The organism is Neorhizobium descurainiae (assembly GCF_051400715.1).
In the GTDB taxonomy this organism is placed as follows: Bacteria; Pseudomonadota; Alphaproteobacteria; order Rhizobiales; family Rhizobiaceae; genus Neorhizobium.
Genome location: NZ_JBLFFK010000002.1, coordinates 286123 through 342502, shown reverse-complemented (window position 1 = coordinate 342502; position 56380 = coordinate 286123). Strand labels below are relative to the sequence as shown.

General features: G+C 62.8%; 52 protein-coding genes and 1 tRNA gene (2 of these 53 running past the window's edge). 21 read left to right on the top strand and 32 right to left on the bottom strand.

Annotated elements, in window-relative coordinates:
* Window positions 1–1851 carry the 5' portion of a carbamoyl-phosphate synthase large subunit gene (gene carB / locus ACMGE0_RS05185; protein ID WP_436814799.1) on the bottom strand. 1647 nt of this gene lie to the left of the window's left edge, so the window shows 1851 of its 3498 coding nt (coding positions 1–1851); the start codon lies at window positions 1849–1851; the stop codon falls past the left edge of the window.
* Between the two features lie 153 nt (window positions 1852–2004).
* On the bottom strand, window positions 2005–2814 hold the full coding sequence (locus ACMGE0_RS05180) for a LytTR family DNA-binding domain-containing protein (RefSeq protein WP_436814798.1): 810 nt from the start codon (window positions 2812–2814) through the stop codon (window positions 2005–2007).
* Between the two features lie 47 nt (window positions 2815–2861).
* On the opposite strand from ACMGE0_RS05180, the gene ACMGE0_RS05175 reads away from it, so the two are divergent.
* The 3 genes from ACMGE0_RS05175 (at window position 2862) to ypfJ (ending at window position 5767) form a co-directional block, all read left to right on the top strand.
* A complete protein-coding gene (locus ACMGE0_RS05175) occupies window positions 2862–3398 on the top strand; it encodes a DUF2306 domain-containing protein (RefSeq protein ID WP_436814797.1) in 537 nt (178 codons plus the stop codon).
* Between the two features lie 151 nt (window positions 3399–3549).
* Window positions 3550–4761: an MFS transporter gene (locus tag ACMGE0_RS05170; protein ID WP_436814796.1), complete on the top strand. Its 1212-nt coding sequence runs from the start codon at window positions 3550–3552 to the stop codon at window positions 4759–4761.
* A gap of 100 nt (window positions 4762–4861) precedes the next feature.
* Window positions 4862–5767 carry a KPN_02809 family neutral zinc metallopeptidase gene (ypfJ, locus tag ACMGE0_RS05165; RefSeq protein WP_436814795.1) on the top strand — a complete coding sequence of 302 codons (906 nt, stop codon included), beginning with the start codon at window positions 4862–4864 and terminating at the stop codon, window positions 5765–5767.
* A gap of 257 nt (window positions 5768–6024) precedes the next feature.
* Here ypfJ and ACMGE0_RS05160 read toward each other — a convergent pair whose 3' ends face one another.
* Window positions 6025–6507, bottom strand: coding sequence for an SRPBCC family protein (locus ACMGE0_RS05160; RefSeq protein WP_436814794.1), 483 nt, complete (start codon window positions 6505–6507; stop codon window positions 6025–6027).
* Window positions 6508–6556: 49 nt separating this feature from the next.
* On the opposite strand from ACMGE0_RS05160, the gene ACMGE0_RS05155 reads away from it, so the two are divergent.
* A complete protein-coding gene (locus ACMGE0_RS05155; RefSeq protein ID WP_436814793.1) occupies window positions 6557–6880 on the top strand; it encodes an ArsR/SmtB family transcription factor in 324 nt (107 codons plus the stop codon).
* Between the two features lie 3 nt (window positions 6881–6883).
* Here the strand turns inward: ACMGE0_RS05155 and ACMGE0_RS05150 are convergent, their stop codons facing one another.
* Window positions 6884–7363, bottom strand: coding sequence for a DUF2938 domain-containing protein (locus ACMGE0_RS05150; RefSeq protein ID WP_436814792.1), 480 nt, complete (start codon window positions 7361–7363; stop codon window positions 6884–6886).
* 279 nt (window positions 7364–7642) lie between these two features.
* Here ACMGE0_RS05150 and ACMGE0_RS05145 point away from each other — a divergent pair, with 279 nt between their 5' ends.
* Window positions 7643–8902: a TCR/Tet family MFS transporter gene (locus ACMGE0_RS05145; protein WP_436814791.1), complete on the top strand. Its 1260-nt coding sequence runs from the start codon at window positions 7643–7645 to the stop codon at window positions 8900–8902.
* A 127-nt stretch (window positions 8903–9029) separates the two neighbouring features.
* Window positions 9030–10424: an MATE family efflux transporter gene (locus tag ACMGE0_RS05140; RefSeq protein ID WP_436814790.1), complete on the top strand. Its 1395-nt coding sequence runs from the start codon at window positions 9030–9032 to the stop codon at window positions 10422–10424.
* Between the two features lie 30 nt (window positions 10425–10454).
* Here ACMGE0_RS05140 and ACMGE0_RS05135 read toward each other — a convergent pair whose 3' ends face one another.
* Window positions 10455–10805 carry an antibiotic biosynthesis monooxygenase family protein gene (locus tag ACMGE0_RS05135; protein WP_436814789.1) on the bottom strand — a complete coding sequence of 117 codons (351 nt, stop codon included), beginning with the start codon at window positions 10803–10805 and terminating at the stop codon, window positions 10455–10457.
* A gap of 96 nt (window positions 10806–10901) precedes the next feature.
* On the bottom strand, window positions 10902–12113 hold the full coding sequence (carA, locus tag ACMGE0_RS05130; RefSeq protein WP_436814788.1) for a glutamine-hydrolyzing carbamoyl-phosphate synthase small subunit: 1212 nt from the start codon (window positions 12111–12113) through the stop codon (window positions 10902–10904).
* A gap of 325 nt (window positions 12114–12438) precedes the next feature.
* Between carA and ACMGE0_RS05125 the strand changes: the two genes are divergently transcribed.
* Window positions 12439–12891: a GatB/YqeY domain-containing protein gene (locus ACMGE0_RS05125; RefSeq protein WP_436814787.1), complete on the top strand. Its 453-nt coding sequence runs from the start codon at window positions 12439–12441 to the stop codon at window positions 12889–12891.
* A gap of 436 nt (window positions 12892–13327) precedes the next feature.
* Window positions 13328–15340 (top strand): DNA primase, encoded by a 2013-nt coding sequence (gene dnaG, locus ACMGE0_RS05120; protein WP_436814786.1) that lies wholly within the window; start codon window positions 13328–13330, stop codon window positions 15338–15340.
* On the opposite strand, the gene ACMGE0_RS05115 is transcribed toward dnaG, so the two are convergent.
* Window positions 15337–15693, bottom strand: a complete 357-nt coding sequence (locus tag ACMGE0_RS05115) for a hypothetical protein (RefSeq protein ID WP_436814785.1) — start codon at window positions 15691–15693, stop codon at window positions 15337–15339. The two genes, dnaG and ACMGE0_RS05115, sit on opposite strands and share 4 nt — an antisense overlap.
* Before the next feature lie 197 nt (window positions 15694–15890).
* Between ACMGE0_RS05115 and ACMGE0_RS05110 the strand changes: the two genes are divergently transcribed.
* Together ACMGE0_RS05110 and rpoD are read left to right on the top strand one after the other, a co-directional pair.
* The gene (locus tag ACMGE0_RS05110; protein ID WP_436814784.1) at window positions 15891–16241 is read left to right on the top strand and encodes a GFA family protein; all 351 of its coding nucleotides are present in this window, start codon (window positions 15891–15893) and stop codon (window positions 16239–16241) included.
* A 416-nt stretch (window positions 16242–16657) separates the two neighbouring features.
* Window positions 16658–18721: an RNA polymerase sigma factor RpoD gene (gene rpoD / locus ACMGE0_RS05105; RefSeq protein WP_436814783.1), complete on the top strand. Its 2064-nt coding sequence runs from the start codon at window positions 16658–16660 to the stop codon at window positions 18719–18721.
* A gap of 67 nt (window positions 18722–18788) precedes the next feature.
* On the opposite strand, the gene ACMGE0_RS05100 is transcribed toward rpoD, so the two are convergent.
* From ACMGE0_RS05100 to ACMGE0_RS05090, 3 genes are all read right to left on the bottom strand, one after another.
* Window positions 18789–19064: a DUF2798 domain-containing protein gene (locus ACMGE0_RS05100; RefSeq protein ID WP_436814782.1), complete on the bottom strand. Its 276-nt coding sequence runs from the start codon at window positions 19062–19064 to the stop codon at window positions 18789–18791.
* 134 nt (window positions 19065–19198) lie between these two features.
* Window positions 19199–19543: a DMT family transporter gene (locus ACMGE0_RS05095; RefSeq protein WP_436814781.1), complete on the bottom strand. Its 345-nt coding sequence runs from the start codon at window positions 19541–19543 to the stop codon at window positions 19199–19201.
* Between the two features lie 10 nt (window positions 19544–19553).
* Complete coding sequence (locus ACMGE0_RS05090; RefSeq protein WP_436814780.1) at window positions 19554–20033, bottom strand: TetR/AcrR family transcriptional regulator; 480 nt, start codon at window positions 20031–20033, stop codon at window positions 19554–19556.
* A gap of 240 nt (window positions 20034–20273) precedes the next feature.
* Here ACMGE0_RS05090 and ACMGE0_RS05085 point away from each other — a divergent pair, with 240 nt between their 5' ends.
* From ACMGE0_RS05085 to ACMGE0_RS05055, 7 genes are all read left to right on the top strand, one after another.
* Complete coding sequence (locus ACMGE0_RS05085; protein ID WP_436814779.1) at window positions 20274–21425, top strand: DUF930 domain-containing protein; 1152 nt, start codon at window positions 20274–20276, stop codon at window positions 21423–21425.
* 69 nt (window positions 21426–21494) lie between these two features.
* The gene (recQ, locus tag ACMGE0_RS05080; protein ID WP_436814778.1) at window positions 21495–23354 is read left to right on the top strand and encodes a DNA helicase RecQ; all 1860 of its coding nucleotides are present in this window, start codon (window positions 21495–21497) and stop codon (window positions 23352–23354) included.
* A 68-nt stretch (window positions 23355–23422) separates the two neighbouring features.
* Entirely contained in the window at window positions 23423–24463 is a 1041-nt protein-coding gene (locus tag ACMGE0_RS05075) for a zinc-dependent alcohol dehydrogenase family protein (RefSeq protein WP_436814777.1), read from the top strand.
* Between the two features lie 130 nt (window positions 24464–24593).
* Complete coding sequence (locus ACMGE0_RS05070) at window positions 24594–24971, top strand: DUF427 domain-containing protein (protein WP_436814776.1); 378 nt, start codon at window positions 24594–24596, stop codon at window positions 24969–24971.
* Window positions 24972–25165: 194 nt separating this feature from the next.
* The gene (locus tag ACMGE0_RS05065) at window positions 25166–25519 is read left to right on the top strand and encodes a DUF1428 domain-containing protein (protein WP_436814775.1); all 354 of its coding nucleotides are present in this window, start codon (window positions 25166–25168) and stop codon (window positions 25517–25519) included.
* Between the two features lie 58 nt (window positions 25520–25577).
* Window positions 25578–26000 (top strand): secondary thiamine-phosphate synthase enzyme YjbQ, encoded by a 423-nt coding sequence (locus tag ACMGE0_RS05060; protein ID WP_436814774.1) that lies wholly within the window; start codon window positions 25578–25580, stop codon window positions 25998–26000.
* 142 nt (window positions 26001–26142) lie between these two features.
* Complete coding sequence (locus tag ACMGE0_RS05055) at window positions 26143–26481, top strand: hypothetical protein (RefSeq protein ID WP_436814773.1); 339 nt, start codon at window positions 26143–26145, stop codon at window positions 26479–26481.
* Between the two features lie 98 nt (window positions 26482–26579).
* Here ACMGE0_RS05055 and ACMGE0_RS05050 read toward each other — a convergent pair whose 3' ends face one another.
* Entirely contained in the window at window positions 26580–27329 is a 750-nt protein-coding gene (locus tag ACMGE0_RS05050; protein ID WP_436814772.1) for an SIMPL domain-containing protein, read from the bottom strand.
* Between the two features lie 240 nt (window positions 27330–27569).
* Between ACMGE0_RS05050 and ACMGE0_RS05045 the strand changes: the two genes are divergently transcribed.
* Window positions 27570–27645 (top strand) — tRNA-Ile (locus ACMGE0_RS05045).
* A gap of 258 nt (window positions 27646–27903) precedes the next feature.
* Here the strand turns inward: ACMGE0_RS05045 and ACMGE0_RS05040 are convergent.
* The 16 genes from ACMGE0_RS05040 to ACMGE0_RS04965 form a co-directional block, all read right to left on the bottom strand.
* Complete coding sequence (locus tag ACMGE0_RS05040) at window positions 27904–29592, bottom strand: ABC transporter permease subunit (protein ID WP_436814771.1); 1689 nt, start codon at window positions 29590–29592, stop codon at window positions 27904–27906.
* Complete coding sequence (locus ACMGE0_RS05035) at window positions 29589–30638, bottom strand: ABC transporter substrate-binding protein (protein WP_436814770.1); 1050 nt, start codon at window positions 30636–30638, stop codon at window positions 29589–29591. The genes ACMGE0_RS05040 and ACMGE0_RS05035 overlap by 4 nt, the downstream gene beginning before the upstream one ends.
* Window positions 30639–30675: 37 nt before the next feature.
* Window positions 30676–31704: an ABC transporter ATP-binding protein gene (locus tag ACMGE0_RS05030; RefSeq protein WP_436814769.1), complete on the bottom strand. Its 1029-nt coding sequence runs from the start codon at window positions 31702–31704 to the stop codon at window positions 30676–30678.
* On the bottom strand, window positions 31691–33316 hold the full coding sequence (locus ACMGE0_RS05025) for a CocE/NonD family hydrolase (RefSeq protein WP_436815062.1): 1626 nt from the start codon (window positions 33314–33316) through the stop codon (window positions 31691–31693). Before ACMGE0_RS05025 ends, ACMGE0_RS05030 begins: the two co-directional genes overlap by 14 nt.
* Window positions 33317–33323: 7 nt before the next feature.
* Window positions 33324–34139 (bottom strand): creatininase family protein, encoded by an 816-nt coding sequence (locus ACMGE0_RS05020; RefSeq protein WP_436814768.1) that lies wholly within the window; start codon window positions 34137–34139, stop codon window positions 33324–33326.
* Window positions 34140–34159: 20 nt separating this feature from the next.
* Window positions 34160–35674, bottom strand: coding sequence for a class I adenylate-forming enzyme family protein (locus ACMGE0_RS05015; protein ID WP_436814767.1), 1515 nt, complete (start codon window positions 35672–35674; stop codon window positions 34160–34162).
* 104 nt (window positions 35675–35778) lie between these two features.
* Complete coding sequence (locus ACMGE0_RS05010; RefSeq protein ID WP_436814766.1) at window positions 35779–36792, bottom strand: LysR family transcriptional regulator; 1014 nt, start codon at window positions 36790–36792, stop codon at window positions 35779–35781.
* 1086 nt (window positions 36793–37878) lie between these two features.
* Complete coding sequence (locus ACMGE0_RS05005) at window positions 37879–38106, bottom strand: hypothetical protein (protein ID WP_436814765.1); 228 nt, start codon at window positions 38104–38106, stop codon at window positions 37879–37881.
* Window positions 38107–38198: 92 nt separating this feature from the next.
* Window positions 38199–39428, bottom strand: coding sequence for a flavin-dependent oxidoreductase (locus ACMGE0_RS05000; protein WP_436814764.1), 1230 nt, complete (start codon window positions 39426–39428; stop codon window positions 38199–38201).
* Between the two features lie 206 nt (window positions 39429–39634).
* On the bottom strand, window positions 39635–41005 hold the full coding sequence (locus ACMGE0_RS04995; RefSeq protein ID WP_436814763.1) for an FGGY-family carbohydrate kinase: 1371 nt from the start codon (window positions 41003–41005) through the stop codon (window positions 39635–39637).
* Window positions 41002–41322 carry an L-rhamnose mutarotase gene (rhaM, locus tag ACMGE0_RS04990; protein ID WP_436814762.1) on the bottom strand — a complete coding sequence of 107 codons (321 nt, stop codon included), beginning with the start codon at window positions 41320–41322 and terminating at the stop codon, window positions 41002–41004. The genes ACMGE0_RS04995 and rhaM overlap by 4 nt, the downstream gene beginning before the upstream one ends.
* Window positions 41319–42320 carry an ABC transporter permease gene (locus ACMGE0_RS04985; protein ID WP_436814761.1) on the bottom strand — a complete coding sequence of 334 codons (1002 nt, stop codon included), beginning with the start codon at window positions 42318–42320 and terminating at the stop codon, window positions 41319–41321. The genes rhaM and ACMGE0_RS04985 overlap by 4 nt, the downstream gene beginning before the upstream one ends.
* Window positions 42317–43306 carry an ABC transporter permease gene (locus tag ACMGE0_RS04980; protein WP_436814760.1) on the bottom strand — a complete coding sequence of 330 codons (990 nt, stop codon included), beginning with the start codon at window positions 43304–43306 and terminating at the stop codon, window positions 42317–42319. The genes ACMGE0_RS04985 and ACMGE0_RS04980 overlap by 4 nt, the downstream gene beginning before the upstream one ends.
* Window positions 43307–43315: 9 nt before the next feature.
* Entirely contained in the window at window positions 43316–44845 is a 1530-nt protein-coding gene (locus ACMGE0_RS04975) for a sugar ABC transporter ATP-binding protein (protein ID WP_436815061.1), read from the bottom strand.
* Between the two features lie 183 nt (window positions 44846–45028).
* Window positions 45029–46024, bottom strand: a complete 996-nt coding sequence (gene rhaS / locus ACMGE0_RS04970; protein ID WP_436814759.1) for a rhamnose ABC transporter substrate-binding protein — start codon at window positions 46022–46024, stop codon at window positions 45029–45031.
* A 49-nt stretch (window positions 46025–46073) separates the two neighbouring features.
* The gene (locus tag ACMGE0_RS04965; protein ID WP_436814758.1) at window positions 46074–46889 is read right to left on the bottom strand and encodes a DeoR/GlpR family DNA-binding transcription regulator; all 816 of its coding nucleotides are present in this window, start codon (window positions 46887–46889) and stop codon (window positions 46074–46076) included.
* Window positions 46890–47089: 200 nt separating this feature from the next.
* Here ACMGE0_RS04965 and ACMGE0_RS04960 point away from each other — a divergent pair, with 200 nt between their 5' ends.
* Together ACMGE0_RS04960 and rhaI are read left to right on the top strand one after the other, a co-directional pair.
* Entirely contained in the window at window positions 47090–49186 is a 2097-nt protein-coding gene (locus ACMGE0_RS04960) for a bifunctional rhamnulose-1-phosphate aldolase/short-chain dehydrogenase (protein WP_436814757.1), read from the top strand.
* A 78-nt stretch (window positions 49187–49264) separates the two neighbouring features.
* Window positions 49265–50557, top strand: coding sequence for an L-rhamnose catabolism isomerase (rhaI, locus tag ACMGE0_RS04955; RefSeq protein WP_436814756.1), 1293 nt, complete (start codon window positions 49265–49267; stop codon window positions 50555–50557).
* A gap of 8 nt (window positions 50558–50565) precedes the next feature.
* Here the strand turns inward: rhaI and ACMGE0_RS04950 are convergent, their stop codons facing one another.
* From ACMGE0_RS04950 to ACMGE0_RS04930, 5 genes are read right to left on the bottom strand one after another with little or no spacing between them, the layout of a single operon-like run.
* Window positions 50566–51501 carry a dihydrodipicolinate synthase family protein gene (locus ACMGE0_RS04950; protein ID WP_436814755.1) on the bottom strand — a complete coding sequence of 312 codons (936 nt, stop codon included), beginning with the start codon at window positions 51499–51501 and terminating at the stop codon, window positions 50566–50568.
* Window positions 51502–51536: 35 nt separating this feature from the next.
* A complete protein-coding gene (locus ACMGE0_RS04945; RefSeq protein WP_436814754.1) occupies window positions 51537–52418 on the bottom strand; it encodes an SMP-30/gluconolactonase/LRE family protein in 882 nt (293 codons plus the stop codon).
* Window positions 52415–53245 (bottom strand): NAD-dependent epimerase/dehydratase family protein, encoded by an 831-nt coding sequence (locus ACMGE0_RS04940; protein ID WP_436814753.1) that lies wholly within the window; start codon window positions 53243–53245, stop codon window positions 52415–52417. Before ACMGE0_RS04940 ends, ACMGE0_RS04945 begins: the two co-directional genes overlap by 4 nt.
* Window positions 53246–53295: 50 nt before the next feature.
* Window positions 53296–54015, bottom strand: a complete 720-nt coding sequence (locus ACMGE0_RS04935) for a FadR/GntR family transcriptional regulator (RefSeq protein WP_436814752.1) — start codon at window positions 54013–54015, stop codon at window positions 53296–53298.
* Window positions 54015–54743, bottom strand: a complete 729-nt coding sequence (locus ACMGE0_RS04930; RefSeq protein WP_436814751.1) for a ribonuclease activity regulator RraA — start codon at window positions 54741–54743, stop codon at window positions 54015–54017. The genes ACMGE0_RS04935 and ACMGE0_RS04930 overlap by 1 nt, the downstream gene beginning before the upstream one ends.
* Window positions 54744–54928: 185 nt before the next feature.
* On the opposite strand from ACMGE0_RS04930, the gene ACMGE0_RS04925 reads away from it, so the two are divergent.
* A protein-coding gene (locus ACMGE0_RS04925; RefSeq protein ID WP_436814750.1) for an ABC transporter substrate-binding protein crosses the window boundary here: on the top strand, window positions 54929–56380 show its 5' portion. The gene runs 498 nt beyond the window's last position; the window shows 1452 of its 1950 coding nt (coding positions 1–1452); the start codon lies at window positions 54929–54931; its stop codon lies beyond the right edge, outside the window.

Sequence of the window (56380 nt, the reverse complement as noted above, 5' to 3'; positions counted from 1 at the left end):
CTCGGAGCGCGCCGCGCCGACGAAGGGCGTCTCGTAGGTCGAATACATATAGGCGGTCGGCGAGGCGAATTCGGCCGCGCAGGTGTCGATGCGCTTGAAGACGGGGCGGACGCCGAGGCTGTTGCGCAGTTCGGCGACTTCCTTCGGCCGTTTGGCCGTCAGGCTCGCAAGGCGTGCGTCGGAAAAGCCCATGGCCTTCAGCATGCGCAGGTTTTCCGCGTCCTGCGGCAGGCCGTGCTCGCGGATGCGCGCCTCCATATCGACGATCGCCTTGAACTGGGCGATGAACCACGGATCGATCCTGCAGGCCTCGTGGACTTCCGCCTCGCTGAGCCCCAGGCGCAGGGCCTGGGCGACCATGCGCAGCCGGTCCGGCGTCGGCGTGCCGATCGCGGCACGGATGGCGTTCTTGGAGTTCTCGCCGTCTTCCAGGCCGGGAATCTCGATCTCGTCGAGGCCGGTCAGGCCGGTTTCGAGGCCACGCAGCGCCTTCTGCAGCGACTCCGCAAACGTGCGGCCGATCGCCATCACTTCGCCGACCGATTTCATCGCCGTCGTCAGCGTCGGCTCGGCGCCCGGGAACTTCTCGAATGCAAAGCGCGGGATCTTCGTCACGACATAGTCGATCGACGGTTCGAACGAAGCCGGAGTCGCGCCGCCGGTGATGTCGTTTTCCAGCTCGTCCAGCGTATAGCCGACGGCGAGCTTGGCGGCGACTTTGGCGATCGGGAAGCCGGTTGCCTTGGACGCCAGCGCCGAGGAGCGCGACACGCGCGGGTTCATCTCGATGACGACCAACCGGCCGTCCTTCGGGTTGACGGCGAACTGCACATTGGAGCCGCCGGTCTCCACCCCGATCTCGCGCAGCACCGCGATCGAGGCGTTGCGCATGATCTGGTATTCCTTGTCGGTCAGCGTCAGGGCCGGCGCGACGGTGATGGAATCGCCCGTGTGGACGCCCATCGGGTCGATGTTCTCGATCGAGCAGATGATGATGCAGTTGTCCGCCTTGTCGCGGATCACCTCCATCTCGTATTCCTTCCAGCCGAGCACGGACTCTTCGATCAGCACTTCGGTGGTCGGCGAGGCGTCGAGGCCGCCGGAGACGATCTCGAAGAATTCCGAACGGTTGTAGGCGATGCCGCCGCCGGTACCGCCGAGCGTGAAGGAGGGGCGGATGATCGCCGGGAGGCCGACATGGTCGAGCGCCTGGGCGGCGATCGCCATGGCGTGGCTCATATAGCGCTGCTTGCGGTCGCTCTCGCCGAGGTTCCACTGGTTTTCGAGTTCGTCGAGCGCCTTGTCGAGCTCTTTGTCCTGCCCGGAGCCGGAAAGGCTCTCGCGCAGCTTGGCGCGCTCCGCCTCATGGGTCTTGCGGTCGGCGTCCTTGATGTCGGTGGCATTCGCCAGCATGGATTTCGGCGTTTCGAGGCCGATCCGGGCCATCGCCTCGCGGAAGAGGGCGCGATCCTCGGCCATGTCGATGGCGGCGGGCTTGGCGCCGATCATCTCGACATTGTAGCGGTCGAGCACGCCCATTCTCTTGAGGGAGAGTGCCGTGTTGAGCGCTGTCTGGCCGCCCATGGTCGGCAGCAGCGCGTCCGGCCGCTCCTTGGCGATGATCTTGGCGACGACCTCGGGCGTGATCGGCTCGACGTATGTGGCATCGGCAAGGCCCGGATCGGTCATGATCGTCGCCGGGTTGGAGTTGACCAGGATCACCCGGTAACCTTCCTCCCGCAGCGCCTTGCAGGCCTGGGTGCCGGAATAGTCGAATTCGCATGCCTGACCAATGACGATCGGACCCGCTCCGATGATGAGGATCGATTTGATGTCTTGGCGCTTCGGCATGATGGTCTTTCCGCTTTTTCCTGCGCCAAAAACCGGCCAGGGCGGAAGATTGCCGGCCGGGTGCGCAGTTCATGGTCTTTTCAGGCTAGAAGCGGCTTATAGGCAAATGTTTTTCCAAACGGAACCCCATAAATCGCCAAATCGACAGAATCCTTAAAGGTGTCCGAACCGCGTCTTCACCGCGTCCATATTGGGTCGGCTGACGGGAATTTCGGCGCCATCCTTCATGACGACGAAGAGCTTGCCGTTCTCGCGCCTCAGCTTTTCGACATGTGCGTCCGCCACCCAGTGGGACCGGTGGACCCGCAGGCCCGGCGTATCGCCGAGTTCCTTCAGGGCGTCCGCAAAGCGCAGGAGCACCAGTTCGCGGCCGCGCGTGGTGCACACCTCCGTATAGTGATCCTCGACCGAGAGCCGCACGAGCGGTCCGCGATTCTGCGGTTTCAGGCGGACGAGGATTTCCGGCTCGGCCGAGGCCATCGTGGCGGTTTGCGGCGAGGGCATCTGTGCCAGCGCCGAGACCTCCGCGATCTGCCGGTGCATCGCAGTATAGGTGAGCAGACAGAAGAGGGCACAGAGCGGCAGGGCCATGAATGCCCGATGCAAGCCGTTGCTCGTCCCGTTCCACGCGCCGGAGAAGGCAAAGTCGATGACGCCGAGCGCGAAGCCGATCGGCAAGGCGGCGACCAGCGAGCCGATCATCATCCGCATCAGCGTATTGCCGAGCCGTTCGCGCAAGGCCACTTCGGCCATGACGGAAAGACAGATGGCGATCGTCCAGGCGGCAGCGTGAACCATCAGCCAGTAACCCAGCCGGACGCCGAAGGTCATCCGCTCCGACGTGCCGTAGGGGCCGCTGACCGCGAAGATCAGGACGACGAGAGCGAAGGTCGCCCAGAAGCGCCAGGCATGGGCGAAGAGCTGCAATTCACGAAGCGTGGAGCTGAAAAACGGGTGCTTCACGAAGTTTATCCGCCGTCTGCGTCATTGCGGTTGAGGGCGCGCCAGTCATGGGGGAAACAGGCGCCGAGTTCAATCGCTTGATGCATATACAGGTACAGCCCATGAACCTCCAGCCGCTTCTCGATGCTCCGCTTGCCGTGCATATCCACGTCGCGGCCGTCCTGCCGGCCACCTTGCTCGGGGCCTATATCCTGCTGAACCGCAAGGGCACGGCGCTGCACCGGCTGCTCGGGAAAATCTGGATGGTCCTGATGGTCGTCACCTCGCTCTCCAGCTTCTTCATCCACGAACTCGACCTGTTCTACGGCTTCAGCCCGATCCATCTCTTGTCGATCTTCGTGCTCGTCGGAGTCTGGCGGGCGATCACCGCCGCGCGTGCCCATAACATCCGGGCGCACAAGGCCGCCGTCATCGGCATGTATTTCGGCGGCATCGTCGGAGCGGGCCTGTTCACCCTTCTCCCCGGGCGCATCATGAATGCCGTCGTCTTCTCCGGCGGGCCGAGCTGGATATTGCTGCTCACCCTGGCCGCCATCGTCGGGATGCTCGTCCTGCAGCAGAAGCTCGCGTCGCGTCGCGCCTGACCTCCGACCTCGCCAATAAAATCTTTCGGACCGTACCGTTAGCCGCATAGCTGTCATGGACAGGTGCGGCTTGCGGGATTATGTGCTGCGGAAAAGAAACTTGCAGCAACGGCCATCCCCGACGACGACCGCTTGCGCGGAGGAAATACTTATGGCCGATGCAACCTCGAAGCCCGCAGCCGCCGCCGCCGCCGAAGTGACGGTCCTGCCGATCATTCTGGCAGTCAGTTTCTGCCACATGCTGAACGACATCATGCAGTCGATGATTTCGGCGATCTATCCGATGCTGAAGACGGATTACGCCCTCGACTTCTGGCAGATCGGCATCCTGACGCTCGCCTTTCAATGCACGGCCTCGCTCTTGCAGCCGGTGATCGGCATCGTCACCGACAAGAAGCCTTTCCCCTATTCGCTGCCGGTCGGCATGGGTTCGACCTTCATCGGCCTCTTCATGCTGGCGAGCGCTCATTCCTATGTCATGCTGGTTATCGCCGCCTCGCTGATCGGCATCGGCTCGGCGGTTTTCCACCCGGAGGCCTCGCGTGTCGCACGGCTTGCTTCCGGCGGCCGTTACGGCTTCGCGCAGTCGGTGTTCCAGGTGGGCGGCAATTTCGGCCAGTCCATCGGTCCGCTGCTCGCCGCCTTCATCATCGTGCCGAACGGGCAGGGCAGCGTCGCCTGGTTTTCGGGGATCGCTCTGCTCGGCATCGTCATCCTCTCGTGGGTCGCGCGCTGGTACAAGGCGCATATGCTCGCCAACAAGGGCCGCAAGCGGATACTGAACGCGCATAACCTGTCGAAGCGCACGGTGGCCATTTCGCTGGTGGTGCTGGCGCTGCTGACCTTCTCCAAGAACATCTACATGGCGAGCATCGGCAGCTATTACACCTTCTTCGTCATCGAGCGTTTCGGCGTGACGGTGCAACAGTCGCAGATCATGCTCTTCGTCTTCCTCGGCGCGGTCGCGCTCGGAACGGTGATCGGCGGACCGATCGGCGACCGGTTCGGGTCCAAGGTGGTGATCTGGTTCTCGATCCTCGGCGTGCTGCCTTTCACGCTCGCCATGCCTTTCGCCAATCTGCCGGTGACGATCGCGCTTTCGGCGATCGTCGGCTTCATCATGGCCTCGTCCTTCCCGGCGATCGTGGTCATGGCGCAGGAGCTGGTGCCGGGCCGGGTCGGCATGATCGCCGGCATCTTCTTCGGGCTTGCCTTCGGCATCGGCGGCATCGCTGCGGCGGTGCTCGGCATCCTTGCCGACCACTACGGCATTTCCTTCGTCTATACGGTTTGCGCCTTCCTGCCGGCGCTGGGGCTTCTGACGGTCTTCCTTCCGGGCAAAAAGGCGCTCAGGGTCGCCTGACGGGAAATCTTGCGGTTGAGGGATCGCCGAGGCTCGCCTTTGCCGCCGCGGACGTTATATTAGCGGTGAGGCACAGGGCCCGCGAAAAGGAGAGCGCGAGATGGAGTGGAGAGGCCGCCGTCAGTCGAACAATGTCGAGGACCAGCGCGGTGCCTCCATGGGCGGCAGCCCTTTCGGGCGGGGCGGCGGTTTTCGCATCCCCGTGGGAGGCGGCGGTCGTCGGGGCGGGGGTATCGGCATCGGCGGCATCGTCGTCATCCTGATCGTCTGCTGGATCGCCGGCATCAATCCGCTGACGCTGCTTTCGGGCGGCGACATCGGCCTGCAGGCTCCGAGCTCCCAGCAGACGACCGGCGGCGCGCCGGCGGATGACGACACGACCGCCTTCGTGCGCACCGTGCTTGCCGAGACGGAGGATACCTGGAACGGCATTTTCCAGGCGAACGGCCAGCGCTACCAGGAGCCGACGCTGGTGCTTTTCTCCGGCCAGGTGAGTTCCGCCTGCGGATTTGCCTCTTCCGCGACCGGCCCCTTCTATTGCCCGGGCGATCACAAGCTCTACCTCGATACGGATTTCTTCCGGGAGCTCGAGCAGCGTTTCGATGCGGCCGGCGATTTCGCCGAAGCCTATGTGATCGCGCATGAGGTCGGCCATCACGTGCAGAACCTGCTCGGCATCCTGCCACGCTTCAACCAGGCCCGGCAGCGCATGAGCGAAACCGAAGCGAACCAGATGTCGGTGCGCGTCGAGCTGCAGGCGGATTGCTTCGCCGGCGTCTGGGGCAAGTTCACGGAACAGAGGGGCATTCTGGAGCGCGGCGACCTGGAAGAGGCGCTCAACGCCGCCCAGCAGATCGGCGACGACACGCTGCAAAAGCGCAGCCAGGGCTATGTCGTGCCGGAAAGCTTCAACCACGGCACATCCGCCCAGCGCATGCGCTGGTTCCAGCGCGGCTTCGACAGCGGCGACATCAAGACCTGCGATACGTTCTCCGGGGATGTGTGACGATTCCGGAGGGCGCATGACGAAAAACTCAAGCCCGCCCTAGTTTTATCAAATACTTGACCTCCTCACTTGTAGGGGCCGGAAGCCCCGAGAGAACGCCGAAGGCCACGCACATGTGGAGCCACTTTATACAAATCCAAAGAGGTTCCGCATGTGCGTGGGCTCTCCGGATTGCTCTTTGAAAACCCGGCGGGAGATTGCGCGGGACGCTTCGGTGCGTCCGTGAACAGGCCCGTGTGCTTCCTAAAAGCAGAGGGTTACTTGTACATCCCCTCGCGCAGGTTGATGCCGTATTCCACATAGGCCTTCAAGGCGCAAAGCATCTGCGACCAGCCCTGGCAGTTGCCGTAGGAGGCGGCCAGTCCGCCGGGCGTCTCCCGCCAGCCTTCCTCGGCGATCGTCACCAGCGTGCGGTTGCCGTCCAGGGGTTCGAACGTCATGGTTATCGTCGTCTTGTAATTGGCGAGCACGACGTTTTCCGGCCCTTGTTCGGCGGGATTGCCGTCCGTCGCTTCCCAGCGCATCACGATCCGCCTGTTTTTCTCCACCTCGACGACTTCGACCGGGAACGCTCCGGGAAAATCGGCGAAATCCCAGGTGACGGTGGTGCCGGTCTCCAGCCGCGCGCTGGCGCCGCCGGTGGTGAAATAGCCCGAAAGCTTTTTCGGATCGGCGACCGCCTCGAAGACTTCCTCGACCGGTTTCGAGATCCGGCCGGATACCTTGAATTTCAGTTCCATGGTCTTCTTCTCCCTTGTTTCCCGATCCATCATGTTATAAAAACATAACATGTCAAGCGGAAAACAAAGCGACAAGATTTTCAAGGCATTAGCGGCGCCGATTCGCCGGGATATTCTGGACGAGCTGAAGGATCACCCGAAAACGACGGGCGAGATCTGCGCGCGTTTCCCGAACCTCGACCGCTGCACCGTGATGCAGCATCTGAAGGTTCTGGAGGGGGCGGGCCTGGTGCTGGTCAGGCGGGAGGGCCGCGAACGGTGGAACCACCTGAACCCGCTGCCGATCAAGGCGATCCATGACCGCTGGATCGGCGACTATGCGGCGCGTGCGGTCGACATGCTCGACCGGATGAAGCGGGATCTGGAAGGATAGGGCTCAGCCGACGAGGAAAGCCGTGCCGTAGAGTCCGAGCGCGAAGACCGTATGGGCGACGAGGTTGAGGAACCGGACCTTGTTGGGCTTCGGCGTCTTCGAGGCAGCCCAGCCGAGGCCCATGCCCGGCTGGAACAGGAACCAGCCGGCGCCGACCGTGACGATGCCGAAAATCCAGGCGGGCAGGAATGCCGGCGCAGCGAGCCAGTTCGGCCCCGCAATCAGCGCGAAGACGACGCCATAGAGGATGCCCACCGCATAGTGGCCGGCCCAGCCGAGCGCGAGTTCGTGTTCATAGGGTTCGGCGGCGGCAATGCTCTCGTGAAAAACCTTTCCCCGGGAAAGATGCCAGAACCAGCGGCCGCCCGGCGCCCAGTTGGCTTTCGGCTGGCCGAAGAAGCGGTGAAGCACGATCGCCCAGAGGTCCATAAGAACGGTCGCGCCGATGCCGATCAGGATGCCGCGCCAGAGAAGATCGATCATGAGTGCCGCCGGGAATAGATGGAAGAGAGGTCTTCTATAAACCTTTTCCGTCGGCATCCGGAAGTGGTGGATGCGACTTGCCGAATTATCCTTCTTCGCGGTCCGGATAAGCGGGCAGCGCTTCGGGATAGCGGGCACCGGCGGCGGCTCCATTCCTGCGTCCCATCAAAAACTTTGAAATGTTCACGTATTGTTTCCGTTTTCGTTTGCCGCTATGTAGGCGCGCGGCGACTTGGATCGTCTTTCCAGAAAAACACCGGAGCCTAGAGAGACATCCCGATGCTCGATCCGAAATTCGTCCGCCGCGGCCTGTTCCTCGTCTTCATGATCCTGTTTCTCGACGTTATCGGGATCGCCATCATCATGCCGGTGCTGCCGACATTCCTGCGGGAGCTTACCGGCGACGACGTGAGTGCCGCGGCCGTCGACGGCGGCTGGCTGCTGCTCATCTATTCGGCCATGCAGTTCCTGTTCGCGCCGCTGCTCGGAAACCTCTCCGACCGGTTCGGCCGCCGGCCGATCCTGCTTGCATCCGTTTTGACCTTTGCGCTGGACAATCTCATCTGCGCCGCTGCGACCAGCTTCTGGATGCTGTTCGTCGGGCGCGTGCTCGCCGGTATTTCGGGCGGCAGTTTCGCGACCTGTTCGGCCTACATCGCCGATATCAGCAATGACGAGAACCGCGCCAAGAATTTCGGGCTGATCGGCATCGCCTTCGGCGTCGGCTTCACGATCGGTCCCGTGATCGGCGGTCTTCTGGGCGAACTCGGCCCGCGCGTGCCTTTCCTCGGCGCCGGCCTGCTGTCGCTTGCCAATTTCATCGCCGCCTGGTTCCTGCTGCCGGAAACGCTGGAGCGGGCGCATCGCCGCAAGTTCGAGTGGAAACGCGCTAACCCGCTCGGCGCGCTGCGCCAGATGCGCCACTATCCGGGCATCGGCTGGATCATGCTGGTCATGTTCCTCTATTGGCTTGCGCACGCGGTCTACCCGTCCGTCTGGCCCTTCGTCTCGGCCTATCGCTATGGCTGGAGCGAGGGGCAGATCGGCCTGTCGCTCGGCCTCTTCGGCATCTGCGCGGCGCTTGTCATGGGCTTCGTGCTGCCGAAGCTCGTGCCCGTCCTCGGCGAATGGAAGACGGCGGTGCTCGGCCTGTCCTTCTCCTGCCTCGGGCTCACCGGCTATGCGCTGGCCTGGGAGGGGTGGATCGTCTACGCCGTGATCCTCGCCACGACGATCGAGAACGTCGCCGACCCGCCGCTCCGGAGCATCGCGGCCGGCAAGGTTCCTCCGTCGGCACAAGGCGAACTGCAGGGTGCGATGACGAGCCTCACCAGTCTGACGACGATCGTCGGCCCGGCGATCTTCACGCAGCTCTTCAGCGCCTTCACAGGACCGCAGGCAAGGGTGGAGTTCGCTGGCGCGCCCTATATCATGGCGGCGTTCTTCATGTTGATCGCGATTTTGGTGTTTTTGACCCGGATTTCGCGAAAAACGCAGGCAGATTCGCTCGAAAAGCAGCTTTCTCATCAGATTTCTTGAAGAGACGGCCAAAAATTCTGCTGCATGACCCGTAAGTCTTGCCGCACGGATGATGCTCCTCTATAGGCTGCATCATCCGCCGCTCCCCAGTTTCTGGAAGCGGCTTTTTTCGTCTATGGAGGAGTCCATGTCGAGCCAGGTCATGCCCTTTGAAGGCAATACAGACAATTCCTGGTCCTCGCATATGCGCGCGACATTCGCTCTGGGCATTCCGCTCGTCGGCGCCCAGCTCGCGCAGATGGCGATCCATACGACCGACGTCATCCTGGTGGGCTGGCTCGGAACGACCGAACTCGCCTCCGTCGTACTCGCGACGCAGATGTTCTTCATCGTCTTCATCTTCGGCACGGGGTTTTCCAGCGCCGTCGTCCCGCTCGTCGCGCAGGCGCTCGGCCAGAGCGATCCGGTCGGCGTCCGCCGCTCGGTGCGCATGGGGCTTTGGATCGTGCTGGCCTATGGCGTATTGACCGCGCCGCTTCTGTGGTTCTCAGAGCCGATCCTGCTGCATCTCGGTCAGGCGCCGGACGTTGCGGCCAATGCCCAGAGCTATCTGCGCATCGCGCAATGGGGCGTCTTCCCGGCGCTCGGGCTGATGGCGATCCGCAGTTTCGTCACTGGCCTCGAGAAGGGCGGCATCGTGCTCTACGTGACGATCGGCATGTTCCTGATGAATGCGGCGGTGGCCTATACGCTGATCTTCGGCCATTTCGGCGCGCCGGCCCTCGGCCTGCATGGCGCCGCGATCGCTTCCGTCGTGGCCAATGTCACCGGCTTTTTCATCGCGGTAGCCTATGTCGAGAGCCAGCCGAGGATGCGTGCCTATGAGGTTTTCGTGCGCTTCTGGCGGCCGGACTGGGGCATGGTACGCGAGATCGTGATGCTCGGCCTGCCGATCAGTTTCACCATCCTTGCCGAAGCCAGCCTGTTTTCCGCCGCTTCGCTTCTGATGGGCATGATCGGCAAGCTGGAGCTTGCTGCGCACGGCATTGCCCTGCAGCTCGCCTCGATCGCCTTCATGATCCCGCTCGGTCTTGCGCAGGTGGCGACCGTGCGCGTCGGCCTTGCCAATGGCCGCGACGATCTTCTCGGCGTCAAGCGGGCGGCGGTCGCCGTGCTTGCGGTCGGCATTTTCTTCACGGCGATCGGCAGCGTGCTTTACGCGGCTCTGCCGCGCTCGCTCGGCGGTCTTTTCCTCGACACGCGTCAGGGAGACGCGGAAACGGTACTGGCGATCGCCGTGCCGCTGATCGTGATCGCCGGCGCGTTCCAGCTCGTCGACGGCCTGCAGGCCGTCGGGGCGGGGCTGCTCCGCGGCCTCAAGGACACCAGGATACCGATGATCCTGGCGCTGATCGCCTATTGGCCGATCGGTTTCGCCTGCGCCTGGATTTTCGCTTTTCCGCTCGGCTTCGGCGGCGAGGGGGTCTGGTTCGGCTTCGTCACCGGGCTTGCGGCGGCTGCGGTGCTCCTTTGCGGCCGCTTCTGGCTTCTGGTCCGGCGCCGGACGAACGCAGCCCGCTGACATCCGGCGGGTTGTGCGATCGGAGGCGGATCAGGCGGCGAGAAGCTCCGGCAGAACCACGGGAGAATAGAAGCCGACGCTTGATTCGACACCGAGGCTCCTGCTCAAGGCCTGCCGGTCGATGCCGGCTGCCTCGTCCGATCTCGCAACGGCCGCGATGACCGGTTGCAGAACATGCTCGCCCTCGAATTGGAGGATGGTGATGAGGTTGAACGCCTCGGTGCCCGAGTTCTGCTCCAATATCATGTCGCCGATAAAACCCGGCTGCGCTCGGATGACTTCGTGCGTCCTTTGAATGAGCTTCATGAACTCGTCGCGAGCGTCTGCCGGTACCGAGAACCTGTTGATGCGGACAACGCGTCCCTTCTGCAATCTGCTCATATGAAAATACCCCTGCTCAGTTGAACAGGGGTATTTGTGCGACCTCAACTAAGGTTGAGGTCAATAGCCGTCGGCCGTCTTTTTTAAAGGCCGGGATCAGCGTTCCGCAAGCGCGGGCTCGCCTTTCCGCTCGCGCACCAGATTGATGAAGCGGCGGAAGAGATAATGGCTGTCCTGCGGGCCGGGCGAGGCCTCCGGATGATGCTGGACGGAGAAGACCGGCCTGCCGGCGACGCGCAGGCCGCAGTTCGATCCGTCGAAGAGGGAAATATGAGTCTCTTCAACGCCTTGCGGCAGGGACTTCGAATCCACCGCGAAGCCGTGGTTCATCGAGACGATCTCCACCTTGCCGGTCGTGTGGTCCTTGACCGGATGGTTGGCGCCGTGATGGCCCTGGTGCATCTTCTCTGTCTTCGCGCCGAGAGCAAGGCCAAGCATCTGGTGGCCGAGGCAGATGCCGAAGGTCGGGATGTCGGTCTCGATAATGTCCTTGATGACCGGCACGGCGTATTCGCCGGTGGCGGCCGGGTCTCCCGGGCCGTTCGACAGGAAGATGCCGTCCGGCTCGAGCGCCAGGATATCTTCCGAAGAGGTCTGGGCCGGGACGACGGTCACCTTGCAGTCGAGGCCGGAGAAGAGGCGCAGGATGTTGCGCTTCACGCCGTAATCGACGCAGACGATGTGGTACCTGGCATCTTCCGGCTTCAAATCGTCATAGCCTTCGTTCCAGACCCAGGGCTTTTCGGACCATTGGGAGGACTGGCCGGAGGTCGCTTCCTTGGCGAGGTCGAGCCCTTCGAGGCCGCTCCAGGCTTTCGCTTCCGCCTTCAGCGCCTCGATATCGAAGACGCCGTTCGGATCATGAGCGATCACCGCGTTCGGCGCGCCGTTCTGGCGGATCCAGGCGGTCAGCGCGCGGGTGTCGATGCCGGAAAGGCCGATGATGCCGCGCGCCTTCAGCCAGGCGTCGAGGTGCTTGGCGGCGCGATAGTTGGAAGGTTCGGTGATGTCGGCCTTGAAGATGGTGCCGACCGCGCCGCGCCGGGCGGCGGGCGTCAGGTCTTCGATGTCTTCCTCGTTGGTCCCGACATTGCCGATATGGGGGAAGGTGAAGGTGACGATCTGGCCGAGATAGGAAGGATCGGTCAGGATTTCCTCGTAGCCGGTCAGCGCCGTATTGAAGACCACTTCGGCCGGCACCTTGCCGGTTGCGCCGATCCCGGTTCCTTCGATCACCGTGCCGTCGGCGAGGACGAGCACTGCGGTGGATTTCCTGGTGGTCCAAGGGGAGGTCGAAGCGGCGGTCATGGTCATCCTTCTGCCCCACCGGTCCCGTCCCTTGAAGAGGCAGGCTGTGAAGGCCATTTATGGTCGCAGGAAAGGGCGCGCGGGACACCCGGCGCAGCCCTGACATCTAAATCTCGTGCAGGTGCCGGAAAATAGACAAAGCGTGCGGGGTGGTCAATCTCGCGCGCGGAAGAATCCGTTGGGATTATAACCGATCCGATTCAAGGGCTTGGAGTGAATTGATTTGATCGCCTCGAACCCGTCGTCTATGACTGCGGTGTGAATGACAAGGAAAAGCCACGATTCACGACGCCAGCGCCCGGCTTTTCCGAAGGAGCAAAAAACGATGATGCGCGACAAGCTTTCCGAAGCGCTCAAGGAATCCATGAAGGCAAAGGACGCCCGCCGGCTCTCGACCGTGCGGCTGATCCAGACCGCCATCAAAGACCGTGACATCGCCAATCGCGGCCTCGGCAAGGATCCGGTCAGCGACGACGATATCCTGCAGATCCTGCAGAAGATGGTGAAACAGCGCGAGGAATCGGCCAAGATCTATGAAGATGCCGGCCGCGGCGAGCTCGCCGCGCAGGAACGCGAGGAAATCGAAGTCATCAAGGGCTTCATGCCGGAGCAGCTTTCGGACGAGAAGGTGCGCGTGCTCATTGAGGCGGCGGTTGCCGAAACGGGCGCTCAGGGATTGCGCGACATGGGCAAGGTCATGGCCGTGCTGAAGGAAAAATATCCGGGCCAGATGGATTTCGCCAAAGCTTCCGGCGTGGTGAAGGAACTGCTGAAATAGGCTCTCAGCCATCGGCTCAAATACAAAAGGCGGGAACCCGGCCAGCGGGTTCCCGCCTTTTTTGCTCTTCTACGCCTCTCGCCGGCCGACCGCGGACTTGCTGCCGGTGAGAAAGGAACGGGTGCTGTGAGACGCTGCGATACGCCCCGTTCCGAAGAGCCAGGAAACTCGACATCCGGTAAGGACCTGTCCCGGGGGGCGTGAGACAGGCGCGGGCGCTTCCGAATGACGGGTCAAGCTAAGCCCACGCAGGCTCGCCTGGCAAATTACAAAAAGGTAATTTTGTCGGTTTGCGACCTGCCCGAGATTGCCGATCTCTGAAGAGAAATAGAGAACTCCATTCGCGCTCGACCCTGTGAATAGCGGGCAGCGTGAGGCATTGTGTGTGGCATTCCCCGAGGCCGGCGCTTATATGGAACCTGGGCCAGAGGTGAAGATGCGCTTTTCCAACAGTTTTCTCGACGAGATCCGTGATCGCGTGCCGATTTCGACCGTGATCGGCCGGCGGGTGACGTGGGATCGCAAGAAGACCAATGTTTCCCGCGGAGACTACTGGGCGTGCTGCCCGTTCCACGGCGAGAAGAGCCCGAGTTTCCATTGCGAGGACCGCAAGGGCCGCTATCACTGCTTCGGCTGCGGCGTTTCCGGCGATCATTTCCGTTTTCTTACCGATCTCGAAGGGCTTAATTTTCCCGAAGCGGTGCAGCAGGTCGCCGACCTTGCGGGTATCGCCATGCCGCAGCCGGACCCGCAGGCCGAGAAGCGCGAGAAAGAACGCACGACGCTGCTCGACGTCATGGAACTGGCGACGCGTTTCTTCCAGGATCAGCTTCAGAGCGCGGGCGGCGCCAAGGCGCGCGCCTATCTGCGCGACCGCGGGCTGACCGGCCGGACCATCGAGACCTTTCGGCTCGGCTACGCGCCGGAAAGCCGCAATGCGCTGAAGGAGCATCTCGCCGGCAAAGGCGTGCCGAAGGAACAGATCGAGGCCTGCGGTCTGGTGCGGCACGGCCCGGACATCCCGGTTTCCTACGACTATTTCCGCGACCGGATCATGTTCCCGATCCTGTCGTCGCGGGAGAAGGTGATCGCGTTCGGCGGCCGCGCCATGTCGCCGGACGCGCCGGCGAAATACATGAACTCGCCGGAAACCGAGCTCTTTCACAAGGGGCAGGTGCTCTACAATTTCGCCCGCGCCCGGCGCGCCGCCCAGGCCGGCCCTGGGAAAAGCGAGGGCGGCACGATCATCGCCGTCGAGGGCTATATGGACGTCATCGCGCTCAACCAGGCGGGCGTCGAGAACGCCGTGGCGCCGCTCGGCACGGCGCTCACCGAAAATCAGCTCGACCTTCTCTGGAAGATATCGCCGACGCCTGTCCTCTGCTTCGACGGCGACGGCGCGGGCCTGCGCGCCGCAAGCCGGGCCGCCGATCTGGCGCTGCCTTTCCTGAAGCCCGGCCGATCGGTGCGGTTCGCGCTGCTTCCGGACGGCAAGGACCCGGACGACCTGGTCAAGCATGAAGGCCGCGCGCCCTTCGACAAGGTTCTCTCGGAGGCGAGGCCGCTGGTCGACATGATCTGGCAGCGGGAGGCCGGATCGGCGAATTGCGACACGCCGGAGAAGCGCGCCGAACTGGAGGCGCGGCTGAAACAGATCGTCTTCGTCATCGCCGACGAAAGCGTCCGGCGCCATTACCAGCAGGAGATCCGCGACCGGCTGAACAGCTTTTTCGCACCCGCGTCCAGGAGCGGCAACGACCGCCGTCAAGGCTTTCAACGTGGCGGCGGACGCCAGGGATCGGGATATTCGGGGCAGGGCGGCGCATCGCAAGGGCCGCGCGCGGCGGGCAGGGCAGTCGGCGTCTCCGACCGGCTTGCGCGTTCCGGTCTCGTCCGCGGCTATGGCGACCTGCCGGCGCTCCGCGAAAGCGTGCTGGCGCTGACGATCGTCAACCATCCGCAGCTTCTCTTGGAGGAATATGACGAGATCGCCGCGATCGACTTTGAAAACCGCGACCTGCAGCGCTTCTGGTCGGCGGTGCTGCCGGCGGCCGCCACTGCCGGCGCGCACCTTTCGCGCGAATACCTCATGCAGCGTCTGGTCGGGGAAGGCTTCGACGCGATCCTGAAATCCCTCGATCAGCAGGTGCGCAATGCGCGGCTCTGGACCGCAACGGAGATCGCAGCGCCCGAAGACGCCCGCGAGGGCTATCGTCAGGCGTTGTCGCTCCACAAGCGCACCAAGGCGCTGCGCATCCAGAAGATCGAGCTCGAACGGGCGATCGCAGAGGCGACGGAGGCGGGGGATGCCGGCGAGATCGAGCCGTTACTCAGGGCGCTTTCAGAGGTGCAGCTGGAAATCCTGCGCATGGAGAACCAGGAAGCGATCATCGACGGTTTCGGCGTGCTTTCGGGGCGGGTGAAGGGCGCCGCCGTCAGCCACGGCTAATTGTTTCGCCTTTGAACCGGAGCGAGCAGGCCGGCCAACGCACCGAGCGCCGTTGATCCTATCGCAACCAGAAATTCTGAAAAATTGGGATGCTGCTTTCCGGTGAGAACAGACCAGACGAATACCGTCGTTACGCAACCCACGACAATCATTACAGCTATCGCCAGCACAATTACTGCGATGCGAAAGGTGATGACGTCTTCCAGTGCGTTAATCGGATTATTGCGCTTTACATCCTTGGCGAGCTCTTCGAGTACGGTAAGCGGCTCATCCTTGATCTGTTGCACAAGAGCTGGACTATCCCTGACACGATCCAGCAGCAGATCGACTGAGCGTGGCGTTGGTTCTGCCATTCCTGTTTCTCCAGTTGCTTGAGCAAAGGAAACTCAATGGGATCGATACCGTTTCTCAATATCAGCACCGTAGAACCCGCTTGTAAACTCATCAAGAACATCTTCTGATTGTGTTTTGCGGCAATCCCTAGCCGATACGGGATTGCGCCTGGCTTTTGAAGCTCATACGCTGATGGGAATTACAGGGAGAGATGACTATGAGGCGGATTTCCGGGAGCTGCCATTGCGGCAGGATCGCTTTCGAAGCCGAGGGCGAATTCAACGAGGCCATGGAATGCAACTGTTCCTTCTGCCGGCGGCGGGGCGTGCTTCTGGCTTTCGTTCCGCGCAGCAACATGCAGCTCACGACGCCCCGCGAGAACCTTTCCACATACCAGTTCAATCAACGGGTGATCGTCCACCATTTCTGTGCAAGCTGCGGCGTCGCCCCCTTCAGCGAAGCGACGATGCCGAATGGAGCGGAGATGGCGGCGATCAACCTCAGATGCGTACCGGAGATCGATCTTGCGGCGTTGACGGTAACCCAGTATGACGGTGCCTCCCGCTAGACAGGGGATGCCTGAATGGAGAACGCCTTCTTTCTCCAGGCGCGAACTCTTGTCTTTGAGGGCATGCTGCCTACATATCGGGTAAATCTGGTGAATGTACCCCTATTAGGCCCGTCTTGAGCGGGTTTTTCCACTTTTCCTGGGCATGAGCTTCGGAAAAGCTTGACGGAGCGTTAATTTGTGGGAATCACCATTTCAAGGCAGAACAGGCGGAGTGGGTCAATAGCACCGAACAGGACCGGTGATCTTCTGACGGGACGGTCCTGCGTCAAAAGCGACCGCCGAATGGTAATCGGGAATTAAAGGTCATTCCGTTACGTGTTGAACAGTGATTCGCGGTGAAAGCGGTAATTCCGTCTTGAGCCGGTGGCCACGAAGCGCGGCAAAAGTGGCGTTCAGGGAAAGCGACGAAATACATGGCAACAAAAGTCAAAGAAAACGAAGAAGCAGAGAACGAACGCGAAGGTACGCACGACGGTCCGCTTCTCGACCTTTCTGATGATGCCGTCAAGAAGATGATCAAGGCTGCGAAGAAGCGCGGCTATGTCACCATGGACGAGTTGAACTCGGTCCTGCCGTCGGAGGAGGTCACCTCCGAGCAGATCGAGGACACGATGTCGATGCTCTCCGATATGGGCATCAACGTCATCGAGGACGAAGAGGCGGAGGAAGCCGCCGGCGGTGACGACGACGGCGATAGCGACGGCGACAATGAAGAGAGCGAAGGCGGCGAACTCGCCACCACGTCCGGCACGGCGCTTGCTACCGCCAAGAAGAAGGAACCGACCGACCGTACCGACGACCCGGTGCGCATGTATCTGCGCGAAATGGGTTCCGTCGAGCTTCTGTCGCGCGAAGGCGAAATTGCGATCGCCAAGCGCATCGAAGCCGGCCGGGAGACGATGATCGCGGGTCTCTGCGAAAGCCCGCTCACCTTCCAGGCGCTGATCATCTGGCGCGACGAGCTGAACGAAGGCACGACGCTGCTGCGCGAGATCATCGACCTCGAAACGACCTATTCCGGTCCCGAGGCCAAGGCAGCCCCGCAGTTCCAGAGCCCGGAGAAGATCGAGGCCGACCGCAAGGCTGCCGAAGAGAAGGAAAAGAACCGCAAGGCCCGCTTCTCCGCGGCCAATGACGACGACATCACCGCGGTCGGCGGCGAGGGCGTCGCCATCGAGGAAGAAGAGGAAGACGACGACGAGTCCAGTCTCTCGCTCGCGGCGATGGAAGCGGAACTGCGCCCGCAGGTCATGGAAACCCTCGACCTGATCGCCGATACCTACAAGAAACTGCGCAAGCTGCAGGACCAGCAGGTCGAGCAGAGGCTTGCCGCGACGGGTACGCTGTCGTCCGCCCAGGAGCGCCGCTACAAGGAGCTCAAGGACGAACTGATCACCGCGGTCAAGTCGCTGTCGCTCAACCAGAACCGCATCGACTCGCTCGTCGAGCAGCTCTACGACATCAACAAGCGCCTCGTGCAGAACGAGGGCCGGCTGCGTGCGCTCGCCGAATCCTACGGCGTGTCCCGCGACAGCTTCGTGGAACAGTATCTCGGCGCCGAACTCGATCCGAACTGGATGAAGTCGATCAGCAACCTTGCCGGCCGGGGCTGGAAGGAATTTGCGCGGAACGAGAACCAGAAGATCCGCGACATCCGCCAGGAAATCCAGAATCTGGCCACCGAAACCGGCATCTCGATCGGCGAGTTCCGCCGCATCGTGCACATGGTGCAGAAGGGCGAGCGCGAGGCGCGCATCGCCAAGAAGGAAATGGTCGAAGCGAACCTGCGCCTCGTCATCTCCATCGCCAAGAAGTACACGAACCGCGGCCTGCAGTTCCTCGACCTCATCCAGGAAGGCAATATCGGCCTGATGAAGGCGGTCGACAAGTTCGAATACCGCCGCGGCTACAAGTTCTCGACCTATGCCACCTGGTGGATCCGGCAGGCGATCACCCGTTCGATCGCCGACCAGGCCCGCACGATCCGCATTCCGGTGCACATGATCGAGACGATCAACAAGATCGTCCGCACCTCGCGCCAGATGCTGCACGAGATCGGCCGCGAGCCGACGCCGGAAGAACTGGCCGAAAAGCTTGCCATGCCGCTCGAAAAGGTCCGCAAGGTCCTGAAGATCGCCAAGGAGCCGATCTCGCTCGAAACCCCGGTGGGCGACGAAGAGGATTCGCATCTCGGCGATTTCATCGAGGACAAGAACGCGCTTTTGCCGATCGATGCGGCGATCCAGGCGAATCTCCGCGAGACGACGACCCGCGTCCTCGCCTCGCTCACGCCGCGTGAGGAACGCGTGCTGCGCATGCGTTTCGGCATCGGCATGAACACCGACCACACGCTCGAAGAGGTCGGCCAGCAGTTCTCGGTCACCCGCGAACGTATCAGGCAGATCGAGGCAAAGGCGCTGCGCAAGCTGAAGCACCCGAGCCGCTCGCGCAAGCTCAGAAGCTTCCTGGATAGCTGAGCGGTTTTACGAGAAGAACTCAAGAAAACCCGGCCTGCTTCGGCAAGCCGGGTTTTCTTTTGCCCTGTCAGGCTGGCTTGACCAGTGCCTGAACGATCCGCCGTGTGATGGGCAGCGCGACCAGGAGGGTGGGAAATGCAATCACCCAGGAAACCGCCCAAGCGGACATCCAGCTTGGCGCGAATTCTGGAGCGAAGCCGAGGTTGTTGACGGTGGCCACGCCGGAGACGACGAAGGTCATCAGGATGGAGAGGATCATCGGCATGAGGAGGCCCGCATATGGTGCCGGCAAACGCGTAAACTTCATAATGGAGACTTTCTGAGGAGAGGTCGCCTTCTGCATCCGAGTCAGATCGCCATTCGACGACCAATTGAGATGCGTTGCCTCACGTCAGACGCTTACGGCTGGCTCAGTCAGCAGGTGCTTCCATAGAAAAAAGGAGGCGAGTTGGCAAGGCCGGTTTCCCCGTCCCCTCATCAATGCCCTACCGACCCGGAAAACAGGTTCACCACCACGACGCCACTGATGATCAGTCCGAGGCCGATGATGGCGGCGGTGTCGAGCGTCTGGCGGAAGAGGATGAGGCCGACGGCCGAGATCAGCACGATGCCGAGGCCACTCCAGATCGCGTAGGCGATGCCGACCGGCAGCGTGCGGAGCGTGATCGACAGGAGATAGAAGGCGGCGGCGTAGCACAGCGCCATCAGGACCGTCGGCAGGGCGCGGGTAAACTGCTGGCTCTGCTGCAAGAACGTCGTGCCGATGACTTCCAGCACGATTGCGGCGGCGAGCGAGCCGTAGGTGAGGATGGCGAGGTTCATGTTTCTGCTCTTATTTCGTAAGACTTCGGAGGTGGTCGCGAAGGTCGGCCAGTTCGTCCGCCGGAATGCCGTCCGCTTCCGTGAGGTTTGCAAGCCAGATGCCGTCCGCCGCATAGCGCGCGAGTTTCAGGGCCGGGCGGTCGTCGGTCGCCGCATGACGCGCAAGCCTTTCGCGCATCCAGTCGGACCAGAGCGCGCGCAGCCGGGCGTCGGTCATGCAGGAGATCGAAAGAGCCGCCCATGGGCTCTTCGCGCCGTCGCGCGTCACCTGAAAGAAGGCGTCGATATAGGCGCGGGTGAACCGGCCCTGTTCGACAGGGTCTTCGCTCATCAGGCGGCCGATTTCCTCGTCGAGTTTTCCAAGCAGATCCGTAAAGACCGCTTCGATGAGTGCCTGCTTGCTCGGGAAATGATGCAGCAAACCGCCCTTGGTGACGGAGGCCGCATCGGCCACCGCCTGTAGCGTCAGGCTTCCCAGCCCTCCGTCCACGGCGCATCGCGCCGCATGGTCCAAAAGGGATCGCCGCACCTGTTCCGGTTGTTTTTCGCGTCTATGAGCTTCCGACATGTTTAAACATACCATTTGATCGGTTTGTTTTCAACGCGGGAATTGCCTGGCCGAATTGCCGGGAGGGAGGAGATGCGATGTGACGGGAGACTGGAATTTGTTCTGTTTTGATCGATCAGGGACTCGATCCCATCGGCTTTCCACCTTACATCGGCTTGCATGATGGATGAACCTGAGAAGCGGCGCGGGGAGATGGGATGGGGCATTCCGGCCTCGATCCTTCTGCATGCCGTGTTCGCCGGTATCCTGTTCTTCCATCTGCCGCTCGATGTCTCCGAGCCGCAGCAGGAGGAGAGCGTGAACGTGGAGATCGTCCCGCCGCCGGAGGAGCCGGAAGTAAAGGCCGAGGAGGCAAAGCAGGAGGAGCCAAAGCCGCCGGAGCCGCCAAAGACAGAGGAAGCGGAGAAGCAGGAGCCTCCACCACCGCCTCCCGAGCCGCTGAAACAACAGGAAGAGGCCAAGGAGGAACCTCCGCCGCCACCGCCGCAACCGCAGGAAAAGGCAGAACAGCCGGAGCCGCCGCCGCCACAGCAGGAGGAGGCGAAACCGGAAGAGCAGCCTTCCGCGAACGAGCAGGCGACGGGGCAGCCGATACCCGTCCTGCGCCCGGTCTTCGAGTTCGGCGAAAAGGATAGCGGTCCCCGAAAATCCGAAACGGGCAATGCTTCGCAAGAGGCAGAGACGCCGCCTGCCGAAAGCCCGCCGGATGCCGAGGCCACCGAGGCCCCGAAGTCTTCGGAGGAGCCGGTGGTTGCAGAAGAACCGCCGGCCAATCCTTTGCCCGAGGATATCAAGGTGCCGGAGGTCGATGTCGCCTCGGCCGATCCGCAACAGAATGGTTCTGCTTCGGAGATTTCGCTGGATGCGATCAAGGCGGATATCGCTGCAGCGCCGTCCGCAACGGTGGCACAAGACGAGCCATCCAAGACGCCGGCGGCCGGAAAGCCTCCCGAATTGACGGAAGCGAAGACCCTGTTCTCGCAGAACGAAACCGGCGACCCCATTGCTACGGCAGCGATGGGCAACGTGCCGCGCGGCGTTCGCGCCGGGCAGCTCTGCGCAACGGAAATGCAGGCACAGTTACGTCACTCGTCCCCACCATACCGGCCGGAAATAGTGCAGGTTTATCGCCTATCGAGCGGAACGGTGCTGGAGGTCAGGCGCGGCGCCTTTCGCGCAAGCGCGCAATGGTATGACTTGAGTTTCCGCTGCGAAGTGGATGAGAATGCCACCAAGGTTCTCTCCTTTGCATTCGATGTCGGCGCCGCGGTGCCGCAAAGCGAATGGCGCAAGCGGGGTTTTCCGGAATTCTGATCGGCGTGCGACACTCGCCGCGGCTGCTCGGCTCGTGCATAGTGCAGGCCTTCCCAAGAGAGCGATTCCATGCCGCTGACCGAGAATACGACCGATCTCCTGTTCGACCGCGAAAGTGCGAGGAACCCGCTTGCCATCCTCAGCCAAATCTACGGTTATTCCGCGTTCCGCGGCAAACAGGCGGCCGTCGTCGATCGGGTCGTTTCGGGCGGCGATGCGGTCGTGCTTTTTCCGACGGGGGCGGGTAAATCGCTGTGCTTTCAGATTCCCGCACTCTGCCGGGACGGCGTCGGCATCGTGATTTCACCGCTGATCGCATTGATGCGCGATCAGGTGGAGGCACTGAAGCAGCTCGGCATACGCGCGGCCGCGCTCAATTCCTCGCTGACGCGCGAAGAGTTTGTCGACGTCCGCCGAGCGGTCGCCGGCGGCGATCTGAAACTCCTCTATGTGACGCCCGAGCGCGTCGTCACGCCCGGTTTCCGGGAGATGATCGGCAATGCGCGGATCGCGCTGTTCGCGATCGACGAGGCGCATTGCGTCTCCCAGTGGGGACATGATTTCCGGCCGGAATATCGCGAACTCGGAAAGCTCGCCGAGCAGTATCCGGGCGTGCCGCGGATCGCACTGACGGCGACCGCGGATCCGCATACCCGCGACGACATTATCGACAGGCTTGCGCTCCGTTCGGCGGAAGTGTTCACCACCTCGTTCGATCGTCCGAACATCGCCTACGAAATCGTCGAACGCGACCAGCCGCGCCAGCAGCTCCTGCGCTTCCTGTCGCGCCACAAGGGCTCGAGCGGCATCGTCTACTGCCTCTCGCGCGCCAAAGTCGAGGACACGGCCGAATGGCTGAACGGGCAGGGCATCCGCGCGCTTGCCTATCACGCCGGTATGGAGCGGCACGTCCGCGACGCCAACCAGGATGCGTTCCTGAAGGAGGAGGATCTCTGCCTTGTCGCCACCGTCGCCTTCGGCATGGGGATCGACAAGCCGAACGTGCGTTATGTGGCGCATCTCGATCTGCCGGGTTCGGTCGAGGCCTACTACCAGGAAACCGGCCGTGCCGGACGCGACGGCCTGCCGTCCGAGGTCTGGATGGCTTATGGCATGGCGGACGTCATCCAGCGGCGCAGGATGATCGACGAAGCCGGATCGGCGGAAGACGTGAAGCGTGTCGAGCGCGCCAAGCTCAACGCGCTTCTCGCGATCTGCGAAACGCCGGGCTGCCGCCGGCAGGCGATCCTGGCGCATTTCGGCGAGACGCATCAAGGCGGATGCGGCAATTGCGACACATGCCTCAAGCCGGTCGAAACCTGGGACGGTACGGAAGCCGCGATCAAGGCGCTGGCGGCGGTCTACCGGACCGGCGAGCGCTTCGGCACCGGACATCTGATCGACGTGCTGCTCGGAACCGTCAACGAGAAGACCACCCGCTTCGGCCATGTGGACATGCCGGTTTTCGGTGTCGGCAAGGATATCCCGTCGAAGACCTGGCAATCGGTCTACCGCCAGCTTCTTGCCGCCGGCTTCGTCAGCGTCGATCACCACGCCTTCGGTGCGCTGAGACTGGAGCCTGAGGCGCGCGCCGTATTCAAGCGGGAGCGCGACGTTCGCTTCCGCAAGGACCGCCTGACGACAGGCAAGGCGGCGAGAAGCGCCTCACCCGGTTCCGCGAACGCCAAGTCCGCATTGCAAGGCTCCGATATGGAGCTTTTCGAAGCGCTTCGTGCGGTCCGCACGGCGATCGCCAAGGAACTGTCGGTGCCGCCCTATGTCGTCTTTCCGGATACGACGCTGGTCGCATTCGCGACCGAACGCCCGCAGAGCCGCGATGCGTTGCTCGGCATTTCCGGTGTCGGACAATCCAAGCTGGAGCGTTACGGCGACGCTTTCCTTCAGGTCATCAGGGCGCATCAGCCCTAGGACGAACACCTGGTTGATCGAGCGGCGAGGCCGATTATGCTGCAATCACCTCAACAAGGAATGCCGTCATGAAAGCCATGTTTTACGATGCCTTTGAAAAGGCACCGGAAATCCGCAACCTTCCCGATCCGGAACCGACTTTCGACGGCGTGGTGATCAAGGTCGGTGCCACCGGGCTCTGCCGCAGCGACTGGCACGGCTGGATGGGGCACGATCCGGATATCCGCCTGCCGCATGTGCCGGGTCATGAATTGGCGGGCAGGATCGTCGCAGCGGGCAAGGGCGTCATGCGCTTCCAAGTGGGCGACCGGGTGACGGTGCCGTTTGTCTCCGGCTGTGGACATTGCTCCGAATGCCATTCCGGCAACCAACAGGTCTGCCCTAACCAGTTCCAGCCGGGTTTCACCCATTGGGGCTCCTTCGCCGAATATGTGGCGATCGATTATGCCGACACGAACCTCGTGCATCTGCCGGACGAGATCGACGATGCGACGGCGGCGAGCCTCGGCTGCCGGTTCGCAACCTCCTTCCGCGCAGTCGTCGACCAGGCGCGCACCGGCCCGGGCGACTGGGTTGCCGTGCATGGCTGCGGCGGGGTCGGCCTTTCGGCGATCATGATTGCCACGGCGCTCGGAGCGAACGCGATCGGCATCGATCTTGCCGAGGACAAGCTGGCGCTTGCCCGCCAGTGCGGCGCGGTCGCGACGATCAACGCGGGTTCGGTGCCGGATGTCGTCGAGGCGGTGCGGGAGATCACCAGGGGCGGCGCGCATGTCTCGATCGATGCGCTTGGCCACCCGGTCACCTGCTTCAACTCGATCAAGAACCTGCGCCGCCGCGGCCGGCATGTGCAGGTGGGGCTGATGCTCGGAGAGCATGCGACCCCCGCGATCCCGATGGCGCAGGTGATCGGCCACGAGCTCGAAATCTACGGCAGCCACGGCATGCAGGCGTGGCGTTACGACGCGATGCTCGCCATGCTGACGGCGGGCAGGATGAAGCCGCAGCAGCTCATCGCCAAGAGGATCAGCCTGGAGGAGGCCGTGCCGGCGCTGATGACGCTCGACAAGTCAGAGACGCCGGGCATCAGCGTGATCACCAGGTTCTAGGCAGGCGCCGAGCGCCCATCTTGCCTGACATTGTTTGTCACCGGCGACCGCAGCATTCCGTTCCGGCCGCTTGGTCGCTTTCTGCCATGTACTACATCATGGCGCATGAGCCAAAGCGAAAGGACACGTCATGAACGCCAGAGTGCAGAAGATTCCAGGCCCTGACCATCCGATTACCGTCGAGCCCAATCCGGCGCGCGTGGTGGTGAAGCTCGGCGGCAAGGTGGTCGCCGACAGCGTCAACGCACTGACGCTGCGCGAAGCCTCCTATCCGCCGGTGCATTACATACCTCGCAAGGATGTCGACATGTCGCTCCTTGAACGGACCGCTCACGAGAGCTATTGCCCCTATAAGGGCGAAGCTTCGTATTTCAGCATTCCCGCGGGCGGCGAGCGTTCGAAGAATGCCGTCTGGTCCTATGAAAATCCCTATGATGCGGTTGCCGGCATCAAGGAACACGTCGCCTTCTATCCGGATCGCGTCGATACCATCGAGGAGTTCGCCTGAGACGAGCAAACCTGTCGCCACCGGCGTCATCGGCGGCATCGGCACGCTCGTCGTGGTGCTTCTGTGGATCAGGCTCTTCCCGGAGATCGTAAAGGTGAAGACGCTGGAAGGCTGAAGAAAAAATTCGCCACCCTTGTCGGCTGCGGTCCGGTTCCCACGTCCTTGACATGTCGCAACATCAAGGAGGACCGAAAATGCCCTATGTGGATGGATTTATTCTTGCCGTGCCGACGGCCAATCTGGAACGTTACAAGAAGATGGCGCATCTCGGCGGCGAAGTGTGGATGGGATACGGTGCGCTTTCCTATGTGGAATGCATCGGCGATGACGTGCCCTACGGCGAACTCACTTCGTTTCCGCGCGCCGTGCAGGCGAAGGAGGATGAAACCGTCATCTTTGCATGGATCACCTACGAGAGCCGCGAGCAGCGTGACGAGATCAACGCCAAGGTGATGAAGGATGCCCGGTTCGACGGCGACGAATGGCGGGAGGTCTTCGACGGCAAGCGGATGATCTTCGGAGGCTTCCGGAGCTTCCTGGCACTCTGAACCCGGACGATGATAGAAATGTCGTCCCCTGCCGGCATATCTATCGAAAGGAATCCCGATGCCCCAGACCGTGATCTCGATCTCCACCCGCGGCCAGGGGCTCTATGAATTCACCGAGGCGGCGCAGGATTTCGTGCGCCGCCAGGAAACCGGCGAGGGGTTGCTGACGGTTTTCGTGCGCCACACGTCCTGTTCGCTGATCATCCAGGAGAATGCCGATCCGGACGTGCGCCGCGATGTGAAGACCTTCTTCTCGCGCCTCGTGCCGCCGGCAAACCATCCCGAGATGGGCTGGGTGACGCATACGGCCGAGGGGCCGGACGACATGCCGGCGCATATCAAGGCGGCGCTCACCGCCGCTTCGCTCGGCATTCCGGTGAACGGCGGCCGGCTGATGCTCGGCACGTGGCAGGGCATCTATCTCTTCGAGCATCGCGACAGTCCGCATGTCCGTCAGGTCGTTCTGCATCTTTCTCCGTGATCAGAACATGAACGCAGGCTGAATGGAAGGTTGGGATCGCGTTCAGATGCGGTGGGCTAGGGTCGCCTCAATCGCTTGGAAAGGCGAGAGAAACAACACCCAGGGCCAGGTCCCCTGACCCGGATTACGGAGAAACGCCCTCATGACCAGCCTGATCGTCAAAGCCGGTATCGCCGCTCTCGTCGCGCTTGCCGGCCTTTCCGCCACGGCCCCGACCGCGGCGGCTGCCAGCCCGGAATTCGGCATCCATGTCCAGTATCGCGATCATGACCGCGATCGCGACCGCCATTGGCGTCCGGACCGCCGTCCGCGCGGTTGCGCTCCGTGGCTGGCCGAGCGGAAGGCCGACCGGATGGGCCTTCGCCGCACCCGCGTCGTCGACGTCTCCCGGCGCACCGTCACGGTCGTCGGTTTCGGCCGCCGCGGCCCCGATCGGGTTGTTTTCGCCAACGTACGCGGCTGCCCGCTGATCCGCCGCTGAGGGTGGCAACGGCTCCTTCCGTCTCCATCGCCCGTTGACGGAGGAAAGCGCCCCCGCCGGTTGCCATCGACCGGCGGGGGCGTACGCTTTTGCCCTTCTTATTGTTCGAGGGCGAAGGTCATGTTGACGGTCACTCGATAGGTGTTCTCGCCGCTTGCGATCGGAACGGCTTCGGCAGCCATATCCTTTGCCGCCGCCATGCGCATCATCGGCTGCGGCATCGGGCGGATCGCATTCTCGTTGATCTCGATGATCCGTCCGAGCCTGACGCCTGCCGCCTCCGTCAGGGTCCTCGCCTTGGCGAGCGCTTCCGCGACGGCCGCCTTGCGCGCTTCGGTGATCGCCTTGTCCGGGTCGTCGTTGGTGAAATCGATCTGGCCGCCCTGGTTGACGCCGAGCTTGACCGAGCGGTCGATGAGGCCGCCGAGGGCCTGGAGGTCGCGCACTCTCAACGTCAGCGTGTTGGCGACCTCGTAGCCGATGATCTCCGGCGGATCGATGATGCCGTTTTTCGGCTCGGAATGGCGGTATTGCGGATAGATCGAGAAGTTGCTCGTCTGAATGTCCCGATCGGCGATGCCGTCGGCCTTGAGGGCGGCGAGCACCTCCTTCATGGCCGCGCTGTTGGCCGAAAGGGCAGCTTCGGCGGTCTTCCCGTTGCGCACGACCGAGAAGGTCAGGATCGCCATATCGGGCGCGAGCGAGGCTTCGCCTTCGCCGGAAACGCTGATGACGGGCTCGCGGGAGCGGGGCTCCTGCGCCGACACCTGGCTTGCTGCAGCGGCGGCGATCGCGCCCGCGAAGAGCGTTGCCAGGACGAGACGTGACGACGAAAGCGCAAGGCGCATGGATGTTCTCCCCAATCGGTCTGGGCGGCACGGAATGCTGCCAGGCAATTCCGCCGCGGTGTCTTTGCTTCCCGCGCGGCGGTGACGGGAATCATTTCCCGGCATCCGCGCATCGGCAAGTTTACCTGCCGGTTGATTGTGAAGCTATTGCGGCAACGGCTTGTGGCTTGCGGGGATTTAGGCTAGAGCGGACCTCCGAGGGGAAGCGAGCCATTGCGCCTTCCCCGTCGCCTGATCGGCGGGCCTGTAGCTCAATGGTTAGAGCCGGCGGCTCATAACCGCTTGGTTGGGGGTTCGAGTCCCTCCGGGCCCACCACCATCCTAAGATACTGGATTTCCTTAAAAATTTTAGAAATCCATTTTCTGGTGTACACATGGCTGTACACGCGACCGTACACATGGCGGCCTGTTCTATATCTGTGGCGACGGTCGTGTGGATTCATGTATCAGCAACGGGTTCCAGTCAGTTTCCCGAAAATTCGGAGAATCGCCCATCCGGGTCAAGCGCGGCCCCTTCCTGTCGAGGAAGGGGCCGCCGAGTGCGAATCCTAGCCGGTTGTCCTCCGTTTTTGCATCATCGGGCGTAGAGACGGTCGAGACGCACGACCTTTCCGACAAGCGTGAGTGCGATAACCGTAAAGAGGATGAGCACGGCGGAAATCGCGTGTGCGGTCGGTTCCAGGCTGAACGTCGATTCCGCATAGATCCTGACCGGCAAAGTGGTAAGGCGGGCTGTCGTCAGGAAGCTCGTCACCGTCACCTCCCCAAAGCTCAGCAGGAAGCCGACGATGCCCGCCGCGAAGAGGCCAGGCGCAAGCCCCGGCATGACCACCAGGAAAAAACGCTGAACCGGACTTGCCCCGAGGCTGGCTGCGGCTTCCTCCTGCGCCCGGTCGAGTGTCATGACCGACGTGGTAAGAAGCGTAATGGCGAAGGGCAGGATGACGATCACGTGGATGGCGACCAGCCCGAGGAAGGGCGGAATAGCGACATAGAGTTGGAGGAGCCTCAGCATGCCGACGCCGATCGCCACATGCGGCAGCGACATCGGCAGCAGCCAGAAGGCAAGCAGCGCCGACCGGCCTCTGAAGGGGAAGCGGGCGAGCGCGAAGGCGGCCGGCAGCGCCAGAGCGACCGCCACCAGCATGGAAGTCACCGCGAGCTGCACCGAGATCCAGAAAGCATCCGCATAGGTACCGGCGAAGAACACCTGCTCATACCATTTCAGGGTGAACCCGCGGAAACCGGAGGCCGTCGCCTGCGGCACATCGTTGAAACTCTGGATGCAGACGAGCACGAGCGGCAGAAGCAGGAGCAGCAGGGCAAAAGCCAGCAGCAGTTTCGAGACGATCGGGCCTAAAATATCGACCACCGGCACGATCCAGCGCGGGATGCCGATCGGCTGGCTCGGCTTGTGCCTGAGCCATGGCATCAGGCGGTTCAGCCCGATGGTGCAGAGCGCGGCGAAGAGCAGGCCCGTCGCCGTCATGATGATGGCGAGGGCGGAGGCGAGCGGCGCGTTGAGGTTCTTGATCGCCTCCTGCAGCACCAGCATGCCGGTCGTCCAGACCTTCTTGCCGCCGAGCAGAGTGGCGGAGACATAGGTCGTCGAAGCCATGAGAAAGACGATGATCGCGCCCGACCGTAATCCCGGCAGGGAGAGCGGCAGGTCGACGGTCAGGAAACGCACGGCGGGAGAGGCCCCGAGGCTTTCAGCCGCCTCGTGGACGCGGGGCGAGGTGTTCTGCAGGTTGTCGTAAAGGGCGAGCACCATGAAGGGCAGAAAGACCTGCGCCAGAGCCACGGCGACGGCGCCATGGGTGAAGAGCATGTTCCGTGCGGGCGGTATGCTCACGAGCCCGGTCACCGTGTTGATCAGGCCCTCGGGCGCGAGCAGCAGGATGATGCCGAGCGAGCGGACGACCACGTTGGTGAGCAGCGGAATGAGGATGACCGAAAAGGCGACGGCGCGATACTTGACCGGCATGCGGGCCAGCCAATGAGCGAGCGGATAACCGAGCAGGGCGGTCAGCACCGTCACGCCAAGCCCGAGCAGCACGGTTTCGGCGACGACGCCGTAATAGAAACTGTCGGAGGCGATATCGGTATATTGCGCCAGCGACGGCGGAATGAAGATCGGGCCGAAGGGATCCGGGTACTCGTGCAACGAGAGCACGAGTACCACGAACATCGGTGCCGCGAAGGACAGCAGCAGCCACAGCGTGACCGGTGCTGCGAGCACCGGTCCTATCCAGCGGTTCATCCGGCGATCTCCCGGTCGTAACGGGCCTGCCATTTCGGGCGATTGGCGTTGATATAATCCCAGTCGAAATCGACGAGCTGGCTGACCTGCTGCTCACCGACGATGAGCTTCGCCTTCAGGTCGTCCGGCACGGTGATGTTGCTGACCGTGGGCGAATAGTAGATCTCGCGGGCATAGGCGAGCATGCAGGGCTCGGAGAGATGGAGGTTGATCCATTCCTCGGCGAGCTTCTGGTTTTTCGTGCCGACGGTGATGCAGGCGACGTTCATCGACAGAGCCTGCCCCTCCACCGGAGCGGCGATCGCGATGTTGGGGTTGCGGCTTTCCACATAGGACCGGGTGAAGCTGCCGAACTCGACGGAGAGGTCGGCGAGTTTCTGGTCGAACATTTCGAAGAGCTGCGCCTGGCTCGCCTGGATGGCGGCGAAAGGCTTCAGCTGCTTCACCTTGTCGATCACCATGTCGAAGTCCCGTTCGGCGCCGCCCCAGGCGCGGGCGGTCATCATCAGGGCCGAGATGCCTTCGGCGCCGAGCCCGTCCGGCCAGGCGATGCGGCCCTTCCATTCCGGGTTCCACATGTCCTTCCACGAGGTGATCGGCTTCGACGCCTTGGTCTTGTCGTAGACGATGGTGCAGGGGTTGAAAGCGACGCCGTAACCGCCCTTGCGCGCGCTCGGGTAAAGCGCCTCGAAATTCTTGACGGCCGGCGTCGGCTCCTGGGTCACGCCATCCTTCACGGCCTGGCGGCTTTCGAAGATGTTCAGGTAAAGGACGTCGAAGCTCGGGCGGCCGCGCTCCGCATAGGCGCGGGCGCGGCGGTCGCCGGTGCCGCCGAGGACGTAGCTGATCTTGCAGCCGTATTTTTCGACCAGCGGTTTCTCGACATATTCCTTGACGATCTTCTCCTGCGCGCCACCCCATATGCCGACGACCAGCTCGTCGCCCTTCCTGGGCTCCTGGGCTGCGGCAGGACGGATGATGTGAAACGGTGCGGCAAGTCCGGCACCGGCAACTAACTTGTTGAATGTACGGCGTGAAAGAGTCATCTGAAGTTCCCCTTGTTCGTTTGGATGCCCTGTTGGTTTAGATGAATGTGGCGCCACCCGGCTGGGTCTGGATGCTGCACGACGTCCCGACGGGCGGCGGCGGCATATCCGAAGGCACGATCAGGCGGATCATGCCGCATGCGGATTGGATATCGGCTTCGTAGGTGTCACCGAGGAAAGCCGCGTTGACGAGCGTGCCGGAGACATTGAGCGGGCCAAGTTCATCGGAAAGCCTCAGGCGTGAGGCACGCAGCACCAGCCGTGTCGCGCCTTCCGGCGCGCCATCGCAGGTGAGGCCCGGCGCCGAGAAACGGCCGCCTTCCGTTCGGCCTTCGATCACCGTGCGGGCGCCGAGGAAGGAGGCGGTAAAGGGCGATCTCGGCCGGTCGCAGAGGCTGATGGGCGCGCCGATCTCCATCAGCAAACCCTTGCTCATGACGGCGACGCGGTCCGACATGGCGAGCGCCTCCTGCTGGTCGTGCGTCACGAAGACGGTGGTGATGCCGAGCCGCTGCTGCAGCGAGCGGATTTCGCTGCGCATGTCGGCGCGCAGATGCGCGTCGAGGTTGGAGAGCGGTTCGTCGAGAAGGAGGACGTCGGGTTCGATCACCAGGGCGCGGGCAAGCGCGACGCGCTGCTGCTGGCCGCCGGAAAGCTGGCCGGGATAGCGGTCGTAATAGGCGTTGAGGCCGACCGTATCGAGCGCGGCGGCCGCTTTCTCCCGGCATTCCGCCTTGCCGACATGGCGCATGCGCAGGCCGAAGCCGACATTGTCCAGCGCCGTCAGGTGCGGGAAGAGGGCATAGGACTGGAAGACGACGCCGATATTGCGGGTATGAACGGGACGGCGGCTGATATCCTCGCCGCCGAGGATGATGCGACCGCTGGTCGGCCGGATGAAGCCCGCGATCATCCGCAGCGTCGTCGTCTTGCCACAACCCGAAGGCCCGAGCAGCGAGAGCAGTTCGCCCTTGGCGGCCTCGATCGTCAGGCCGCTGACGGCGACGGAATCGCCATAAGTGGCCGTCACGTTGTCGAGGGTGAGGTAGTGCTTATTCGCTGACATTGTGAACCTTGGGCATGATCAGGCAGGAGCGTGACGCTCCGCCGTGGTGGATGGAAATCGGAATGGGCCGCCGGGCCATATCCGGCGCCGACGAGAATGGACCGTTGCCCGAATGCACTTCGAAGGCCGGCGCGCCGGCGCCCTGAATGGAAAGCCGCAATGCATGACCGGCAGGGACGGTCAGGCAGATGGGCCGCAGCGAAATCTTTGCGGTTGCGTGGCGGGCGTTCTCGATCCGGACATAACCGGTGGAAACGACCCTTGCGGCACCTTCAGGCGTGACGAGCGAAAGAACGGCGCAGAGATCGCAGCCCGACGATTGGGCTCGGATATCCACCTCGACCGCCGCCTCGCCGATGAAAGCCGTTTCCCGATCGAACGGCGCGCTGGTGTAGACCGTCACATCGGCGCGGTTGTCGCAGGCGCTGCGGTCGACAAAACCGGCGGGCGAACCGAGATGGCCGCCGATCAGCGGTGCCGGACGGAAGGGGTCGCTCACGAATGTGTCGAAGGCTTCCGCCGACGGTTCCGGGCCGAGGCGACCGTCGCTCAGCATGGCGGCGGCGAGCCCGGACGAGGACAGGAAGAAGGTCTCTTCCTCCGCTGCGGGAAGGGACGGGAATTTCAACCAGGTCCGGCGACCCATATCGAACAGCCGCACCGATGCCGGCCGTTCGCCCTTATCCTTCAGATAGAAGTCGAAGAACTCGATCTGGGCGCGATCGACCGAAAATTCGGCGTCCGGTCCCATGTCGGCCGTGCCGCCCGCCCGGTTCCACGGAGCATGCGTCCAGGGGCCGATGACGAGATGCGATGTTTCCGGATTTTTCGCGCGGAAGGCGGCGTCCGCCGCCCAGGTGCCCTGCAGCAGGAAATCCGCCCAGCCGCCTGTATGGAAGGCCGGAATGCCGAGCGGATCGTCCTTGAGCAGAATGCCGGGAGAGACCGCATCCCAATAGGCCGCGTCGTCGGCGATCCATTTTCCGAGATGGGAGAGATCAGGCCTTTCCGCAAGGAAATCGCGGCTCGCCGTCTCGTCCAGCGCACACAGGGTGGAATAGGTATCGGCGTCGTTATTGCGGGCGGCCTTCAGCTTGGCCATCTGCACCGCCCAGCCGACGTTCAGTTCAAAGCGGAACGCATTGCCTTCGTAGGCCCAGTCGTCGTGCGGCAGCCAGGGTCCCATGGACGGAGCCATCGCATCCGGCCGGTGGCCACCCTTGCCAGCGAGCGCGAAATACTGCGTCATCGCCTGGTAGCTGAAACCGTAAAGCCCGAGCTTGCCGCTGCTGCCTGCCAGGGATGCGGCCCATTTCAGTGTTTGCGCGCCATCCTCGGCCTCGTGGACGAAGGCCTCGAAATCGCCGCCGGACTCGCCGCAGCCGCGGACATCCTGGATGGCGACGATGTAGCCATGCGACGCGTACCAGGAGGGATGCGCCAGAACGACCGTGGAAGCGATGGCACGTCCGTAGGGCTGACGCATCAGCAGCACCGGATAGAGGCCGTCGTTCGCTGGCCGGTAGATATCCGCCACCAGAACCACGCCGTCGCGCAGCACGAGCTCGGCCCTTTCGGGGCCGATCACGTCATGGCGCGCGCGGTGGTGCATCACGTCGTCAGCTCCTGTACATCGTCTTGTCGGTGATGCGGTCGAGCGGGAATTCGAGCACTTCCTTGATCAGCTTCAGCAGATTGCGAGCGCTGCGCTCCACGTGTTCGCGGCCGCGTTCAGCATCGGCGGCAGCGGCATTGCCGCAGGCTCCCGACGGCTGGACGTCCTGCGTTTGCCAGCCGTAGCCGATCCGCCCTTCCGGCATGAGCAGGCCGCCTGCCTTTTCGAGCTCGACCGAGACGGGCACGAAATCCCTGGCATATTGCATGTCGATCAGGTCGCGGTGCAGATGCAGCATGACGCTGGTCTCCGCCTCGCCGCCATGGATGCCGTGCTTCAGTTCGTGGGCACTGTAGAGATCGGAAAAATCGGCACCCGCGCTTGCCCAGGCGCTGACGGCAAACATGCCGAGCCTGACGCGAAGCTCCCGGCAGACGATCTCCATGACCTGCGGTTGGCCGCCGTGGGAGTTGACGAAGATGATCCTGCGGCAGCCGGCCCGGTTGACGCTCTCGCCGAGCTCGAACCACATCCGCGCCAGCGTCTCGTAAGTGAAGGTGAGGGTGCCCGGATAGGCGGTGTGCTCCACCGACTTGCCGACCGGCATCATCGGCAGAACGAGGACCGGCAGGTCGTCGTCCATCAGTTCGACCGTCCTTGCGACGGTGCCGGCGTTGATCGCCGCATCCACGCGCACCGGCAGGTGCGGGCCGTGCTGTTCGACCGCCGCGACCGGCAGGATGGCGACGAATTTTTCCATGTCGAATTCGGAAAAATCCTTCGTCGTGTGATCCCACCACCAATGCGATTTCAGTTTCATGGGCATGTCCTCGATTTCGCTCAGGCCGCGGCGGCGCGAGCCGCAAGCTCTGCCTTGGCGATCTTGCCGGTGGGAGTCATGGGAAGTTCGGTAACCGAGACGACGGTCATGACGGAGAGATCATAGGGAAGCGAGCCGGCAATCCTCGCCTTGATCGCCTCGCCATCTACCGGCGCGGCAGCCTGTACGAAGGCGACCGGCCGCGTGGTGATCGCCTTGTCGGGCACGCCGACGACCGCGACCTGTTCGACGCCGGGGACGGTCGAGAGCGCCTCCTCGACGTCGCGCGGATACCAGGTCGTGCCGCCGACTTCGATCAGCTCGGAGCGGCGGCCGAGCATGGTCACGAAACCGTGCCGGTCCATCGAGCCGATATCGCCCGTCCAAAGCCAGTCGTCCCGCAGCGTCTCGGCGGTCTTTTCCGGCTTGCCCCAATAGCCCCACATGAACCCGCCCCGCAGCGCGATCTCACCGACTGCCCCGCACGAGACTTCGGTTCCGTCGGCGTTCAGGATTCTCACTTCCTTGTCGGGAAGCGGCTGGCCGACGCGGCGGGTTTCGATATCGGCCGGGTCGAGCCTGGGGAAACCGAGCGCGACGAAGCCACCCAGTTCGGATTGGCCGTAGCTTTCGACCAGCGGCAGCTTCAGCTTTTCGTGCCATCCAACCTTCAGGACCGGTGGGACCGGTCCGCCGCCCGACATGCTCATGCGCAGTTTCGAGGGAGCATGGCCGCGGGCGACGGCCTCGTTAAGGACATCGGTCAGGATCGGCGGATTGGCGATCAGCATGGTTGCGCCGCGCGCTTCGAGGGCGTCGAAACCTGTCGTGCGGGTCCATTTGCCCATGACATTGATCGCCGCGCCGCGGGAAAGCTGCGGCAGAAGATTGCCGACGAGCTGATAGGAGCTCGACAGCGCGCTCGGTCCGAAGGAGACGTCATCGGCTGTGATCTGCAGCCGCTCGGCAATGCAGCGCGTTGCGCGGACGGTGGGTTCGTGCTTCAGGCACGCGCCCTTCGGCTTCCCGGTGGTGCCGGAAGTATAGGAGAGATGGGCGATCGCGTCCTCGTTGCCGGGATCGGCGGGGACGGGAAGGGCCGCGGCCATCAGGTCCGGCAGGGAATGGGCGCCTTCCTGCGGCCCGTCCATGCAGATGAGTGCCCTGATGCTCGGAGCATTGGCGGCAGCCGAGTGAACCGGCCCCTCCATGTCGTGGGTATAGACGACCGCCGTCGGTTCATGATCGGCGAAATAGTAGGCAAGTTCGTCGGCGAATTTGACGTTTACAAGAGCGCAGATCGCTCCGAGGCGCCAGCAGCCGAACATCACGGCGAGGTAATCCATGCCGTTATGGGCGAAGATCGTCACCCGATCGCCTGGCCTGACGCCGAGATGGCGGAGAGCGCCGGCTGCCCGCTCCATGGCATCGACAGCTCCTGCATAGGTCAGGCTTCGTCCTCGATCCACCCAGTGGAAGCAGGCGTGATCCGGATCGCGGTTGGCGCCATCCAGGAGTAGCGTGTGCATCAGCATTTGAGTACCCCGGTCATCATGCTCATTTATTTGGCATCGGTTTCGAATGCCTGAAGCATGGGCAAAAACGATCGCCGGGTGAATGTCGGAGGCATCAATAGCGGCTATAGATGCCGGTCTATGTAATATTTACGCTCATGGGCCACCGCGAGCTCCGCTTTCTGGTGAACCGCATGCAACGTCTGGTCGAAGCGGCGGGCAACGGAACGGACTACGCCGCGCAGCCACTGGTTGGCTCCACTTGCATGCGCACGTTCATGCCAGAGCAGGTAGAGGTTCATCTGGTCGAATTCGCGCGGCGCCTCGACCAGCTGGAGCTGGTTTGCCGGAGCGTTCTCGACGATATATTCCGCATAGGGGCGGGCGGTCGTGAAGACGAGATCGGTTTCCGCCAGAATGGCCGGTATGAGCGCGTATTCCGGCACCGACATGGCGATCCGGCGCTTCAGACCGAGTTGCGAAAGGCGGCCGTCGATCGGACTGAAGAGGGCGCTCGATCCTGGCGTGGGCGATACGTGATCGGCGGACAGATAGGTATCGAGGGTCAGCCTGCCGCGCTGCGCGAGCGAGTTGGATTTCTGCACGATGCAGGCGATATCGCAATGGAGCAGCGTCGTCGATTTCAGGCTCTGCTGGGGCGCGGGCCAGTTGCCAATCACGAGATCCACTCGCCCCGAGCCTAATTCATCGACCAGATCCACCTTTTCGGATGGAGCGAAGAAATCGACGGAGATGCCCGGCGCCTCCTGCCTTATGCTGGCGGCAAGCGGCGGGATGAGGAAGGCGCCGAAGCAATTGACCGCGGCGACGCGCATGCGGCTCCGGACCGCGCCCGGATCGAACTGATTGGCGCGGTTCAGCGTGTTTTTCAGCCCCTCCAGCATGGCGCCAATCGAGGCGCCGACCTCCTCGCCGCGTTCGGTGAGGACGAGTTTTTGGCCGCTGCGCACCAGCAGCGGATCAGCGAAGACTTCTCGGGCTTTCTTTAAAGAGGCGCTGACGCTCGGCTGGGTAAGACCGAGCAGGACTGCGACTTTCGAAACATTCCTCTCGGTGAGCAGGAGATAGGTTGTGTGCAGCAGCCGGACGTCGATCGAGGGGTTGATGTTCGCGTACATGGACGGTTCCTCTGAGCAAGCTTATGTACGAAACGCAAAGCAAGCGGCGTGCCATCCGAAGATACGTGGATGGTTCGGAGGACGTTTGAAGGAGTGGCGCTGACCCCGGGCATTGGGGTCGAAAGTCACGGTACCACGACCAGGATGCAGGGCAGGTCTCGACGCTTCCGCTCACGCAGTCGCGGCTTGAGCGATCGCGGCATCTTCCTCCCGCGGTATCCGTTACCATGTGAGCACAACGATCGCTCGGCAACAATATTCGCGAATGTAGCTTGGCGAGGGCGGGCGGGGGTGGCCAGGCCGGTCTAGCGATTACCCCTGTCGGGCATCCAAATCGTACCGTCTCTATCGTTGCGGCCTCGAAGCACTACGCTTCGATCGCTGTCACCTCCGCCAGACCGGGAGCTTCGGCCACGCCAATCACCATCCCGGTCATCGTGCCGATAGTCGGGGCGTGGACGATACCGTGGTCCGTCATACCGCGAGTCGTAGTACCGACTCCGGTCGTATCTATATGTCCCGCCTTCGCTTACGCAGCCGGCGAGGGTGAGACAGGCTGCGGTAAGTGCGGCGGTTGCGAGCGTTGATTTCTGCATGACGAACTCCTGGTAGGGCGCTTTCGCACAACATCCCAACTTCGCGCCGAGTTCCATCCGCCAGAGCAAAGGATGCGGTAGATCCTCATCCGGCCCGCCGCTTTAACGGCCGGCTGGCAAGGTCACCTGGATATCTCTGACAAGTGGCTCGTCATCGGCATCATCGTTCATGGCTGAAATGCTCAGCACGCACGCGACGAGTCCTGCGACAAGAAGCAACCCATAAGGCATCGGTGTTTCTCCTGTGCCCCCGGGGCGAGTACACGCGCTAAAACTTAACCGCCTGCTAATGGAGATGGTTAACGGTCCGGCAGCAGAGCCGTATCGGCACACATCGGCTCATCGTCTCGTGCGGCGGCTCGCCAGCGATGCGCCATCAATCGGGCGCTGCTTCAGGCGAAGCATGGGGACAGAGGGGCGGGGTGTCCCTCGCGACTGCCCGCTTACCGTCGAGGAGGACGTCTGTTCCCCAAGGAAGGCGCGCGGCCTCCTATGAGGGTGACCAGAGCGCCCGGGCCTGATCAATCTGTTCGTCCATCTGTTCGCGCGTGGCGCCCTTGCGGTAAAGGTGCCAGACCATTTCTCTTTCCAGCTCTTCGAAGCTTGCTCCGGCGACTTTTGCCTCGAGAATCAGGTCCCTCGCGTCTTCTTCGTGATGGGTGCGGAAGGAAGCATCCACATTCCCAAAGCATCCCGGCACCCTCGACTTCCAACTCATCGCTCAGTCCTCCCGGAGAATGGGTGCCTGCAGAATAGCATGCGCGCAGGAGTACGCCATGCAAAATCGCGCCCGTGCCGAACCCGGCTTCGCTACGGTCGCGCAAATCCGGCCAGCGAGGCGTAGCCGCGCACCATGCTCTCGCGTTCCTCGTAAGATGCGACCTTGTCGATATCTTCGAAACCATCGGGTGCGCGTGCTTCGATCATGTCGATGACGCCTTCGGGGCCGCCCTTTCGATTGGCAAGCACAATGGCCGCCGTCGCCGGCCGGCGCTCGGCGTCATAGCGGGACAGGGCGGCCTCGATCCCGTCTACGGCCTGCAGATGAGACGCAAGACATTGAGCGTCGAGAATGGCCTGGCTCGCGCCGTTGGAACCCACGGGATACATGGGATGGGCGGCATCGCCGAGCAGAGTTACACTTCCGAACGACCAGCGCGGCAGCGGCTCGCGATCGCAATTCGGGTACTCATAGAAGTTCTCCGTGGCCCGGATGATGGCTGCAGGATCGACGAAGTCCAGATGGAAGCGCTCACGGACGAAAGGCAATACCTCCTCCACGACGCCGGACCGGCTCCAATCCTCCCGGCGCAAGGGTGGCGCGCCGGCCTCGCCGACTTTCGCCATCACGGCCCAATTCGTCAGGCGCATTCCGGGCTCGTTCGGAGCCGCCGCGATCGGATAGTAGACGAATTTCGCAAAATTGCCTCCGGCAATCGCCATCGTGCGGCCGTCGCGCCATTCGGGCCAATGCGTGGCGCCGCGCCATAACATGATGCCGCTCCAGATCGACGGTCCTTCGCCGGGATAGAGGGCGGCACGAACGGCGGAGTGTATCCCGTCGGCTCCAATCAAAAGATCGCCGCGGGCCTCGCCGCGCGATCCGTCACTTCTTGCGAAATGAACCGAGATGGTATTCCCGGTCTCACGGAAGCCGTCGACGCGGCAGCCGAGATTTATGACATCGGGGCCGAGGCGATCGACCACGGCCTTGTAGATCACTCCCAGCAATTTGCCGCGATGGATGCTGATCTGCGGTACGTCATGTCCGGCATCCAGACCGCGCAGTTCCTGCCACACGACCTGGCCGAAACGATTGGTGTAAATCAGCTCCCGTGTGCGGATGCCCGCAGCGTCGAGATCCGCCATCAACCCGAGATCCGCCAGCTGCCTGACGGCATGCGGCAGCATGTTGATGCCGACGCCGAGCTCCCGAACCTCGTCGGCGCGCTCGAATATCTCGACCTCGATTCCCGCTTTGTGCAGGAAAAGAGCAGTGGTGAGGCCGCCGATACCGGCCCCCGCGATCAGCGCTTTCATGGTTGGCTTCCCTCCTCCCGTTTGCGAGACGATCGGTCTGGTCCCGAAAGCGTGGCACTATCTATAGCGCAGTTCGTCCCGCATATTCGACCTGTATGGCGGCGAAATCGACCGTGCCTATTTGTAGCAATCGGCGATCGCTTCAAGCCTTTCATCCGAGGCCCCGGCAGGTCCGCTGTTCAATGTCGTTGCGCCGCGCGATCACTTCATCCGAGGCTGCTGCGCCAGACGGCCCGGTAGTGCTGCATATCCCACGGCGGCATCGGGACGGAAGATCCCTGCTTTATTCCCGGCGAAATTCCAGCAAGCAGCGCCGCGCCCTGGCTGGTCCCTGTCGAACCCGGAAGAGCGATCACTTCTCTCCCAAGGAGAGTGCGCATCGCCTGCAGATAGACCGGATTGGAGGAGAAGGGGCCTTCCACCAGAACCGGTCCTTTCGCCCCGATGAGACGGAGGCAGGTTTCCGTCATCAGCGCGAGATAGAGACAGGCGGCGGCCCAGCGCTCGTCGGGCGAAGCCCCGGCATCGTTGATCCATCGCCGCTCTTGGCCGGGGAAGGGGCCGGAGCCGGCGGCGACATTCGGCAGCAGCATGATCCGCTTTTCGATGACCTTCGGCATCGCGGCGAGCGCTGCTTCCAGATTGAGTTTGCCGAGTTCTGATGCGAGCAGTTCGAATTCCCGGCCACCCATGAAACGGGAGGAGGGCACGGCGCGGCCATAGGCGTCGACATTGGCGAGCGTGTCGCGTGTCGGGTCCAAGTGATCCAGATCGCCGCCGACCGCGAAATTCACGACCCACGTGCCGGTCGAGACGACGGCGAACGGCGGTTCACGGCCGATCAGATGCGCAAGCAGCGAGGCGTTGGAATCGTGGATGCCGCAATGGACCGGCATGGGTTTCGTGAGACCGATCTTCTGCGCGATCTCGGGCAGCACCGGGCCGAGCGCATCGAAGGCGGAACGGACAGGCGCCATCAGATCGCGGATGCCGAGCCTGTCGACGAGCGAGGAATAGGATCCGTCGCGCGGCCGCCAGAGATCCGTATGGCAGCCGAGAGAGGTCACTTCGTTCGCGGCGATGCCTGTCAGCCGGAACGCCCAGTATTGCGGATAGGTCATGATCGTGCGGACACGGGCGAATTCATCCGGAAAGGCCGTCTTCTGGTAATGAAGCTGCGCCCCGACATTCAGCCCGCCGGAAAGGGCAGGTGAGAAGGTTTCCGAAAACGGCGGACGGAGCGCCACATAGGCCTTCCGAACCTCTTCGGGATATTGGTGCTCGTAGTCGAGTACCGGCAGCGCCAGGTTTCCGCCAGCGTCGAGCAGCACGGCGGAAGCGCCATGGGTGGTGATGGAGATCGCGTCGAATCCGGGTTCCCTGACAAAAGCGGCCAGCGCCTCCAGCGTGAAAGCCCAAAGCGCCTCGATACCGTAATGCGGGTAGGGCGGACCGGCGAGGACACGGTTCGCCGTACGTTTTTCAGCGATCTCCGCGCCGGTTGCGCAGTCGAGCACGACGACCTTGGCGTTCGTCTTGCCGATATCGAGAACGGCGGTCTTCTGCGGCATTGTCATGGCAGGTGGAAGACCGTCACGAGATCGGTCGCGACCGGCGAATTGTCCGGATTGGTTTCCATGATGTCGGCCATATGCGCCCACCATTTCTTCATGACGGGATGGTCGGGCAGGCTCGCCATCGTATGGTCCTGCGGCCGGGTCAGCACGCCGAACAGGATGTTCGTCTCGCGGTCGAGATGAATGGAATAGTCGCTGACGCCGGCTTCGTGTAGCAGGGCCACGAGTTCCGGCCAGATCTCGTCATGGCGCTTCTTGTATTCGGCCTCCATGCCCGGATTGAGCTTCATCTTGAAGGCGTATTTTTCCGAACTCATCGGCTCATTTCCTTGATGCGGCGGGCGACGATCGGCACGGCGATGGTGACGATCAGCAGCAGGCCGACGAAGATCGACATGACGATGCCGGGGACGTTCAGAAGGCCGAGGCCGAAGGTGACGAGACCCATGACGAAAGCGGCGATGACGACGCCCGCGATCGTGCCCGCGCCGCCGAGGATGGAGACGCCGCCGAGCACCACCATGGTGACGACCTCCAGTTCCCACCCTTGAGCGATCGACGGACGGGTCGAGCCGAGGCGGGACGTGAGGCAGACGCTTGCGACGCCCGCCATCACACCGGTCAGCAGGAAGAGGATGAATTTCACCCGTTCCACCGGAATGCCGGAGAAGCGCGCGGCGAACTCGTTATTGCCGATCACATAGACCTGCCGGCCGAAATTGGTCGCGTGCAGCAGAATGGCGAAAACGATCGCGAGGACGACGAACAGCACGAATTCGAAAGAGAAGACCCAGGCGACATAGCCCTGACCGAAATAGGCGAAGCTCTCCGGATATTTGCCGTAGGCCTGATCGCCGAGCACGATATAGGAAATGCCGCGGAAGAGGCTCATCGTGCCGATCGTCACCACGATCGAGGGCAGGCGCAGTCCCGCGACGAGCAATCCGTTGAACGCGCCGCAGACGAGCCCGACGCCGATGCCGATCGCCACAAGGCCCGGCGTGCCGATGCCGGCCTGGGCGGCGGCGCCCATGGCGGTCGAGGCGAGCGCGATGATCGCCGCCACCGAAAGATCGATCTCGCCGGCAATCACCAGAAGCGCCATGGCGAAGGCGATCATCGCCTTTTCGGTGAAGTTGAAGGTCGCGTCGGAGAGGTTCCAGGCGTTCAGGAAGTAAGGCGAGGCGAAGGAATTGAAGATGAAGATCAGCGCCGCCACGCCGAAAAGCAGCACTTCCCAGCTTCCCAGGATGCGCGAAGTCCTGGTCCCCAGCCGATCGGGGATCACGCGTTTGGAGGTGACGATGTCGCTCATGCGGATACCTCCGGTGCGGCGCGGTCGCGCAGGATGATGCGGCCGGCCTTCTTCTCGGCGCGGGCATTGAAGACGACGGCGAGCACGATGACGATGCCGGAGATGGCCATCTGGGCGAAAGGCGAGATGCCGATGACCGGCAACGCGTTCTTGATGACGCCGAGGAAAAGCGAGCCGAGCACGGCGCCTGCCACCGAGCCGATGCCGCCGGCGATCGAGATGCCGCCGATGACGCAGGCTGCGACCGTATCGAGTTCGAAGCCGATCGCGATGTCCACATAGGCGACGGCGTAGCGCGACACCCACAGGTAGCCGCAAAGGCCGGCGAGCGCTCCCGATAGAACGAAGGCAAGGAAGCGCGTCCAGCCGATGTCGACACCCGCATAGATGGCCGCCGTCGGATTGCCGCCGGAGGCATAGGCCGCGCGGCCGAAGGGCAGGCGGGTCAGCACGAACCAGGCGCCCAGCACGATGACGATCGCGATCCAGGAAAGGACCGGCAGGCCGAGGAGGGGCATGCGCGGGATGTTCAGGAAAGAGGGCGTCATCTGGTGGGCGTTCACCCAGCCGCCACCGGACAGCACGAAAGCCATGCCGCGGTAGACGGTGAGCGTGCCGAGCGTGACGACGATCGGCGGGATCTGCAGCGCCCAGACGAGGAAGCCGTTGATCGCGCCGAGGAGGGCGCCGATGCCGATCGCCATGACGATCAGGAGCATCAGCGGCAGATCGGGATAGGCGGCATTGGTCATCGCCACCGCCATGCCGGTGAAGGAGAGGTTGGCGGCGACCGATAGATCGATCGACTTCGTCAGGATCACCGTCATCTGGCCGAGCGCCAGTATGATCAGGATCGACGTGTCATTGAAGATGTTGGCGAGATTGCCCGGCGAGGCAAAACCCTGCGCTCGGGTCGAGAAGCCGATCACCATGGCCGCGATAATGGCGACCAGCAGGATTTCGCGGTTCTTCAGGAGGCGGTTCATGGGTTCTCCTCACTGATTGCCGGTTGCTGCGCGCACGAGAACTTCGGCATTCAGGCGATCACGTTCAAAGATTCCGGCCGACAGGCCTTCGCGCATCACCATCACCCGGTCGGACATGCCGAGGATTTCCGGAAGCTCCGAGGAGACCATGATGATCGAGAGGCCTTCGGCGGCGAGTTCGCTGATGAAACCGTGCACCGCCGCCTTGGAGCCGATGTCGATGCCCTTGGTCGGCTCGTCGAGGATGATGACCTTCGGCCGGGTAGCCAGCCACTTGCCGATCACCACCTTCTGCTGGTTGCCGCCGGAGAGCGTGCCGACCGGCACGGAAAGCGCTGCCGCGCGCAGATCCAGCCGCTCGGCATATTTGCGGGCGAGCGCCAGTTCGTTCGCCGCCTTGAGAAAGCCGGAGCGCGAGGTTTTCTTCAGGGACGGGAGCGACATGTTCTGGAAGATCGGCATGGGCAGCGCCAGTCCGTGGCGGCCGCGCTCCTCCGGCACGTAGACGATGCCGGCGCGGATCGCGTCGCTCGACGAGCGGATGTCGATTGGTCGGCCTTCGAGCGTAAGCTTGCCGGCCGAGGGGCGGGTTATGCCGAACAGCGACTGGCAGAGTTCGGAGCGTCCCGCGCCGATCAGGCCGTAGAGCCCAAGGATTTCGCCGCGGCGAAGTTCGAACGAAATGTCGCGGAACTCGGTCGGATGGCTGTAGCCTTCGACGGTCAGAACCGGGCCGCCGATTTCCACTTTCACCTTCGGGAAGACGTCCTTCACGTCACGGCCGACCATCAGCCGTACGATTTCATCCTGCGGCGTCTCTCTGAGCTTGCCTTGGCCGACGGCGCGGCCGTCCCGGAAGACGACGAAGTTTTCGGCGACTTCATAGACCTCGTCGAACTTGTGGCTGATGAAGAGGATCGCCTTGCCCTGCCGCTTCAAGCCTTCGACGATGCGGAAGAGGTCGTCGATCTCCTTGCGGGAAAGGGCGGCGGTCGGCTCGTCCATGATGACGATGCGCGCCTCGACCGAAAGCGCCCGGGCGATCGCCACGAGATGGCGCTGGGCGATCGAGAGGTCGCGCAGGCGGATCGTCGGGTCGATCTCGCTTTCGAGCTCACGCAAGAGCGCTTTTGAGCGATCGTTGATCTGACGCCAGTCGATCGTACCGAAGCGCGTGCGCGGCGCATGGCCGAGAAAGATGTTCTCGCCGACCGTCAGCTCGTCGAAAAGCACGGTCTCCTGATGGATGGCCGTGACGCCGGCATCGATCGCCGCCTGTGCGCTATGGAAGGCAATCGGCCGGCCGTCGATGACGATGTCGCCTTCGTTGGGGCGATAGATGCCGGTCAAGATCTTGACGAGCGTCGACTTGCCGGCGCCGTTCTCGCCGATCAGTGCCGTCACCTGGCCGGGGTAGAGCTTGATGCTGACACCATCGAGCGCCTTTACGCCCGGAAAAATCTGCGAGATGCCGCGCATTTCCAGGATCGGCGCGGGTTCGGTCGCTGATGCCTGTGCGACAGGTCTCTGGTCGGTCATGGATGCTACGGCGCTCATTATCGTTTCACCTAAAGCCCCTCATCCGCCTGCCGGCACCTTCTCTCCGCAGGTGGGGGAAGGGATATGCCGCCCTGCCTTCCTCAACTGCGGACCTTGAGTTCGGCGCGTACCCTCTCCCCGCGTGCGGGGAGAGGGGCAGGGTGAGGGGCAAATGCCAACGGCTCAGAAGATCTTCGAGAACTCGTCGATATTGGAGGCGTTGTAGACGAACGGGTCGGCCATCGCGGCTTCGCCATTGTCGCCCACCTTGATCTTGCCCATGCGGCCGGCCTCGATTTCCGAGCCGGGCTTGGCGTCCGTATCGCCCTTGACGATGTGATAGGCGATCTGGGTGGCGGAATAACCAAGGTCGATCGGGTTCCAGATCGCGAATTCCTTCGTCGCGCCCGACTTGATGGCGCCGGCCATTTCGGAGGGCAGGCCGAGGCCGGTGACATAGACCTGACCGATCTTGCCGGCATCCTTGACCGCCTGCGAAGCGGCAAGCACGCCGACAGTGGTCGGAGCGACGATGACCTTCACGTTCGGCTGCGAGGTGAGCAAGCCTTGCGCTTCGCGATAGGACTTGTCGGCAAGGTCGTCGCCATAGACGGTCGTGGCGAGATTGAGACCCGGGAAATCCTTGAGCTGCTTCTTCATCTCGGCGATCCAGGTGTTCTGGTTCGTCGAGGTGGTGGTGGCCGACAGGATGGCGAAATCGCCCTTGCCGCCTTCCAGATGGTTTGCGGCGAGCGTCAGGCACATCTTGCCGATCAGCTCGTTGGACGACGGGTTCAGGTGCATGATGCGGCCTTCCGGCGCGACGGCGGAATCCCAGGAGATCACCTTGATGCCGCGCTGGGCGGCCTTCTTCAGTGCCGGAATGACGGCGTCCGGATCGTTGGCGGAGATGGCGATCGCATCCACGCCCTGCGCGATCAGCGAATTGATGACTTCGATCTGGCCTTCGGCGGTCGTGGTCGTCGGACCGGTATAGATGATCTCGACGCCGCCGAGCTCCTTTGCCGCTTCCTGTGCGCCCTTGTTGGCGGCTTCGAAGAAGCCGTTGCCGAGCGATTTCACGACGAGCGCGATCTTCATGTCGGCGGCGCTTGCAGCCGTCGTCATGGCGGCGAAGGCGAGCGCCACGCCGATAGCCAATTTCCTTGCAAGTTTCATGGTCAGTCCTCCCAGTTGATAGTCCGATTTTCCTTCTGCCGACCGCGCGTCACGCGGCCGACGTGGAATCCTCTTCCGCGATCTCCGCCGCAGCGGAGCCGGCGATGATGAGCTTTATGCCCGCATCCTCGATCATCCGGGCGGCGTCTTCCGAGATGCCGTCATCGGTAATGACCGTCGCCACGCGTTCCAGCGGGCAGAGAATGAGGCTCGAGCGGCGGTGGAATTTCGACGAATCCACCATCACGATCAGTTCTTCGGCCTGCTGCATCAGCTTCTGCTCGCTCTGGATCACCAGCGCATCGGCTTCCATGACGCCGAGCGGGCCGACGCCTTGCGCGCCGATGAACATGCGCCGGGCATAGAAATTGCGGATCGCGTCGTTTTCGAAGGGCGACAGGATCAGGCTCTGCTCGCGGTAGATCGCGCCGCCCGGAACCGTCACTGTGCTTTTCGAGTGCTTGACCAGATGTTCGGCGATCGCGAAGGAATTGGTCATCACCTGCAGGCGCCGCGCCGACATGAAATGCACCATCTGGAAGGTGGTCGTGCCGCCGTTGATGATGACGGAATCGCCTTCTTCGCAAAGCTCGACCGCCCGGCGCGCGATGGCGCGCTTCTTGTCGATATTGACGGATTCGGAGACCCGGAAGGAGCGGGCGGCGAGCTGGCCGATCTGCGGCGGATGAACCGCTTCCGCGCCGCCACGTACGCGCCGGAGCTTGCCCTGGACATGCAGCGAAGCGATGTCGCGCCGGATCGTGGCCTCGGAAGCCTCGGTCAGCTCGGCGATGTCCTGTACCGTGATGACGGGCTTTTCCTGGATCGCACTCAGAATGATGCGGTGGCGTTCACGTTCGTGCATCGGGTTCCTCCTGAGCTTCAACTATTGCTGGAAAATTGGCGTTGTCAATCATAAACGATCAAAATCGCTTTTATTGCGCTGCACAATGAAAGTTGGTGATCGTTTTTGATTGACAGGTGGCGAAACAATGCGCGATATCCCGATGCAAGATATGGCGGCACAGGTTCGCCATGAGCCGCAAACATGTTGGGAGGAAAGCGATGCCGGGCCAACCACGCCTTCTCGAAAACCGCTGGGACGATTCCCATGCCGCCAAGCTCGACGAGCCGGGCAAGCTGCTCTATCGCTCCAATCTTCTCGGCGCCGACAAGCGCATCACCAATTACGGCGGCGGCAATACCTCGGCGAAGGTGATGGAAACCGATCCCCTGACCGGCGAAAAGGTCCGTGTCATGTGGGTCAAGGGGTCCGGCGGCGATGTCGGCACGATCAAGCTCGATGGTTTCGCGACCCTTTACATGGACAAGCTGGAAGCCTTGAAGGGGCTCTACCAGGGCGTCGAGGACGAGGACCGCATGGTCGGCTTCCTGCCGCACTGCACCTTCAACCTGAACCCTCGCGCCGCTTCGATCGACACGCCGCTGCACGGGTTCGTGCCCTACACGCATGTCGACCACATGCATCCGGACGCGATCATCGCGATCGCCGCGTCGAAGAATTCCAAGGAACTGACGAAGCAGGTTTTCGGCGACGAAATCGGCTGGCTGCCCTGGCGGCGGCCGGGCTTCCAGCTCGGGCTCGACCTCGAAGCCTTCGTGAAGGCCAATCCGAACGCCAAAGGCGTGGTGCTGGAAAGCCACGGCCTGTTCACCTGGGCGAATGAAGCCAAGGCCTGCTACGAGCTGACGCTTGAAATCATCAACAAGGCGATCGAATGGTTCGCCCATCAGACCGAAGGCAAGACGATCTTCGGCGGCGCCGCGACGCACAGCCTGCCGGCGCCGGAACGGCGGGCGATCGCTGCCAGGCTCATGCCGGAAATCCGCGGCCGCATCGGCAAGGCGGAGCGCAAGCTCGGGCATTTCGACGATCAGGATGCGGTCCTGGAATTCGTCAATTCGAAGAACCTGAAACCGCTTGGGAACCTCGGCACGTCTTGCCCGGATCATTTCCTGCGCACCAAGATCCGCCCGCTGATCATCGATTTCGATCCGACAAAGCCGGATGTCGATGCCGTCATCGCCGTGCTTGACAGGGCGCTGGAAGATTATAGGGCCGACTACAGCCGCTATTACGAAACCTGCAGGCACGACAATTCGCCGAAGATGCGCGACCCGAACCCGGTCATCTTCCTGGTGCCGGGCGTCGGCATGCTGTCATTCGCCCGGGACAAGGCGACCGCACGTATTGCCGGCGAGTTCTATGTCAACGCCATCAACGTGATGCGCGGTGCTTCGACCGTTTCCGAATATCAGGGGCTGCCGGAACAGGAAGCCTTCGATATCGAATACTGGCTGCTCGAAGAGGCCAAGCTGCAACGCATGCCGAAGCCGAAGAGTCTTGCCGGCCAGGTGGCTTTCGTCACCGGCGGCGCCGGCGGCATCGGCCGGGCGACCGCCGCGCGGCTGATGGGCGAGGGCGCCTGCGTGGTGCTCGCCGATATCGACGGCGGCACGCTCGATGAGACCAAGGCGGATTTCGAAAAGTCCTTTGGCAAGGATGCGGTGCGCGGCGTCGTGCTCGACGTCACGAAGGAAGATGCGGTGATCACCGCCTTTGCGGAAGCCTGCGTCGAATTCGGAGGCGTCGACATCCTCGTTTCAAACGCGGGAATCGCTTCCTCGGCGCCGGTCGAGGAAACCACGCTCGCCATGTGGAACAAGAATATCGACATCCTGGCCACCGGCTATTTCCTCGTCTCGCGTGAGGCCTTCAAACTCTTCCGGCGCCAGAAACTCGGCGGCAATGTCGTCTTCGTCGCATCGAAGAACGGGCTTGCATCCTCGCCGAACGCTTCGGCCTATTGCACGGCCAAGGCCGCCGAGATCCATCTCGCCCGTTGCCTGGCGCTCGAAGGCGCCGAAGCCGGCATCCGCGTCAACACGGTCAATCCCGATGCGGTGCTGCGCGGCTCGAAGATCTGGAGCGGCGAGTGGCGCGAGCAGCGTGCGGCGTCCTCGAAGATCGAAGTTTCCGATCTGGAGGAACATTACCGCAAGCGTTCGCTGCTGAAGCTCAACGTCCTTCCGGAGGATATCGCCGAGGCGATCTACTTCCTGGCGTCGGATGCATCGTCCAAGTCGACCGGCAATATCATCAACGTCGATGCGGGAAATGCCCAGAGCTTTACGCGTTAACGGCTTACCTGCCCGCTTCCGGCTCTCCCAAGGCCGGCGGCGGGTGGGTTCCTTGATTGCGCAGGGGAGGAAATCGTCATGACAGAGCTGAAGATTGCGGCCGATGTGATTGCCGCGGAAAACGAGAGACGTGCAGAAGCGCTCAAATCCGATTACGAGGCGCTGGGCGAGAGCCTGTCGCGTCGCGGCATCGATATCGAGGCGGTGACGAAAAAGGTCGCGGATTTCTTCGTCGCCGTGCCCTCGTGGGGTGTCGGCACCGGCGGCACGCGCTTCGCCCGCTTTCCGGGTGAGGGCGAGCCGCGCGGCATCTTCGACAAGCTCGACGATTGCGCCGTCATCCATCAACTGACCCGGGCGACGCCGACCGTTTCGCTGCATATCCCGTGGGACAAGGCAGATACGAAGGAATTGAAGGCCAAGGGCGATGCGTTGGGCCTTGGCTTCGACGCGATGAATTCCAACACGTTTTCCGATGCGCCGGGGCAGGCTCATTCCTATAAATACGGCTCGCTCAGCCATACGGATGCTGCGACGCGCGAGCAGGCCATCGAGCACAATCTCGAATGTATCGAGATCGGCAAGGCGATCGGGTCCAAGGCGCTGACGGTCTGGATCGGCGACGGCTCGAATTTCCCGGGCCAGAGCCATTTTACGAAGAGCTTCGAGCGCTATCTCGCCGCAATGGCGGAGATCTATAAAGCGCTGCCGGACGATTGGCGGCTGTTCTCCGAACACAAGATGTACGAGCCCGCCTTCTATTCGACGGTGGTGCAGGACTGGGGCACGAACTACCTGATCGCCAATACCCTGGGACCGAAAGCCTTCTGCCTCGTGGACCTCGGACATCATGCGCCGAACACCAATATCGAGATGATCGTCGCCCGGTTGATCCAGTTCGGCAAGCTCGGCGGCTTTCATTTCAACGATTCGAAATACGGCGACGACGACCTCGATGCCGGCGCGATCGAGCCTTACCGCTTGTTCCTCGTCTTCAACGAGCTGGTCGATGCCGAGCATCGCGGCGTGAAGGGCTTTCATCCGGCCCATATGATCGACCAGTCGCACAACGTGACCGATCCGATCGAAAGCCTGATTTCCAGCGCCAACGAAATCCGCCGGGCCTGTGCCCAGGCGCTGCTCGTCGATCGTAAGGCGCTCGATGGCTATCAGCAGGAGAACGACGCGCTGATGGCCTCCGAGACGTTGAAGCGCGCCTACCGCACCGATGTGGAGCCGATCCTGGCCGAAGCGCGCCGGCGAACCGGCGGAGCGATCGATCCGGTCGCGGCCTATCGCGCCAGCGGTTACCGCAAAAAGGTTGCAGCCGAGCGCCCGGTCTCCACTGCCGGGGGCGGCGGGATCGTCTGAGCAAGCCCTTATCGGGCCGATGCGGCCTTGGTCCGCTCGCCTTCGGCGGGCCAGCCCTTCAGCAGTTCGGCGAGCCTCGCCCGATCTTCCGGGTCGAGCCGCGGCAGGCCGGGCAGGCGTACCTCGCCAACCGAAAGTCCGGTCATCATGCCGACCGCCTCCTTTACCACGGTGACGTTGGCACCGTTGCGGTATTTGGTGCGCATCCGCTCGAAGGGCTCGATGATGTCGATGATGCGGCGGGCTTCGGCGAAATCGCCGGCTTCGAGCGCCGCATGGATTGCGAGCGAAATCTGCGGCGCGACATTGACGAGGCCGGAGGTGAAGCCGCGCGCGCCGGCGGCGGTGAAGGCGGGAGCCCAGCTTTCCGCAAGCCCGCAGACGAAAAGTGCATTGCCGGGATCGGAAGCCGCAATCGATCGCGACAGCAGGAGAATGTCCGTCGTCGCGAACTTGATGCCCGCAATATTCGGATGGTCGGCAAGCCTCATCATGTCTTCGAGGCTGAAACCTTCCGCCCGCACATAGGCGACGAGCGGGAGAGGCGCTTCTTCCGCGAGCCCGCGAAAATAGTCGATCTGCGCGCCGGGTGCCGCGAACGGATCGACCGGCTGATGGGACATGACCGCCGATGCGCCCATGGCTTTTGCGGCTTTCGCCATGGCGACCGCCTCGCGCAGGGACCGGCCGATGGCGGCCGTCACCGGGGCCTTGCCGTCAACGCCCGCCACCGCTGCTTCGAGAACAGTGCCGATCTCGGAAGGCGTCAGCGTATAGAATTCACCGGTATTGCCTGCCGCGACGATATTGTGGATGCCGGCGGATGCGACCCGGGCATAGATTGTCCTTGTCACGCGGGCATCGACCTCGCCGTCGGCGCCGTATGCGGTTATCGGCACGCCGGATATGCCAGTCAGCGCCTCGCGGAATTTCTGTATGTTCATGGTCTTTCCCTCTCCTGGTTCGGGAGACGATTGGATCAAAGTGCGAAACGGTGAACGGGCGTGCCGCGGATGCCGGCTTCGAAGGCGAAGATCGTGCCGTGCTCGAACGTGCCGTTGCTGTCGGTCGAAAGCGTGGTGACATAGATCGTTGCGAGATCCGGGCCGCCGAAACAGGGCATACTCGGACCCTTTGCCGGCATCATGTAGGCTTCGATCACCCAGCCCTCCGGCGAAAGCCGGTTGAGCCGGCTGCCTTGTTGTCCGGCAATCCAGTAGAAGCCGTCGGCATCCATGGCGGCGCCGTCCGGGCGGCCTTCTTCCGGCGTGAAATCGTGCAGCCGGCGAGGGGGGCTGGTGACGCCTTTCTCCGGATCGAAATCGAAGACCTGGGCGAAGAGCCCACTGCTGTCCGAATGGTACATGGTCCGGCCGTCCGGGCTCCAGGCAAGGCCGTTCGAGGTCATCAGATTGCCGTCGACTATGGTGGTGAAGGAACCGTCGGGCATGACACGATAGAGGCGGGCATTGCCGGTCTGCGGCACAGCCTCGTCGCGCGTGCCGACCCAGAAGCAGCCGTCGGGGCCGACCTTGCCGTCATTCAGCCGGCTGTCCGGCCGTCCGCCGTCCGGGTTGCAGAGCAGTTTCATCGTGCCGGTCTTCGGGTTCAGGAGGTGAACGCCGTTTTCCAGCGCCACGGCGATATCGCCGCTCTCACAGAGTGCCAGGCAGCCGATCTTGAGGGGCATGTCGAAGCGGTCGACACGTCCATCGGCGCGCAGGCAGATCGCCGCCGGCGCCAGGATATCGACCAGCCAGAGATCGCCGGTGCGGTCGTCCCAGGTAGGCGATTCGCCCACCTTCAGCGGGAAATCGATCACCCGTCGCACCTCGGGCGCGATGATTTTCGGCTTGCTCATGATGCGGCTCCCGCGGGGATAACCAGGCCGTTTTCGTCACGCAGCCTGATTTGCCCGTCGTGATCGCTCTCGCAGAAGCTTCCTCCCTGGAAGAAGGCGGCGACGGCGCCTTCGTTTGCCTGCTCGAGACGCAGGTGATCGCGTACATTGTCCTGCGGCCGGTAACCCAGGCGTTCGGCAAGCTCGTCCCGCCACCACCCCGCATCGGTGCGGGAAACGCCGTAGACCACGGCTGCCGCGATATCGGGATGGATGAGGCCGATCTTCACGAGCTGGAAGAGATCGCGGGCGCTGATCCAGATGGCCGCGGACCGCTCGCTGTTGGGATAGGCCGCCGCGTTGCCGATGCGGATCGAGAGCGTGCGGATGCCGGCCTTGTCGTAATAGAAGCCGGCCACCATTTCGCCCCAGCATTTCGACAGGCCGTAACGCGTATCGGGGCGGGCGATATCGAGCGGCGTGATCGTCCGGGAACGCGGATAGAAGCCCGTCGCGTGGTTGCTGGAGGCGAAGACGATACGGCCGACGCCATTTGCCCGCGCAGCCTCGTAGAGATTGTAGGTGCCGAGCACATTGGTGCGCAGCATGTCGCCGATCGCCGCCTCGCGGGGCAGGCCGCCAAGATGGACGACGCCGTCCATGCCTTCGAGCGCGGCAAGCATGGCGCCGGTATCGGCGAGGTCACCCTCGAAAAAGCTCTCGTTCGAGGCGAGGTTCGTCGCCGGCCGCACGTCGATGAGCCTCAGATGCTCCACTTCCGGGCAGAGGAAGCCCCTGAGCTGGGAGGCTATGTGGCCCGCGCCGCCCGTTATCGCTATCCGTTTCAAAATATTCCTCCCGGCGGCGCCTCCTCGCGCCGCACCTATATGAAAAACCTCTAGCCTCCCACGCCCTGGAACATGCGGGCGCGCGCATTCAGAATATGGGTCTTCATCGCATCATGGGCCTCGGCTTCCCGGCGGGCGAAAATCGCATCGACGATCGCCGCGTGCTCGTCCTGGACGTGCCGGACATGCAGGGGCGTCCGTTTGAGGCTGAGACTGCGGGTCACCGACATGCCGATCGCGAAATGCGGCCTGAACCAGTCCCGCACGATGATGTGGAACTGGTTGCCGGTCGCAGCCGCGATCGCGTCATGCAGTTCCTGATCCTCCTCGGCGCCCAGCTCGCCGACTTCCAGACAATGTTCGAGCGCCTTCAGGGCTGCGGTGATGCGGACCTTGTCATTGACCTGCCAGTTGCGGGCCGCGAGCTCCGCCGCTTCCGCTTCAAGGCCGGCGCGGAATTCGAAAAACCTCTGCACGTCCGCAAGCGAACCGACCGGCACCTGTTTGAGCACCGAGGAATCGGGCCGCTGCCGCACATAGGAACCCGATCCCTTGCGCGATACGACGAGCTGGTCGGTCCTCAGCCTCTCCAGCGCCTCTCGCACGACGGGGCGCGAAGCTCCGAGCATGATGGCGAGATTGGGCTCGGACGGAAGACGTTCGTTGACGGGAAAGCGGCCGTCGGCGATCATGCCCACGATCTTCTCGTAGATGATGTCGCTGAAGCGAGGCTCGGCTTTCGTGGCCGCTATCACGTCAGGTTGGTCCATCAACGTCCCTTTTCACGTCTCCATTCGCGGAATTCCTGTTCGGCTTCCGGTCCTGGTGGATAGAGCCCGAAAATTCCTCGTCCCGCCTTCACGCGCTCTTCGACGAAGTCTTCGAAAACCGTCTGCTCGAAGGCTTCGTCGGCCACTTCTTTAGCCATGGCGCCCGGAATGACAACCACTCCCTCGTCGTCGCCGACGATGATGTCCCCCGGATAAACGGGCACGTCGCCGCAGCCGATCGGCTGGTTGATGTCGAGCGCGTGGTGGCGGATGAGATTGGTGGGAGCCGACGGTGCCGCATGATAGGCGGCGAAGGGCAGCTTCGCGATGTCGGGCGTGTCGCGGAAGCCGCCGTCGGTCACGACGCCGGCAGCACCCCGCATGTAGAGCCGGGTCATCAGGATCGCGCCCGCCGAGGCGGCCGTCGAATCCTTGCGGCTGTCCATCACGAGCACGTGGCCGGACGGGCATTCTTCGATCGCGCGGCGCTGCGGATGGGTGCGGTCCGTGAAGACGCCCACGTGATCGATGTCTTCCCGCGCCGGGATGTAGCGCAGGGTGAAGGCCGGGCCGACGAGCCGCGGCGCATCCGGATTGATCTTGTGAAGGCCATGGATGAACACGTTCCGAAGCCCGCGCTTCAGAAGAATCGTAGTCAGTGTGGCGGTCGAAACCTCTTTCAGTTTTTCCCGCGTTTCCTCGGTAAATGTCAATCCGTTTCCTCCCATGCGGCCGACAGTCGCTGGGACTAGAACTATTTAACCTGTAAAAATCTGTCAATACTTGTAATCATCTGAAAACGGGCCTATGGTCGCCTTGCCGATAGGATGGAGGTCCACGGCGGCCGGGCGGCAAGGAGGCCGCTCAAGCCGTTTCGAGAAATCGGCTCGGTCTTGGATATGGGAGGATATCAATGCGCGACGACGATTTCATTTCTGCCGGCGCGACCCGCCGGACGTTCCTGGCGGGGGTCGGCGGAGCCGTAGCCCTCTCCGTGGCAGGCGGCAGCGCCAAGGCGGCAGGCGGGAAGGAAGCGCCTCAACTGGCCGCGCTTGTAAAGGACGGAAAACTTCCGCCGCTTGCCGAACGGTTGCCGCAAAATCCGATGGTCGTGAAGCCCTGGGAGAAGATCGGCACCTATGGCGGTACTCTGAGGCGCGGTTTGCGCGGCTCGTCAGACCATAACGGCATATTGCGCATGGTCGGCAACCAGGGCCTGGTGCGCTGGAACCTGGAATTTACCGAGGTTCTTCCGAACCTTGCGGAGAAATGGGACGTCAACGACGACGCCTCGCAATTCACCTTCCATCTGCTGAAAGGCGTGAAGTGGTCCGACGGACATCCCTTCACGGCCGACGACGTCGTGTTCGCGATCGAGGATGTCGTCAAGAACAAGGAACTCTACAGCGCCACGCCGGCGCAGATTTCCGTTGCCGGCAGGCCGGTCGCAGTCGAGAAGATCGACGATCACACCGTCAAGTTCACTTTCGCCGCCGCGAACGCGCTTTACCTGGAAAACCTGGCGACGCCGCTCGGCCAGCATCCGACGCTGTTCGCCAAGCACTACTGCAGCAAGTTCCTGCCGAAATACAATCCGAACCTCGATGCGGATGTGAAGGCGGCCGGCGCTGCAAGCTGGACGGAACTCTTCCGCGCCAAGTGCGGCGACATCGAAATTCCATCGCGCTGGTCGAACGCCGAGAAGCCGACGCTCGATCCCTGGGTCATCAAGGAACCCTATTCGGGCGGTGCGACCCGCGTGCTCATGGTCCGCAATCCGTATTTCTGGCAGGTGGACACCGAGGGCAACCAGCTCCCTTATGTCGACGAGCTGAACTTCGGCATCTCGCAGGACGTCGAATCGCTGATGCTCAATGTCATCTCCGGCAAGATCGACATCCAGGAGCGCCATATCAACAGCCTTGCGAACAAGCCGACGCTCTCCCAGAACATGGAAAAGGGCGACTACCGGCTGCTGTCGCTCGTCCCGTCCGCGGCGCAGCAATGCTCGCTCTACCTGAACATGACCCACAAGGACCCGGCGCTGCGCAAGATATTCGCCGACAAGTCCTTCCGCCAGGCGCTGTCGATCGGCATCAACCGCCAGGAAATTATCGACATCGTGTATTTCGGCCAGAGCGAAGGATACCAGACCGGTCCGCGTCCGGGCCACCCCTGGTATCACGAGAAGCTCGCGCGGCAGTTCACGGAATATGATCCGGACAAGGCAAGCGCCCTGCTGGATCAGGCCGGCCTCGACAAGAAGAACGCCAACGGCATCCGCCTCCGGTCCGACGGTCAGCCGATCTTCTTCGCGGTCGACGTCATCCCGACGCTCTATCCCGACCTTGTCGACGTCCTGGAA

What these genes read in the sequence shown, in the direction of transcription:
- ACMGE0_RS05175 (WP_436814797.1), top strand. Translation starts at nt 2,862, where the DNA reads ATGGGGGAAACAGGCGCCGAGTTCAATCGCTTGATGCATATACAGGTA.
- ACMGE0_RS05170 (WP_436814796.1), top strand. Translation starts at nt 3,550, where the DNA reads ATGGCCGATGCAACCTCGAAGCCCGCAGCCGCCGCCGCCGCCGAAGTG.
- ypfJ (WP_436814795.1), top strand. Translation starts at nt 4,862, where the DNA reads ATGGAGTGGAGAGGCCGCCGTCAGTCGAACAATGTCGAGGACCAGCGC.
- ACMGE0_RS05160 (WP_436814794.1), bottom strand. Translation starts at nt 6,507, where the DNA reads ATGGAACTGAAATTCAAGGTATCCGGCCGGATCTCGAAACCGGTCGAG.
- ACMGE0_RS05155 (WP_436814793.1), top strand. Translation starts at nt 6,557, where the DNA reads ATGTCAAGCGGAAAACAAAGCGACAAGATTTTCAAGGCATTAGCGGCG.
- ACMGE0_RS05150 (WP_436814792.1), bottom strand. Translation starts at nt 7,363, where the DNA reads ATGATCGATCTTCTCTGGCGCGGCATCCTGATCGGCATCGGCGCGACC.
- ACMGE0_RS05145 (WP_436814791.1), top strand. Translation starts at nt 7,643, where the DNA reads ATGCTCGATCCGAAATTCGTCCGCCGCGGCCTGTTCCTCGTCTTCATG.
- ACMGE0_RS05140 (WP_436814790.1), top strand. Translation starts at nt 9,030, where the DNA reads ATGTCGAGCCAGGTCATGCCCTTTGAAGGCAATACAGACAATTCCTGG.
- ACMGE0_RS05135 (WP_436814789.1), bottom strand. Translation starts at nt 10,805, where the DNA reads ATGAGCAGATTGCAGAAGGGACGCGTTGTCCGCATCAACAGGTTCTCG.
- carA (WP_436814788.1), bottom strand. Translation starts at nt 12,113, where the DNA reads ATGACCGCCGCTTCGACCTCCCCTTGGACCACCAGGAAATCCACCGCA.
- ACMGE0_RS05125 (WP_436814787.1), top strand. Translation starts at nt 12,439, where the DNA reads ATGATGCGCGACAAGCTTTCCGAAGCGCTCAAGGAATCCATGAAGGCA.
- dnaG (WP_436814786.1), top strand. Translation starts at nt 13,328, where the DNA reads ATGCGCTTTTCCAACAGTTTTCTCGACGAGATCCGTGATCGCGTGCCG.
- ACMGE0_RS05115 (WP_436814785.1), bottom strand. Translation starts at nt 15,693, where the DNA reads ATGGCAGAACCAACGCCACGCTCAGTCGATCTGCTGCTGGATCGTGTC.
- ACMGE0_RS05110 (WP_436814784.1), top strand. Translation starts at nt 15,891, where the DNA reads ATGAGGCGGATTTCCGGGAGCTGCCATTGCGGCAGGATCGCTTTCGAA.
- rpoD (WP_436814783.1), top strand. Translation starts at nt 16,658, where the DNA reads ATGGCAACAAAAGTCAAAGAAAACGAAGAAGCAGAGAACGAACGCGAA.
- ACMGE0_RS05100 (WP_436814782.1), bottom strand. Translation starts at nt 19,064, where the DNA reads ATGCAGAAGGCGACCTCTCCTCAGAAAGTCTCCATTATGAAGTTTACG.
- ACMGE0_RS05095 (WP_436814781.1), bottom strand. Translation starts at nt 19,543, where the DNA reads ATGAACCTCGCCATCCTCACCTACGGCTCGCTCGCCGCCGCAATCGTG.
- ACMGE0_RS05085 (WP_436814779.1), top strand. Translation starts at nt 20,274, where the DNA reads ATGGATGAACCTGAGAAGCGGCGCGGGGAGATGGGATGGGGCATTCCG.
- recQ (WP_436814778.1), top strand. Translation starts at nt 21,495, where the DNA reads ATGCCGCTGACCGAGAATACGACCGATCTCCTGTTCGACCGCGAAAGT.
- ACMGE0_RS05075 (WP_436814777.1), top strand. Translation starts at nt 23,423, where the DNA reads ATGAAAGCCATGTTTTACGATGCCTTTGAAAAGGCACCGGAAATCCGC.
- ACMGE0_RS05070 (WP_436814776.1), top strand. Translation starts at nt 24,594, where the DNA reads ATGAACGCCAGAGTGCAGAAGATTCCAGGCCCTGACCATCCGATTACC.
- ACMGE0_RS05065 (WP_436814775.1), top strand. Translation starts at nt 25,166, where the DNA reads ATGCCCTATGTGGATGGATTTATTCTTGCCGTGCCGACGGCCAATCTG.
- ACMGE0_RS05060 (WP_436814774.1), top strand. Translation starts at nt 25,578, where the DNA reads ATGCCCCAGACCGTGATCTCGATCTCCACCCGCGGCCAGGGGCTCTAT.
- ACMGE0_RS05055 (WP_436814773.1), top strand. Translation starts at nt 26,143, where the DNA reads ATGACCAGCCTGATCGTCAAAGCCGGTATCGCCGCTCTCGTCGCGCTT.
- ACMGE0_RS05050 (WP_436814772.1), bottom strand. Translation starts at nt 27,329, where the DNA reads ATGCGCCTTGCGCTTTCGTCGTCACGTCTCGTCCTGGCAACGCTCTTC.
- ACMGE0_RS05040 (WP_436814771.1), bottom strand. Translation starts at nt 29,592, where the DNA reads ATGAACCGCTGGATAGGACCGGTGCTCGCAGCACCGGTCACGCTGTGG.
- ACMGE0_RS05035 (WP_436814770.1), bottom strand. Translation starts at nt 30,638, where the DNA reads ATGACTCTTTCACGCCGTACATTCAACAAGTTAGTTGCCGGTGCCGGA.
- ACMGE0_RS05030 (WP_436814769.1), bottom strand. Translation starts at nt 31,704, where the DNA reads ATGTCAGCGAATAAGCACTACCTCACCCTCGACAACGTGACGGCCACT.
- ACMGE0_RS05025 (WP_436815062.1), bottom strand. Translation starts at nt 33,316, where the DNA reads ATGCACCACCGCGCGCGCCATGACGTGATCGGCCCCGAAAGGGCCGAG.
- ACMGE0_RS05020 (WP_436814768.1), bottom strand. Translation starts at nt 34,139, where the DNA reads ATGAAACTGAAATCGCATTGGTGGTGGGATCACACGACGAAGGATTTT.
- ACMGE0_RS05015 (WP_436814767.1), bottom strand. Translation starts at nt 35,674, where the DNA reads ATGCTGATGCACACGCTACTCCTGGATGGCGCCAACCGCGATCCGGAT.
- ACMGE0_RS05010 (WP_436814766.1), bottom strand. Translation starts at nt 36,792, where the DNA reads ATGTACGCGAACATCAACCCCTCGATCGACGTCCGGCTGCTGCACACA.
- ACMGE0_RS05005 (WP_436814765.1), bottom strand. Translation starts at nt 38,106, where the DNA reads ATGAGTTGGAAGTCGAGGGTGCCGGGATGCTTTGGGAATGTGGATGCT.
- ACMGE0_RS05000 (WP_436814764.1), bottom strand. Translation starts at nt 39,428, where the DNA reads ATGAAAGCGCTGATCGCGGGGGCCGGTATCGGCGGCCTCACCACTGCT.
- ACMGE0_RS04995 (WP_436814763.1), bottom strand. Translation starts at nt 41,005, where the DNA reads ATGACAATGCCGCAGAAGACCGCCGTTCTCGATATCGGCAAGACGAAC.
- rhaM (WP_436814762.1), bottom strand. Translation starts at nt 41,322, where the DNA reads ATGAGTTCGGAAAAATACGCCTTCAAGATGAAGCTCAATCCGGGCATG.
- ACMGE0_RS04985 (WP_436814761.1), bottom strand. Translation starts at nt 42,320, where the DNA reads ATGAGCGACATCGTCACCTCCAAACGCGTGATCCCCGATCGGCTGGGG.
- ACMGE0_RS04980 (WP_436814760.1), bottom strand. Translation starts at nt 43,306, where the DNA reads ATGAACCGCCTCCTGAAGAACCGCGAAATCCTGCTGGTCGCCATTATC.
- ACMGE0_RS04975 (WP_436815061.1), bottom strand. Translation starts at nt 44,845, where the DNA reads ATGACCGACCAGAGACCTGTCGCACAGGCATCAGCGACCGAACCCGCG.
- rhaS (WP_436814759.1), bottom strand. Translation starts at nt 46,024, where the DNA reads ATGAAACTTGCAAGGAAATTGGCTATCGGCGTGGCGCTCGCCTTCGCC.
- ACMGE0_RS04965 (WP_436814758.1), bottom strand. Translation starts at nt 46,889, where the DNA reads ATGCACGAACGTGAACGCCACCGCATCATTCTGAGTGCGATCCAGGAA.
- ACMGE0_RS04960 (WP_436814757.1), top strand. Translation starts at nt 47,090, where the DNA reads ATGCCGGGCCAACCACGCCTTCTCGAAAACCGCTGGGACGATTCCCAT.
- rhaI (WP_436814756.1), top strand. Translation starts at nt 49,265, where the DNA reads ATGACAGAGCTGAAGATTGCGGCCGATGTGATTGCCGCGGAAAACGAG.
- ACMGE0_RS04950 (WP_436814755.1), bottom strand. Translation starts at nt 51,501, where the DNA reads ATGAACATACAGAAATTCCGCGAGGCGCTGACTGGCATATCCGGCGTG.
- ACMGE0_RS04945 (WP_436814754.1), bottom strand. Translation starts at nt 52,418, where the DNA reads ATGAGCAAGCCGAAAATCATCGCGCCCGAGGTGCGACGGGTGATCGAT.
- ACMGE0_RS04935 (WP_436814752.1), bottom strand. Translation starts at nt 54,015, where the DNA reads ATGGACCAACCTGACGTGATAGCGGCCACGAAAGCCGAGCCTCGCTTC.
- ACMGE0_RS04930 (WP_436814751.1), bottom strand. Translation starts at nt 54,743, where the DNA reads ATGGGAGGAAACGGATTGACATTTACCGAGGAAACGCGGGAAAAACTG.